We start from the raw sequence: 57,671 nt of genomic DNA on the forward strand, positions 1-57,671 counted from the left end.
TTTCCCCCCTCTAGCAGACTTCATAAACGGGGTTGATTTTAAGTCAACTCCTTTTTGAAGTAAATATTCATAAGGACTGATAAAACCAATACCTCCATGAATTCTTTCAAAGTTATAGAATTCTCTGAATTCGTCTATTGTTCTTTTTGCTATTTTTATATTTTCAAACTCAAACCTCTGACAGACAGTTCTTTCCATAATTGAATGATAAGATTCAATATGAGCATTTTGTTGCGGTGTACCTGGTTTTGTAAATTCCTGTGTAATGCCATTGTTTTTTAGAAAATCTTGCACCACACTTGCTATAAATTGACTACCGTTATCGTTTCTTACTATAAAATTTTTAGGCAATCCAAACTCAGCAATGACCTTTTCAAATAGCTTTATTACATCTTCTTTTTTTATATTGTAAGCCATGTAATGGCCAATATTAAATCTACTGAATATATCTAAGATCGTTAATACTTGCATACTTTTACGTTGGCCACTTACCCAGACATATTTAATGTCAAATTCAAAAAAACTAAACTCTGTCTCCACTTTGGGAATCAAATCTTTTACTCGGTTTCGATTTGATTTTTTACTCGAAATCGGATTGCTTCCTCTAAGTAAATTGTTGATTTTCATTAATTTATAAACATAGTGTTTGCTTATTCTATATTTTTCTTTGTCCACTAAATGACGAAACGTTTTATAAGCTCCATAGTCAACAAAAGGCTTGGCGAACAATAACTTAATACGTCCAACAATTGCTGATTCTGTCACTTCTCTACCTTTAGAATCATATATAGTCGCATAAGGTTTTCTTCCAGCTTTGCCATCTGAGGGTTTATAATAAAATGAACTCTTCGATAATCCACAATGGCTCAAGACGTTTCTAATTGGAAATCCCTGGCTAATAAATTCAATAGCGACTTCCATTTTTAACTCTTTTTCAATTGACTTTTTTTTAAAAGCTCATCTTTTATTCTCAGCTCCAAAGCATTGTCGGCAACTATATTGCGAAGCTCTCGAATCTCACGCTCTAATCGCTTGATTGCTAAATCCTTGTCTGACTTCTTAATTGATTCTAAACCTGACTCTCCTGTCTGATCTAAAATCTTTTCCCAGTTGTAAATAGTTGTAGAGGATACTCCAAATTCAGCAGACGCTGCTCCAATACCTTTTTCTTTGTAAAAGGAAATTATCTGTAATTTCTGTTGCTGACTCCAGCTTTGACGATGCTTACTCATAATGACACAAAATTAAAAGTTAAAACTCTATTTTTGTGTCCTAATATTTATCGGGATGAAATCATTACTCAAAGTCACTTCAAATTCTCCATTTTGCATAACTAAACCCAATCAGTTGTAATTTCATGACGCTAAAATTTTGAATTAAAATCCATTTCCTCTGAATAAATTGTAAGTAGCTAATCAATTTTGAAACCGATTTTGTGAATGATTTTTCTGTTAATTTTTAGTCGTTTAAATCCGAATTAAACCGTTTATATAAATTAGCTCAATATGGAAATTTAGCCTTGAAATATTAGTTTATTTTGGAATAAATATCCTATTAAATTATGAAAAAGAATGAATTTATAAAGACACAAATCCTATTGACGAGTGTTGTTTCTGTTGCCATTTGGAGCCTTTTGGCATGGTATTATTTTAACGGCGGCGTGCCTAGTCACCATATATTGGCTAGAGAAGACCTTCCCGAAATATCCAATTGGTGGGGCGGAATATTACTACCTATTTTGACCTGGTTTGTACTTTTAAGAATTCAAAAAAGAGATAAATTACCGAAGGTAAACTCAACCACTTTTCTTCAAATCCCGCAGAAAGTTTGGATAAGTTTTATGGGAGCCTTATTGCTTGGAATAGCACTATCCGTATTTTTTACTCTTGGAAACGAAGGCATGTCAGGCTACATGATATTGTCTGTATTTGTGATTTCCTTATTTTTCCCGGTTTATCGGGCGGAGTGCCTACTTGGTTTTGTATTGGGTATGACTTTCACGTTTGGGGCCGTTTTACCAACTGGCATAGGAAGCATATTGGCCACAATAGGGTTTATGATTTTTAATCTCGTAAGACCCTTTTTAGTTTTTATATTTAAGTACATAAAAAAGTAAATTTCATATCTCGTATGCTCTATCACAGAAATGTCTCATGAATTCAAACGAATTCTGTAAAGATTTTGAACCTACAGCCATTTTTTTGAATTAATAAAATAGACCACTCTCTAATTCAATGCTCTTCAAAAACGCATACAGCGGAATTTCTCCCAAAATCTGGCTATTGGCTCTGGTGATGTTTATCAACAGGGCAGGCACCATGGTGGTGGCATTTATGACCGTGTATACCACTCAAAAACTCCACTTTTCTATCGAAAACGCGGGTTTCGTGATGATGACTTTTGGTTTTGGGGCGATTTTGGGATCTTATTTGGGAGGAAAACTAACTGATATTTTTGGGTATTTTTTTGTACAATTTGGTAGCTTGTTTATCGGAGGATTACTATTTTTTGTGGTAGCCGAAATCCAATCTTTCGAACTGCTTTGTATTTCTGTATTCATTCTATCTGCATTTGGCGAAGCCTACAGGCCAGCCAACTCGGTGAGTATTGCTCATTTGAGCACACCAGAATCTTTCACCAGGTCTATCTCATTGGTTAGGTTAGCTATTAATTTGGGTTGGGCTATGGGCCCAGTATTGGGAGGCTTTTTTGCAACCAGAAACTATAAATATCTCTTTTGGGCAGATGGTGTCACCAATATTCTAGCAGCATTTATTGTACTCATTTTTTTACGCTCAAAATATATCAAAAAAGCGAAAATATCCAAAGCTGAGGCAAAGTCAAATCGAGCTGAATCACCTTGGAGAGATGGCTTTTTTATGGTTTTCATGTTGTTTACTACCATTTATGTGATGTCTTTTTCGCCCTTATTCGTGATTTTGCCAGTGTACTACAAAGAAATTTGTGCCATGTCAGAATTTCAAATTGGCGTGTTAATGGGTATCAATGGACTTTTGGTGGCATTGGTAGAAATGTTAATTATCTATAAAGTAGAGGGAAAATATGGCAAACTGCAGCTGATAGGTTTTGGCTGTTTCTTGTTGGTTGTTAACTATATCATTTACATGAACTTTACGGCATATGCATGGATGTTGGTAGGAATTACATTTGCTACCTTCTCTGAAATTTTTGCAATGCCTTTCATGAATTCATTCAGTATCGAAAGAGCAAAATCGCACAATCAAGGGCAATATTCTGCAGTATATGCTATGACCTGGCCAGTGGCACAAATTAGCTCATCATTGCTAGGTACGCAAGTAATCGCACGGCTTGGGTATGACGCTCTTTTGCTCGTTTTGGGATGTTTGGCGGTGTTGGCTACTATGGGGTTCTTGGTTTTAGCAAAGCGGGGTGGAATTATGCAGGCTAAAATTTAACAAACCTATTGCATTAAACCGAATAACCATATCGGGATACTATTCGCAAAACCGATTTCGATATTATCTTTCACCAAATAGGAATCCGGAATTCCAAGTATTTGTTTTTGCTTTTTACTTTTCCCTCCCACTTCAAAAGTATACTTATCCTCCACAAAAAAGTCTCCTTGAGCCGCCAATTCTATTTTCAGATTTTTGTTTTTAATTTGATTTAAAAAAAACGTTTCTCTAATCGTACCTTCTGCAGGATTCTGAGTCAGTGCGAAACTAAAATTGCTATTTTCAAGCAAAATCTTATCGGGTTTTTGAAGCACAGAAGTGCCTTTGCCAGTTTTATTTACCTTGTTAATTAAAGCTGCTTTTTCCAAATGTTCAAAAAACAATAAAAGTGTATTTCGGCTTAACTCAAGATGTGCAGCAAGTTCGGAAGTATTCGGTACGAAAGGAACCGAGTCGGCCAATATGGCTAAGAGCTTTTTGATTTTTGTTTGGTGAACAGATGAGTATTCATTGATGAAAGCCATATCATAGGCAAGCGTAGCGTCAATAATTTGAAATACTTTAATTAAATATTCCTCCTCAAGTTGTTGATTTGTTAATCTGTTTCCAAATGGCAAATATCCGTATTTTAAATAATTCTTAAAATGTACTAATGGAATTGGCAGCTTTGCTATTGCTATTCTAGCAACGTTCATGTGATTTTTTAAAATTTCATCTAATTCTAAAACTGGCAATTGGGCAATTTCGTTGAATTCCAAGTATTCCCGAAATGACATTCCGTGGAGCGTGTAAGTAAACACTCTTCTACTCAAATCTGCTTCTCCTCTGTAAATATCCAATGCCGATGATGCAGAAAAAATGATTTTCATGTTGGGCAAACCATCGTAAATATTTTTCAACTCCTGTGACCAATTTGAATATTTATGTACTTCGTCGATAATGAGTAAATTACCACCCAACCTACTCCATTCCTCTGCTGTAGATAACAAATCGTGCTGATAAAAATAGGGATGATCTAAAGTAACATAAAGGGATTTATCCAGATTTTGAGTTTTCAAATATTGAAGCATCAATGTGGTTTTACCCACCCCTCGAATACCCTTAATACCAATCATTCTGTTTTCAAAATTGATATCTTTATAAAGATACCTTTTGAACTTTGAATCAACATTTTTAAGAAGATTGTTTTGAAACAAAAACAATTTTTCCATATTTTGTTCTTAATTAAAAACAAATATTGACAATTTCGTTCTCATTTAAAAACATTTTGGATATTTTTTCCTCAAAAATGAACTTAATTCATTCATATAATCAGAAAATCGAGAAATCAAGGAGTGCTCAACAGAAAACCTGTTGTGAAATGTTTTCGGTAAAGAAATGTTGAATTAAAGAAGAATTAGAAAAAATTATCTACAAAAGTTCGGCAATAACCGTCTCACCGCCAACCGGTTTATCTTCAAGATTCACCAAAATTTTGGTGCCTAATGGAAGATAAATGTCAATTCTAGAACCAAATTTGATAAAACCAAATTCTTCACCTTGCGTAACGGCTTGTCCTTCTTTTACATACCAACAGATTCTACGGGCCAAGGCTCCAGCTATCTGACGAAAAAGAATCTCAGTGCCATTCTGGTGTTTGGTTACAACAGTCGTGCGTTCGTTTTCAGTACTGCTTTTTGGATGCCAAGCCACCAAATATTTTCCTGGGTGATATTTGAAGTATGAAATTATTCCAGAAAGCGGATTAAAGTTGATGTGTACGTTCAAAGGAGACATAAATATCGAAATCTGAATTCTCTTATCTTTGAAATATTCGGTTTCGACAACTTCCTCTATCACCACTACCCTACCGTCTGCCGGTGCGATGATATGCTTTGGGTTTATTGGTGTTTTTCTTGTAGGTTTGCGAAAAAATTGCAATACAATAAAGAACAAAACTAGGCAAACCGCAAATACGAAATAGTGCAACCATGCCATGTCTGGTGTCAAATACTTAACCAAACTATAGATTATTGCAAGCGTAATTGTAGAAACGATTAACGAGCCCGTGCCTTCTTTATGTATTGTCATTTCAGGGTCAGTGATTTTGAGAAAAATTTGGCAAATATACGATTTTAGCGTTTTTATATTGGTGTTTTTTTCCTAATTAATTGTTACTGTATTAAAATATTAAAATTATTAATGAGTTTAAGGTATCTATGAACGAGAATATTAATTTTTGGAGAATATGGTCACGCAACGATAAAGGACCCTTGTTTTTTGGCTTCTGTTTATTATTTTTTCTGGTCCTAAGTGGTTTGTTCTTCTACTTCAAAGGCATCGAAAATATTCTCCACTGGGACGTGTTGAGCGAACTTCATGAAAAAATAATAGCCACCAATTCGTTTTTCTACGACGAATTCAAGTTTTCGGCATCCTCGCCGGTATGGTATATCAAGGAGCGATATATGCCCTCTTTGGTTTCGATAAATCACCTCGCATTTTACATTTTATTAGTAAGCGGTTTTGTAGGACTTTCATTTCTACTAACGGGTTTGGCAAGACTCAAAGGCATTTGGTTTTTAATAGGAGCCTTGGTTATGGGCGGGGTAATTATTAGCTCAAGAATTGAAAGTGTTTTCTTGAGTAATTCCAACTGGCCTTTTTTAGCAGTTTTCGTGATAATTGGTGGTTTTTACTATTATACTAACAATTTTGGGCAGCGTCTCAGCACTTTGGCTACCTTGTTATTATGGACTCTTATTTGGTCGATATTGATTTTACTAGCTAACAAATACACCGCTATTAATCAGCCAAATATATCATTAGTTGCATACGGACTGGCTAGCTTTTTGGTTATTCTGGGTATATTCATATTTCTGATTTCACATGAAATCATCGCCGGTCTGGTGTGGTTAGTTTCTAAAAATTCACAAAAAGGGAAAAATTCATTACCCCAATTTTTGATTATCTCCTTGATATTTTTAGCCAATGTTCTTTTGGTATATCTTGAAAATACCAATAGGATAGAGAAAAGCTCTTATGTGATTTCACCTTTTATTCTATTTATTATCAGTAGCTTACTTGGTGTTTGGGGCTTTCGTCAGTTTTTAAACCAAAAGGCTTGGTTTAGTTTTCAACAATCTGGGGTTTGGATATACTTAGGTATGGCCACTATTTCTATCGCCACGGTTGGTTTTATTTTTGGAACAAATAATGACCCTCTGATTGATCTTTTTGAAGACTTTGTGGGCATTTCACTTTTGGCAGTCGGCCTTAGTTTTATTGTCTATGTTTTGATTAACTACCTACAGATTTTCAAACAAGGACTCGAGGTGCACAAAGTATTGTACAAAGCACCATTTAATAAGCTCATTTATGCCCGAACCATCTCGGTTTTTTTGATTCTGTTTTTGTTTTCTTTGAGCAATTTTTATGGTTTTTACAAGGCAAAAGCAGGTTTGAGCAACGCCATTGGCGATTTTTATTTGGCCGAAGGCGACCTAAAAGCTGCCGAAACTTTTTACAAAGAATCAACTCACAACGACCTCTACAACCACAAGGCAAACGTTTCTTTGGCGTCTTTGGCACTTAGTCAAGGTGATAAAATAAATGCTGCATTTTTTTTCAATCAAACCCTTGAGCAAAAACCCAGTCCTTATGTTTTTGCCGGCCTTAGTGCAAGTTTAGAAAACGAAAACCTCTATTTCGATGCTCTTTTTGCACTTCAAAAAGGCCTAAAAAAATATCCAAACAACAGCCAATTGCTTATTAACCTGGCTCATTTACAAGAAAAATCAAAACTCACCGACAGTGTACTCATAAACCTTGACTTGGCACTGAAGAACTGTAGCAAATGCGAGGTAGAAAACACTAATTTTTTGGCTTTTTGGATAGAAAATGCCAAGCCAGAAAAATTAGAAGAAATGTCGAATTTAGCGAAGGACATAGACTACAACGGCCTAAAAGCCAATAAGTTTGCTGTGAATAGAATGTTGGAAAAAGAATCGGAATTTACCTCATTTGAGCTAAGCAAAGATTCTGCTTTAGACATGAGTCGGGCGGCTTTATTGTTCAATGCCGTGAGCAACCCAAAAATGATAAATACTACAAAGGTGAATGCCGAAACCATTAAAAAGCTCCAAAACAATGCTTACAATGAACCCGTGTTTGAGTCGTTGAGCTGGAGCTATGCACAACAAAACTACATCAGAGAATCTAAAGCCATTGGAGTCAAACAACTCTATTTACTGGCTAATTCTAATACGAAATACAAAAAAATATATAACCAAAACCTTGGTCTCTGGCTCATGAAAGAAGGCGTGTTAGATCAAGCACTTCTAAGACTTAAAGCGGCTGGTGATAGTTCCTCAGCAGCCTTACTAGCCAATGCCAATCTCAAGCAAAAAGTAGAAAAAGACCTGCAAGCTCAATCTGATAAATTTGGCTCCGAAATTACAGTAGAAAATTATCAAGAAGTGATCAAAAAAGCACCATTCAATCCGTACCTTGTAGAGAAAATCGCCAACTTCTTGACCTCCAAAAATAAGAAATTGGAAGCCTACAATGTTGCGTTCTATGCTGCTGAAGTCAATACCGAATCGTCCTTAATATGGAAAACCTTGGTTAAGAAAGCCTTGGATATTTCGGAGTATGAATATGCCATGGACGGCATCAAAAAATTAGAAACGCTTCTTCCTGCCAATGAGTTGTTGGCAATAAAAAAACTATACCAAGACCAAAAGCAAAAAGTTCAATCAGCCGGATTTTAAATTGGGTTTTTGCTTAATTTAATCAGATTTTTAGGTATTTTTGCATAAAATTTATCAAAAAAGACGCCTTTTGTGGAGAAAAATTAAAATTCAATATTTTATAATTTCGTTTCAGAAATATTGGGTGTTTTCTTAAATTTGCCATGAATTGAGTTTAAACCATATCATTTTACAAAACAAAACAACATGAAGTTTGTCGTTTCGTCCTCAGAATTAGTAAAAAACCTTTCAAATATAAGCGGTGTTATAGCTCCAAATCCTTTAGTTCCGATTCTGGAAAACTTCCTTTTCGAACTCGACAAAACTTCACTGACAGTTACTGCCTCCGATATGCAAACTGTAATGGTGGCAGATTTAATGGTGGACTCCAGCGACTCAGTTTCGGTAGCTATACCAGGCAAACTTTTGATGGATACGCTTAAAAGTTTACCAGAGCAACCGATTACGGTAAGCATCAGCAGTGAGACTTTTGGTGTGGAAATAACTACCTCCAATGGACGCTTTAAAATAGCCGGCGAAAATCCAATGGATTTTCCGAGAGCTCCGCAGGTAAACAGAAACTTCAATATTGAACTTGACTCTCAAGTATTGGCTTCTGCGATAAATAACACATTGTTTGCTACAAGTACTGACGACCTCCGCCCAGCCATGACGGGTGTGTACATAGACATTCAGGAAGAAAGTACAACTTTCGTAGCAACTGATGGTCACAGACTTATCAGATACCGTAGAGAAGACATAAAATCTACGACACCTACAACGATGATTTTGCCTAGAAAAGCCTTGAACCTGATCAAGATTTCTTTGCCGTCGGGTTCTGTGCCGGTTGTCACCGAATTTAGCAACTCTAATGCTTTCTTTAGTTTTGGCAACATAAAATTGATCTGTAGACTAATAGACGAGCGTTATCCAGACTATGAAAATGTGATTCCAAAAGCTAACCCACACCGCATGACGGTAGAAAGGTCTAAGTTCTTGAATTCATTGAAAAGGATTGCCATTTTCTCTAACAAAACCACTCACCAAATCAGACTCAAAATAACCGCTGATGAATTAACTATTTCTGCTGAAGATTTAGACTATTCTAACGAGGCTGTTGAGAAAATCTCGTGCGAATACGTAGGAGACGACATGGAGATAGGTTTTAACGCTAAGTTTTTGGCTGAAATGTTGAGCAACATCAGTTCATCTACCATCACTATGGAGTTGTCTCTACCTAACAGAGCTGGCTTGATTATACCTTCTGACAAAATAGAAAACGAAGACATCTTGATGCTCGTAATGCCAGTTATGTTGAACTCGTATTCTTAAAGATAACAATAAACCTTTTCTTTATAAACTTAAGCCCCGGATTTCTGGGGCTTTTTTTGTGAGCGTTAAGACTGAAACTTTTCAGGACACAATTTCTTCAATATAGCACTAAGCTCCTCTGACTTTTGAGTTCCAATCATTAGTTTTGAAGTGTCCTTAAATTGTAATTGCAAACCAGTATTTCCTTTAATGTTGTATGCTTTACCACTGAAACCGTATCTCAATCCCCACCCTCCGTATTCCAAAAGTGGCTTATACTTGCGGATTTTTGCTGTTGAAATAGATTCCCATTTGAGAAATTTATATTGAATATGAAAAGGAAATAACCTAACAGCTATTCCCTCTTCACCAATAGAGGTTTCTAACCGGATATTCCAAAACAATAATAATATTAAAAACAAGAATACACTTGGAATAAATAAGCTCATTTCAATCATCCGATTATCCCCTTCCGCTAGCTTCTGTATAAATTGGCTCGATGCTAAATATATAAAATATATTAACAAAGCTACCAACGGAATCCACAGCCACCAATGGTTGAATCTTTGTGTTTCTTTGAAAAGAGGTTGAGTACTCATCAACTACCATGTTTAAGTATTTGAAAATGACATTCTGATTTAAAACAAAAAAACCATGAAACTAAGTGCCTCATGGTTTTAGTTTGTGATAAAATATCTCAAAGTTCTTTAATCCTGATTTTTCTAAACGAAACCATATCGCCGTGGTCTTGGAGTGATATTTTTCCTTTAGCATGAGCCTTTGCATAAGGCCATTTTGCGAATTTACTTCCTGCCACATCATCGGCCCATTTTACGCTGCCGTATTCGTAAGACGCTGTTTTTATTCCATTTACAAAATGCTCAATCACATTGTTTTTAATCACCAACTTCCCTTTGTTCCACTCTCCTGCCGGTTTTACGGCTTTCAGGTCTAATGGAGCTTGAATATCGTAGTTGGCACCAGTTTTTTGAACGTCCTTTATTTTGTCAGGATAATTTACGTCGTCAATAATCTGAAATTCTGGACCTGAGGCATAAGGAGCAAAAAGCTCTTTGATATTTACATCTTCTATGACCTTATATATAACGCCGCTGTTACCTTTTGGAGCACATTTAAACTCAAACTCCAAGATATAGTCGCCATATTCTTTGTCGCTTACCAAGTCGCCATTACCACCATGTGTCATCAATACGCCATCCATAACATGCCACCCTTTCACACCTGTTTCTTTCCAAGTGTGCCAACCATTGGTGGTTTTTCCGTCGAAAAGGTTCACCCATTTTTTCTTTTGGGCTGTAACCGATAGGGTTAACAAAATCAATGCTACTGCAAATATTTTTTTCATCTTTAAGGTTTGTTTTTTTTATAAATATAAGTGTTTTTTTAAATACTCAACAGAAAATTAGACCAACGATTTGTTTCAGAATTCATATTTGAAAGCCAAAGCAGGTTCGTTCTTATATTTTTCAAGCAATTTCTTCGAAATCCAAACGGTGGTTTTATCTCCTTTGGTTTCCCATTTCAAAGTTTCCGATTCCCCAACTATGTTTACTTTAGAGCCTTTCTTCGGCGAGTTTCCTTGCCAAGTAATAGTTTCCTTTAAGAGTTTATCTAATGAGATTTTTTGAATAGCAAAGGCATACTTGTCTTTACTTTTTGTAAAATAAACGTCTCCAGATTGAAAATTCTCGAGGCTTCTTGTATTGTAAATGGCCTCTCCAAACTTGTTCAACCAAACACCTATTTCGTTCAATCTACTTATTTGTTCGGGCAAAAATTCTCCCTCAGCTGTAGGTCCAACTCCAAGTAGCAAATTCCCACCTTTGGCCACAATCTCAATCAAGGTATGAATTACTGTGGCTGATGGTTTAAAGTTATCATTAGGAACAAAACCCCAAGCTCCTCCCAAAGTAATACAGCTTTCCCATGGGTTATCAGACCTGTCTTTAGGAATAGCTTGCTCAGGTGTGCGGTAATTTTCGAATTCACCGTGAACGGTTCTGTCAACTATCAATATACCCTCTTGGTTTTTCCTGACCATTTTTGCCACCTTAGGCATATTTATCTCTTGGTCAAAGTCTGGAATTGGAGCACCCCAAGCACGCACCTCGTCAGTCACGGTATTTCTTGGTCGCACCCAGCCACCATCAAGCCAAAGGATATCTATTTTACCATAATCAGTAGTTAACTCATTGAGTTGGTTATGGGTATATTCTACGAATTTATTCCAACGCCAAGGATTTTTCCTAATGTCATAGTTCACATTTCTGTTTGGCGTCGAATGTCTATCCCACCAAAAATACTGCGAGTGCCAGTCTGGTTTTGAATAATAGGCTCCTATCAAGAAATTCTGTTTTCTAAATGCGTCGAAAACATACTTTGCCACGTCGGCTTTTGGGTTTCCTTTAAAAGGCCCATTGGAAATTTTAAAATCCGAAAACTTGGTATCGAACATATTAAAACCATCGTGGTGCTTGGTCGTAAATACCAAATACTTCATACCTGCAGATTTAGCGGCCGTGGCCCAAGCCTCAGGGTTAAATTTTACCGGATTAAATGATTTATCCAAACCCCAGTACCATTTCTTATAGTCCGCATAGTTACTCGTGGAGTCACGAGTAATCCAGTCCTCGTCGCACAAGCTCCAAGACTCTATGATGCCCGGAACCGCATAAAGTCCCCAGTGAATTATAATTCCGAACTTCTGATCACGCCAGTTTTCTAGATTCTGTGCAACTTCTTTTTCTTTGGGATATTGATATTCTGTAGAAATGGGATGGACAGAACTTTGGCCGAAAGCAGAATTAAAAATGGAGAAGAAAAGTAGAAAAATCGAAAATTGTTTTCTGCAAAAAACAGTCATTTGCATTATAATGTGTTTATTTTGATATTAAAAAATTTTAATAAAATTATTCGTTTCTATAAATAAAAAGTTAATTATTACTTAATGAAATAATAAAATGGTTAACTTTTGACGAAATTTGGGATACAGTTCTAAAATATGCTTCAAAAAACGTTCTTATTGTTTCTTCTATTTTTCAGCTCAAAACTTTGTGCCCAAGACTACGGATTGGAGTTTATGGGCCACGAGGTGAATCCCGACCAAAGAACCTCGCTTTCTCTCGGTGAAAATAAAGAATTGTGTTTTGATGACAACTTTGAACTGAATTTCGAGTTGAAGTTTAAAAAAAATGTTGTTTCATACTTCGGCTACATATTCAGAATCGTAAACACTGAAGACCAACATATTGATCTATTATACAATTCAAGAAAAACCGAGAAGTTCAGAATTGTTAACAAAGACCTTAGCATAAGCACCAATTTCGGTCTTGACTCCGCAAAACTATATAGCAGTTGGTCTAAACTAAGATTTTTGTTTGATTATAAAACCAAAGAACTTAGTCTTTATGAAGGCAATAACCTTTTAGAAAGAAAAGCCGTAGTATTTAATAAAAAGAGCTGCCTGAAGATTTACTTTGGCGGAAATCAAAACACCAAATTTGCCACGAAAGATGTGTTACCAACATATATCCGAAACATTACGCTTCTAAAAGGCAACAAAGTAACTAATGTCTGGAAACTCAATGATGTTTATGGAAATGTGGCCAAAGAAACTCAAAAGGCAAACCATGGAACAGTAACTAATGGCTCATGGATGCTCGTTAAGCACTACGAATGGCTTAAACGGATAGACACAACTTTCAAAGGACAAACAACTTTTTATTTTGACAGAAATATTAATCATTTTTTGATACATGCCGACGAAGGGAGTTTTTATTTTGATGAAAAAAAATCTGCAACCCTTGCCAGGCCTTTTGACAAAAAGTATATCAAGTTTACATTTGGAGACCAAGGCTATTTTCTGAAAGAATCCAAAACTGCAGTAAATGTTCGCCTAAATCAAAAAGAGATTTTTGCGTATGATTCAAAAGGTAACTCCTGGAATATACCGCCAAACTTAAAGCCCGAACTAACCGAATATTGGCACCACAACCAGTATGTATTTCCCAAAGACACTGCCATGGTTTTTATTGGCGGTTATGGACAGTTTACTTACAAAAATAGTTTTCAGAAATATTCTTTCCTGAACAAAAGGTGGTCAGAACTCAACATGAAGGGTTATCGACTAGAGCCTAGATATATGTTTGGTATTGGCCACACCAAAGATCTTAACAAATCTTATATTTTTGGCGGCTACGGCTCCAAAACGGGTGAGCAAGAGATAAATCCACAGAATTACTATGACCTTCTAGAAGTAAATTGGCAGAACCTTTCAATAAGAAAAGTTTATACATTAGAAACCCCCGAAAACCCTTTCGTGGTCGTAAAATCGATGGTGGTGGACGAGAAAAAACAAGTTTTTTATGCCTTAATATATAATCAGCTGAACTTTAAAAGCTCGTTACAACTAATACGTGGATCACTTAGAAAACCCGAATACGAGATTATAGGAAAACCAATTCCGTATGATTTTCAGGATGTAGCAAGTTCCGCAGACTTGGCTTTTGACGAAAAAAACCAAAAGTTGGTTTGTATAACCTATCACTATGACAGAATAAAAAATCTATCTTTTCACAAGGTTTACACGCTCGATTTTCCACCTGCAAACATAGAGGCTACCATTGCACAAAAAGAAAGTGGTTTTGTAAAGTGGCTAACTATTTTGGCTATTGTTTTACTTATTTTAGTTCCTTTAGTCTTAATGATATTTTACTATAGGCAGCACAGAAACAAAAAGCCACCCATTGAATTAGCACCAGAAAATACCTCAAAAACTGAGGAATCAAGAGTCGAATTGACCACAGAAAGGCCAATTATGGAGGAAAACAAAAGGAGCAGGCTTATTTTATTTGGGGGCTTTCAATTTTTAACCTCCAAAGGCGAAGACCTCAGTGTGCATTTTACTCCGCTATTAAAAGAGTTGTTCTTGTATCTTATGTTGAACTCGATCAAATGGAACAAAAGCGTTAATTCTCAACAGCTCAATGACTTGTTTTGGTATGATAAAACGGCAACAAGTGCCCGAAACAACCGTTCGGTAAATCTTACAAAGCTCAAGGTGATTTTTGAGCAAGTCGGACATATACAAATTTCAAAAGAGTCGGGCGACTGGCAGATAATATTTGATCCAAGCCATGTTTTTGTAGACTACTACGACTTTTTGAAATTGACTGACGAAAAGAAAAACCTCAACAAGGAAGAAATAAACCTCCTCACAAAAATTGTTTCAAGAGGCAACTTCCTTTTCAATCTCGAATATGAATGGCTCGAACCTTTCAAATCAGAGATATCAAACCGGGTTATTGATGCCTATACTTCGTATTCAAAAGGCCTAAGCTTTGAAACCGATGCACAAGAAATCATCGAAATAGCTGATAAGATTTTTGTGTTTGACAAAGTAGACGAAACGGCCATGGAAATGAAATGTAAGGCGTTGGTAGTTCTTGGCAAACATTCTTTAGCCCTAAAATGCTACGAACATTTTGAAAAAGAATACCATCTTTTGTATGCTGAAAATTTCAGCAAATCGTTCAAACAAATCATAAATAGTATTTAAACTGCCTTTAAAGCCCATTTTTCTGCATATTAATGGGTAAATCTGCCCATAATTCTTTTATTATTTAATTTAATAAGGCTTGGCTTTTTATTAAAAAAATTCAAAAATTAACTCAATCTTATTCTCACATTAAGTATTTATTAATTTTAAATTAAAGGTCAAGATTAATTTGCAGAAAGTTTTTTAAACCTTGAAAATCAAATTTTACTCATTTATGAAAAAAAATCTATTCAAAGTAATGATGTCGTTATTCATTACCATGATGGCCATGCAGTCGTATGCACAAGATGTAGCCATTAAAGGTAAAGTAACTGACGACTCTGGAAGCCCGATCTACGGAGTAAACGTTGCCGTAAAAGGCACAACTAAAGGAACAATTACAGATAGTAATGGAGATTACAGTATTTCTGCTGCCAAAGGAAGCACTGTTACTTTTAGTTACATCGGTTTTGCTGCCACAAACGTGGTTATCGGAAATGTATCAACAGTAAACGTAAGTCTGAAACCAGATGCAAGTATTTTAAACGAGGTGGTAGTTACTGCCCTTGGTATTTCTAAAGAAGCCAGAAAAGTAGGTTATGCGGTAACCACAGTAAGTGGCGACCAAATGATTAAAGCTAGAGAAACTAACGTAGCCTATTCAATGGCCGGAAGAGTAGCCGGTTTGAACATTTCTGGTACAAACGGAGGTTCAGGCTCATCAGCAAGAATATTACTTAGAGGTATGGCCAGCTTCGGTGCTAGCTCGCCTTTGATTGTTCTTAACGGTGTGCCTATCGACAACACTCAAAGAGGTAGCTCTGGTGAGTGGGGTGGATCAGACAACGGTGATGGTATCTCAAACCTTAACCCTGACGACATCGAAAACATGTCGGTTTTGAAAGGAGCATCAGCTTCGGCACTTTATGGTGCTCGTGCCGCCAACGGTGTGATTTTGATTACTACCAAGTCAGGTAAAAAAGGCAAAATGGCCATTGACTATAATCTAAACACTGTAGCTGAGCAGGCTATCAACTTTACAGATTATCAGTATGAATACGGTCAAGGACTTAACGGAAAAAGACCTGACAACGTTACCAGTGCTCTTAACAGCGGTATGTTGAGCTGGGGTGAGAAATTGGACGGAAAATCTACTATTCAGTTTGATGGAAAAAGCTACCCTTACTCGGCTGTAAAAGACAATATGAAAAACTTCTACCGCACAGGAAGCTCTATTACCAACTCCATTTCGCTATCTAGCGGAACAGAAACTGGTAGCTTCAGACTATCATTGGCAAACTTAGACAACAACTCTATCCTAAGAAATAGCGGTTTGACAAGAAGAACAGCCAACTTCACAGGGAATCAGAAATTCGGTAAAAAACTGACCATTGATTTGATGGCCAATTTTGTTGATGACTTCAACAACAACAAGCCACAGTTGAGCGATGGCCCTATGAATGCCAACAATATAAACTTTTTGGCTACAAACGTAAGTGAGATGGCTTTACAGCCTGGTTACAATGCGGCAATTCCTACTGGAAACGAAATTCAATATAACGACGATATCTACGTAACCAACCCATGGTTTGTTGTAAATCGTTATGAAAACGACGTGAAAAGAAAAAGAATGATTTCAGCCATCCAAGGCAAGTATGATATTACAAAAAATATCTACGGTTTGGTAAGATTTGGTTATGACTACATCAATGACGGATTGTTCAAAATCACGCCAACTGGAACGGCCTACTCAGGTGGAAATGCCGGTGGATTAGACGATTTGGCAAAATCAACGACGATTGAGATGAACGCCGATGCGATTTTGGGCGGAACATTCAAAATCACGGATGATTTCGGAATTGATGCACTAGCCGGAGGAACTATCCGTAAAAACGAATACGACAGAGTAAAAATAGGCGGAGGTCCATTTGTGATTCCATTCTTCTATAGCCCTTTCAACGTTTTGAACTTCAACAGAGACTATTCGTACTCTAAGAAACAAGCCAACTCGGGCTATTACTCGTTGGACTTCAACTACAAAAATATGTTGATTCTCTCGACTACAGGTCGTTATGATGCCTTCTCTACATTGCCTACAAACAACCAAGGTATCTTTACTCCATCTTTCTCATTGAGCTATGACTTCACAGAGGCTTTGAAAATGGACAAATTGACTTATGGAAAACTAAGAGCATCCTATGCAGTAGTAAGTGGTGAGCCATTGAGTCCTTATTCTACTTCGCAGTACTACAGTGTTGGATCGGCTATTCAAGGAATCACTACTGGTTCATTTGGTGGAAGCCTTCCAAACTTATTCTTGAAGCCATTTACGCTTACAGAATTTGAAGTTGGTACAGAGCTTAAGTTTTACAAAAACAGACTGGGTATTGACTTGGCATATTTCAATAGAAAAACCAACAATGAAATCATAAACGGTTCATTGTCTGAAGCCACAGGTTATTCTTCACAATTGATTGGTACTGGATCAACTCAAAACTCTGGTCTTGAAATGTTGCTAACAGGCGTATTAATTGAAAATAAAGACTTGAAATGGACCAGTTCATTGAACTTTACCAACATCAAAAACAAGATTATTGAAATCAACGGTTCTGGTTCAGAAAATCAACAATTGGGAATGGGTACTTATCGTCCTCTAAACGCCAACATAGCGATTATCAAAGGAATGCCTGGCCCACAAGTAATGGCTAACGACTACACTTACCTAAACGGTAAAATCGTAGTAGATGCAACTGGAATACCGGTTCAAAACGGAACAAGAACACCAATGGGTTCTGTATTGCCTAAAGTTTATGGTGGTCTTAACAACGAAGTAAGCTACAAAAACTTTAATTTGTCGTTCTTGATTGACTACAGATTTGGAAACAAAATCTTGTCTGCAACCAACTACTACACTACCTTCAGAGGTCTGAACAAAATCACCTTGGAAGGGCGTGAAACCGGCGTAACAGTAGACGGTGTAACTGCTGATGGTCAAGCCAATACCAAGAGCGTGCCAGCTCAAACTTACTACCAAAGCCTGGCAAGAAGAGTTTCTGCTCTGAATGTTTTAGATGGAGACTTTATCAAATTAAGACAAGTAACATTAGGATATTCTATCAAACCTAGCGTATTCGGTCGTCTTCCTATCAAATCAGCTGAAATATCAATTGTTGGTCGTAACCTATTGACTTTGTTCAAGAAGTCAGACAACATAGATCCTGAAGCTGGATTCTCGTCTCTAATAAACTATGCTGGTATAGAAGGTAACAGTTTGCCATCTACTAGAACTTATGGTTTAAACCTAAATGTTAAATTCTAAATCGTAAAAGAAAGATGAAAAAATTCAAATATATATTCTTATTGATTTCTGTTTTTACACTTTCGTGTACAGAAAATTTTGAAGAAATCAACACTGACCCGAACAACACAAGTGCGGCAGTTTTTAACCCAAATTATCTTTTGGCACAGTCGCAGTATGACTATAGCAATACGGGTTATTCACAGCTACTTTTCCAAAGTATGTGGTCACAAGTATTGGCTTCTACGTTTTCATACTACGGCAACGGTGATAAATATGTGGCTTCTGGAAGTTTTGATGCGTACAAAGGCCGTGTTTTTGAAGAAACCTACCGTGCGGCTACTAAGGTTTATGAAATGCAAAATCTTACTAAAGACAAGCCTGAACTTTCTAACCTTTACAATGTAGGTACCATCATGAAAGTGTTGTGTATCGCAAGAATCACAGATACTTACGGTGATGTACCTTACACTGAAGCTCTTAAAGCTAAAGAAGGAATAACCCTTCCAAAGTATGACGATCAGTCAACTATTTACCCAGGCTTGTTATCTGAACTAGAAAAAGCCATAGCTGCATTGAGTACCTCAAAAGCTGGTCCTACCAACGACCTTATGTTTAAGGGAGATGTAAATAAGTGGAAAAAATTTGGTAACTCACTTATGCTTAGACTTGCCATGAGATTGGTAAAAGTTGATGCTGCAGCAGCCAAAACTTGGGCTGAAAAAGCTTTCGCTGGTGGTGTATTCACAAGTGTTGACGATAATGCAAAAGTTCTTACAGATGCTAGCTCACAAAGCAACAATACTACAGGTGCATTGCGTGTAGGTGATGATTACAGAGAGGTAAGATGGAGCAAAACTTTCATGGATTACTTAAAAAACACAAAAGACCCAAGAATCAGTGCAATTGCTGAAGTTTCACAACCAGGTCTTGCCAATAACTCAAACCAAGACTTGGCTGGTGACAACGCAGAGGCCATTCAAATTGGCCTTCCAAACGGTTATGATTTAAATGGTGGTGCTACTGACATTTCGAAGCATCCTCAATATCCTGGAGCTTCTGGTACTGGTACTGATGTAGCAAAAGTAGGTAAATATTCAAGACCAAGAACATCCGTTTTCTTGAACAGAAGTGGTGTAAACTTTGTTTTGACTTATGCTGAAACTGAACTTTTACTAGCTGAAGCAAAAGTAAGAGGTTTTTCAGTGGGAGCACCGACAGCGGCTGACCGCTATAAAAACGGCGTGAAGGCTGCTATAGCTTCTTTGGCTCAGTTTAATTCAGCTGCTGGCTCTGATGCTGCCATAGCCGATGCTTTGAGCAAATCTGATGCATTCTTGGCTGCCAATCCACTTTCTACAGCATCCGTAGAGGCTTCATTGAAGCAAATCAACGAGCAAATATGGGTTGCAACTGGTACTACTTTCAATTTCATTGAAAACTGGAACAACTGGAGAAGATCTGGTTATCCAACTTTGACACCTGTAGTTTATCCAAATGGATTCTCAAATGGTCAGATTCCAAGAAGAGTACCGTACATTTTAAACGAAGCTTCTTACAATGAGGCAAACTACCGTGCAGCTGTTGCGAAACTTACCGGTGGCGATACCTTCACGGCAAGAGTTTGGTGGGATAAATAATCTTCATAGAATATACTTTTTAGAGACGGGGCTATTTTAGCCCCGTTTCTTTTTTTTAGAGCATACCTTAGTTTTATGTCTTTCTCATCAAGAAAAAAATGTATATTTATTTTTAAATATGAAAATCAAACCACAACCTAACAACTTGAAAAACTATCAAAAAAAAGAATTCAACCCATTAAATAAGACAATAAATGAAAACGGTTTCAACATTTGTTTTTACAATTATTTTACTTTTCTGCTGCAAATTTGCCTTTTCACAAGATTGGCTAATAAAACCTATCAAGCAAAAAGCCCAAGTAAAAATTGAAGGAAATACCATTGAGCTCAACAATGGTTTGGTCATAAGACGATTTATTATAGGCCAAAATTTGGCTTGTTTTGATTATGTCAATTTAACAAATAACCAACAGCTCATTAGAGCCATAAAACCCGAAGCAAGACTTAAAATAGACGGAAAAGAATACAATATTGGAGGCCTAAATGGCCAATCAGAGCAGGCATATTTACAAACGAATTGGCTACATAAACTCGAAAAAGGCAAAGCTGATTTTGTCTATAAAAACTTTGAAATCAGCGAAATTAAACCTCGAATAAATTGGAAATCTAAGTCATGGCCCAATAATACACAGAATCCAAGTGGCCAAACATTGGTCTTAAATTTTCTTCCACAAGATGCTCTTTTAAATGGTCTTGTGGTCGCTATACAATATGAAATTTATGATGGTATTCCATTGTTAGTAAAATCTTTACAAATCAAAAATACGGGTACCAAAACATTTAGAATTGATAGGGTTGTAAATGAAATTTTGGGTTTGGTAGAGGAAGAAAGTGCTGTGGTAGGCAAACCCGAAGAAATGAAAAAACAACATGGCATTTATATCGAAACCAATTATGCATTCAACAATGCTATGCGATATGACATCAGCGACCAAACTACCCACTGGAAAGTCGACTCCACATACACCTCGCAAGTCAATTACAATTACCAAACACCTTGTCTGTTAGAAATTTACCCCGAAAAAGCCCCTGGCATAGATTTAAAACCCACCGAAACCTTCAATTCTGTAAGAACACACGAACTATTGATGGACAGCTATGACCGTCAAAGACGTGGCCTAATGATAAAGAAAATGTATAAAACTGTAGCACCCTGGACACTACAGAATCCTATATTTATGCATTTGGTTAGCAAAAACGATGATGAGGTAAAGACAGCCATAGACCAGTGCCAAGCAACAGGATATGAGGCAGTGATACTCAGCTTTGGTAGCCATCTCGAAATGGAAAATAATTCTGCTGAAAATATAACACGCTGGAAAAAATTAGCAGATTACGCACACTCCAAAGGTATTTTATTAGGTGGTTATTCTCTATTTAGTTCTAGAAGAATCTCAGATGAGTACGATGTCATATCACCCATAACAGGCAAGCCAGGAGGTGCATTTTTTGGAAATGCTCCTTGTTTTGGTAGTCAATGGGGACTGGATTACAGTCAAAAAATTAAGAATTTCTTTGAAAAAACAGGCTTCGATATTTGGGAAAACGATGGCCCCTACCCTGGTGATGTTTGTGCCTCAAAAGTACATCCTGGTCACCGAGATTTGGACGACAGCCAATGGAAACAAATGGCGATTCAGAAAGATTTATATCGCTGGCTCAATGAACATGGAGTTTATATCAACGCTCCTGACTGGTATTTTTTGGATGGCACACACAAAATAGCCTTAGGATACAGAGAAGTGAATTTTTCACTAAGCAGAGAACAGCAACGCATCTTGAACCGCCAAAACATTCATGACGGAACCATAGAAAAAACCGCAGCCATGAGTTGGGGATTTGTACCACTTACTCGTTATCAAGGTGGTGGTCCCGAGGCGGTATTGGAGCCTTTGGAGGAGCATCTTGAAGACTATAAGCAACTTATGATGCAGTATTATGGTGCGGGAGTACAGGCTTGTTACAGAGGCCCAAGACTTTACGATACCGAGAAAACAAAAAATACCGTAGCCGAAACCATCAATTGGTATAAAAAATATAGAGAAATCCTTAACTCAGACATCATACACCTCCGCCGAGCCGATGGAAGAGATTGGGACGGTTTTATACACGTAAATCCTAACCTAAAACAAAAAGGATTTTTGATGCTATTCAATCCTACTACTGAACCCATTACCAGAAAAATAAAAATTCCCTTGTATTATACCGGACTTGAATCTAAAGCGATTGTGAAAGAAAAAGATGGGGTTTCCAAGGTTTTAACTTTAAATAGAAATTATGAAGTTGAATTGACGGTTACGATTCCTGCAAATGGTAACATTTGGTATGTTATTGAATAGGTGGAACAAAAAGTAAAACAATTTTCCTAAATTGTTTTAAAAAATCGAAAAAACATATACGTATCTAATTCCTCAGTACATTTTAATTTAGGATAACTGATGAACTCACACGAATTCAAAAAAGTCTTTCACAGAGGCAATTTACCTCATTTACAACCACTTGGGGGAACTTTCTTCGTAACCTATAACCTCGCAAATGCGATTCCTAAAAGAATTCTTGATAAATGGAAACTCGAATTTGAGTTGCAAAAAAAGGCCATTTTAGATAACTCCGAAAATATCAAAGAAGACCTCGATAAATTGCACAAACGTAATTTTTTAGAAAGAGATAAATATCTTGATGCCTGTAGAAATGACACCCTTTGTGAAATAAATGGCGAATTAGCTCAAATCCTTGTTGATTCTATAAATTTTTGGGATGGTAATAGAATAGATCTAATCTGCTACTGCATAATGTCCAATCACGTGCATTTGGTTTTTAGATTACTCGATAAAACTGAAACAGATACGCCAAAATATTTGGAAGACATAATGCATTCGATAAAACAATTCTCAGCAAAAAAATGCAATGCTATTTTAAACCGAAAAGGAGATTTTTGGCAACATGAAAGTTATGATAGACTTATACGAAATGATGAAGAGCTATTCAGAATTGTACTTTACGTCCTAAATAATCCCGTGAAAGCAGGCTTGTGCAAAAACCCATTTGACTGGAAATGGACTTACTTGCAAGAAAAATTTAAGAAAATTATGCTGTAAAACGATTTTCCTAAATTGTTAAGAAGACAGTTTCATTATTGCCATGGCACTTAAAATCACATTTTAGTTCACCTAGTATGTATAAAAAATATGCTGTGTATTGATGCTTATTATCTGACTTATTCAATTTAGGAAAATTGTACTACATATTATTCTTAGCCTTTCCACACACAATTTAGGAAAATTGTGCTACACCTTAAAAACCAACTTCCTTCTATCCAAAAAATACAAAATCACACTCCAAAAAACCAAGTAACTAATAGCATAAGCCAAAGACGAGTTCATGGGATTGTTAAAAATGGAAACCAGTGCTTTTTCATAGAAGTATTCTAGCAAAGCCAAGCTTTCTTCTCCACTCGGGATTTTGATAGCATTCAATGCCCGAGGAATTATGCCCGAACCATAAAACACTATCATTGGGTTTACACCCCACATAATCAAAAACTTAACCAAACCTTTAGGTTTCCCACTTTTGAATATTACCTCCACGGCAGCCAATACAACCATGGCACATCCACCAGCAAACAATACGTAAGAGCTTGTCCATAAAGCTTTGTTTATTGGAAAAATAAAGCCCCAAACTTTACCAGCAACAATTAAAACAACTCCCAAACCAATCAACCATTTGAAAGACGTTGTGCCTTTGTTTTGAAGCAATTTACCCGTCCAAATACCCAAGAGAGCCGTTACAATGGCCGGAAAAGTACTAAGAATTCCTTCAGGGTCCCAGGTTTTAGAAGTAGCCCAAAGATGCCCAGGAAGTAAATAATTATCTAACCAAGCCGCCAAATTAGTTCCTATTTCATAATTTCCGGTTGTTTGGCCAGGAATCGGAATCAATGCCATAGCTGCCCAATAACCCAAAAGTAAAATGACACTAGCTAAAATTTGTTTGCGAAAATCGAGGCCAAGAAATATCAACGCCGCAAAGAAATACACGATTCCTATTCTCTGCAAAACTCCCGGTATTCTCACAGAAGCATAGGTTTCTATCCCACTAAAACACAAGCCAATCATCAATAAAAATAACCCGATGGCTGAATAAAGTTTCACTTTGGGTTTAAAATTACCCAAAAGAACATACGCCACTAAAATGCTTATTATTAACTTTATAAGAACTAATGGTGTCCCTTCCAAGTACCCAATTTTGATTTTTGAAAAGAAATTTAAGAATAAGCCCAGATTGAAAATCCTAAGCGAGCGAGTTAAAATCTTAAGAAAATTTGAACCATCTATCCCCGAATTTTCATTTGTAGAAAAAGGCATAGCGGTACCCATAATAAATACAAAAAACGGAAAAACCATGTCTGTTGGAGTAGCACCATGCCATTCGGCGTGTAACAGGGGAGCATACACATTTCCCCAATCACCTGGGTTGTTTACAATGGTCATGAGCATCATGGTGAGGCCTCTGAAAATATCAATCGATGTTACTCTTTGTTTTTCCAAAATTCTGTCGCTAAATTGTATCTAATAAACCAAAGTTAAATAAAATATTCGCTCATCCATGAAAAGTCTCTTCTGTTTAGTTTTATTGGCCTTCCTTGCTACTTCCTGTGTCACTCAGAAAGCCAAAATTTCGAAAATCGAGCATTGGATAGATTCTACTCAAATCGATGACCATAGTTTCGTTGGAATAAAAATATATGACCCAAAAACACAAGAGGTAATTTTCGCCAAAAACGAAAAACGATATTTTGTGCCTGCCTCGAATACCAAAATCCTTAGTCTTTATGCCTCCCTTAACAACCTTGGAGATAGCATTCCAGCACTAAAATATTTACTAAAGGGAGACAGTTTGTTCATTTCAGGAACCGCCGACCCAACTTTCCTACACCCTGATTTGCCCAAAAGTAAAGTTTACGATTTTTTGAAAAATACCTCTGCCAAAACTATCGTTTTCACCGATGTAAACTTTAAAAACGAAATCTACGGACCTGGATGGTCGTGGGACGACTACAACGATTATTATCAGGTAGAATTGAGCTCATTCCCCATTTATGGAAACATCGTAAGGTTTCAAAAAACCAAAAATCAACTACAAATTAATCCCCCACTTTTTCAGGATTCATTGTTCACTATCGGCACTTCATTTGCCGACATTAAAAGAGAAATTCTCAAAAATGCGTTCTTTAGCAGCAACAAAGTCAGCCAAAAAGCTGATTTTGAGCAAGACATACCGTTCAAAACCTCTACTAATCTTTTGTTAAAGCTACTGTCTGATACCCTCAAAAAAAATGTAAGTCTGAAACCATTTATGCCAACCAAAGACTTCAGACTGTTGTATTCCCTACCTGTTGATACGGTTTTAAGAAGGATGATGCAAGTGTCGGACAATATGCTAGCCGAGCAACTTTTGCTTCTGTCTGGTGGCAAGTATTCCGATACAATTTCGACTCAGTTGGCTATCAAGAACCTCCAAAAAGATTTACTCCCCGACATTCCACAAAAATTCAATTGGGTGGATGGCTCCGGCTTGTCGAGGTACAATTTACTAACACCCGAAGGCTTAGTCTTTTTGTTGGACCGAATGCTGAAAGAATTTCCAAAAGAACGAATTTTCTCTATGATGTCTGTAGGTGGGCAAGCTGGCACACTCAAAAATGCATATAAACCGGGTGTGCCATTTGTTTATGCAAAAACCGGAACTTTGAGTGGAGTTTACAACCAAAGTGGATACCTCCTGACACGTTCTGGCCGTCTATTAATTTTTAGTTTTATGAACAACAATTTTACTGGATCTACCACCAAAATTCGTATAAAAACTTCAGAAATCATTACGCTTTTACATCAAAACTACTGAGGCCAAAAAGAGATTTTTTTCATTCAATATATTGTTTTCTAATTAATTAATAGGATTTTACACTTCTGATAATTACTCCAAAAAATTAAAAATATTGAAAAACACTTAAACGGCAACTTCTAAAAACTATCATTTTTCTAACCGTTGTTAGTTTTGATTCAACAAAAAATTAACAAGGTTTGGTTTTATTGAAAAACGTACTAACATTTGCAATCGATTGTAGCCAAATTTTAAAAATTTCAGAAGTTTTATTCAACCTTGAGTATTGAATATGGCTGGAAAAAAGCTACAATTATATAAGCCAAAAATCCAGACAAAACAGGACTCGGGAAAATATTTCTCGGGTCTTTTTTTTTAGAATAATTCCAATGATTTCCATATAAAGTAAGCGTATGACATTTTCCCAAAATTTACTAAAAGACTTAATTAATAGCATAACTCCAATATCAAACAAAGATTTTAAACAACTGATATCGATTTTTGGAGAGAAATCTCTCAAAAAAGGATCAAAACCGATAACATTTGGCGAAACTTCCAACTTGGTTCTTTTCGTCACTAAAGGTTTACTTAGAGAATATACCGTCAACAACAACGAAGAACATACCCTCTGGATAACAGGAGTTGGAGAGGCTATTTTAGACCCCGGAAGTTTTATGGTTGGAGAACCTTCCAAAATAGAGGTGGAAGCTCTGGTGAACTCTCACATAATGTACACTACTCGCCAACAATTTGAGAGCGTATTGTTTGAAATTCCGGCCATAAACTCTGTAGCACACGTTTTGTATCAAAAAAACCTGCAGGACTTTAGAGAACACATGCTCTTGCTGAAAATTTGGCCTACACAAAAAAGACAAGAGATTCTTTTTGAAAAAAAGCCACATTTGCTCAGAAAAGAAGTCAAACTCAAACACATCGCATCATTGCTGAATGTGCACCCCAACTCGCTCAGCCGTATCCGTAACCAACGAATCGAGTAACCTTCATAGTGAACCGTTTGGGTGAAATTTAGGTTAATTTATAGCAGAAAAACCTATTTCAAATATATAGATAGGTATCTGCCGTTGACTAAAAATCGGGTAAAATTCGACAATTTTGCCTATTTTTGTAGCGATTTATAAAAATCTTAGAGCATGTTAATCGAACAGTTAGAGTCTATAAAGGAGCGTTTTGAAGAAGTTTCGCAGCAGATAACCATGCCAGAGGTGGTGTCTAACATGGACAAATTCAAAAAAATAAGCAAAGAATATCGCGACTTAGAAAAAGTAGTAGAAGAATATAAAAACTACAAACTAATATTGGCCAATATCACCGAAGCCCGTCAGATTCTGAACACTGAAAAAGACGAGGAAATGCGTGAAATGGCCAAAATGGAGTTAGACGAACTTCAACCAAAAAAAGATGCGATTGAAGATTCGTTAAAAGAAATGCTGATTCCGAAAGACCCCATGGACAGCAAAGATTGTTTCCTCGAAATCAGGGGTGGTACAGGAGGTGACGAAGCGGCGATTTTTGCCGGTGACCTCTTCAGAATGTACCAAAGATATGCTGCCACCCAAGGATGGCAGTTTCAGGTTATGGACTATACCGAGGCATCATCTGGAGGATACAAAGAGATCGTGGTAAGTGTAAAAGGAGAGGATGTTTATGGAAAACTAAAATTCGAATCGGGCGTTCACCGTGTTCAGCGTGTGCCCGCCACAGAGTCGCAAGGCCGTATCCACACATCAGCAGCCACTGTTGCCGTTCTTCCTGAAGCTGACGAAGTGGACGTGCAAATAAACATGTCAGATATCAGAAAAGACACCTATTGTTCTTCAGGAGCAGGTGGTCAGTCTGTTAACACTACTTACTCAGCAGTGCGAGTTACACACATTCCTACTGGCGTGGTGGTGCAGTGCCAAGACGAGCGTTCGCAAATCAAAAACTTTGATAAAGCCATGACGGTACTGCGGTCAAGAATATATGAAATGGAACTCGCCAAACACAACGAAGCCATCGCTGGTGACAGAAAAACTATGGTGGGCTCTGGTGATAGATCTGATAAAATCAGGACTTACAATTATCCGCAAGGCCGAGTTACCGACCACCGCATTGGTTTTACAGTTTATAATCTCCCCACTGTTATGGAAGGCCAAGTAGGTGAATTCATAGAAAAACTTAGAATAGCAGAAAACGCCGAAAAGATGAAAGAAGGTGTGGCTTAATTTGTAGTTTACGGCCAAGGCACTAATTCCCAAACAGTTAATAGTCCCTGCGTTGGCGTTAATTTATTTTCAATTTCATTCATGGAAAAAATAGAAATCTGTTTGGCATCAAACAATGCCCACAAAATAATAGAACTTCAGCAAATGCTGGGTGACACGTTTTTGATAAAAACCATGAAAGACATTGGTTGTGAGGATGAAATAGAAGAGTATGGAACTACTTTCGAACAAAATTCAAGAATAAAAGCAGATTATATCCACGACAGATATGGTGTAAATGTCGTAGCTGACGACTCAGGCCTGGAAGTCGAAGCACTAGACAACAGACCCGGGGTTTACTCTGCACGCTATGCGGGCGAACCTACCAATCACCAGGCCAATATTGAAAAACTACTATTAGAACTCGAAGGAGTAGAAAACCGAAAGGCCAAATTCAGGGCGGTAATTACGCTGATATTAAATGGAGAGCATCGCTTATTTGAAGGAGAGGTGTCAGGTAAAATTACAACAGAGAAAAGGGGCAATGACGGCTTTGGGTATGATCCAGTTTTTGTGCCTGATGGATATGAAACTACTTTTGCACAAATGCCAGCCGAAATAAAGAACCAAATAAGTCATAGAGCAAATGCCGTCAACCAAATGTTGTCCTTTCTAAAAAGAAAAAAGTAACGAAATCTACTTCCGTTACTTCAATACATTCTAGGTCTTTCAAGTAATATCGTCTTAGAAAGTTTCAGCTTTCTACAATTGCATTGCAAAATTGCACCGAAATAAATCATAAAACTATTATTAGATTTTCCAATACTTGTGCTATATTAACATCATATTTAGTTTCTGTTGAATATAGATGTTAATCAAGCATGAAAGTTGAATTTGAAATCATAGCCCCTGACCAAGGAAGTTCGTTCAAACTCATTAACTGGCGTTCAGAAAATGACAGATTTTTTTGGCATCAACACCCCGAGTATGAAATCATTTATGTAAAAAAAGGCTCTGGAAAACTCCATATAGGCAATCACCTCGGGGAATATCAAGAGGGAGAAGTAATGTTTTTGGGGCCAAATCTGCCCCATACCGGCTTGGGTTATGGGGTTATTGGTGAACACGAAGAGATCATTGTGCAGCTCAAGGATATTTTTTTAGGAAACGACTTCATGTCTATTCCTGAAATGGAAGGCATCAGGAAGCTATTTGAACGAGCTATCTTTGGTATTTCTTTTAGTGGAGATACCCGCTCTAAAGTTGCTCAAAAAATGGAGGTATTGTCACAACTTACTGGCTTGGACAGACTTATTTCGCTTCTCGAAATCCTTAAAATACTCTCACAATCTGCTGAATTTAAAATACTTAACAGTAGAGACTCCCGATATGATTTTCGACATCAAGACGAAGAACGTATAAACCGAATTTACAATTATGTAGAAGAAAACTACACCAGAGAAATCAAGATAGAGGATATTGCAGAGATAGCCAACCTTACCGTGCCCTCTTTTTGCAGATATTTCAAAAAAATGACGCACATGACCTTTACCGACTTCCTGAACGAATTCAGGATAAATAATGCCTGTAAATTGCTACATACCAACATGGGTATTTCAGATATTTGCTTTGAAAGTGGCTTCAACAATATTTCGCATTTCAACAAAACTTTTAAGCACTTCAAAAGCAAAAGTCCGCGTGACTACCGAAAAGAAGTTTTATTTGTGGGTTCATTAAATTAGATTTGTAACATAAACAGAATACCGAAAATGTCGACAATAAACTGGGTAACCGTAAAAGAATACGAAGATATCACCTACAAAAAATGCAATGGCGTTGCCCGAATAGCATTTAACCGACCAGATATTAGAAATGCTTTTAGGCCAAAAACTACTTTCGAACTTTACGACGCCTTTGAAGACGCCACCCACGACCCCAAAGTGGGCGTAGTTTTACTTTCTGGTGAAGGGCCCTCTTCAAAAGACGGCGGTTGGGCATTTTGCTCAGGTGGAGACCAAAACGCTCGCCAAAAAGGTGGATACCGTGCAGAAGATGGCCGCGACAGACTCAATATTTTGGAAGTGCAACGCCAAATAAGATTCATGACCAAGCCCGTGATAGCCGTGGTTACTGGCTGGGCAGTTGGTGGTGGACATAGCTTGCATGTAGTTTGTGATTTATCTTTGGCCAGTAAAGAACATGCCATATTCAAACAAACCGATGCCAACGTGGCCAGCTATGATGCAGGTTACGGTTCGGCCTATTTGGCTCGACAAGTTGGACAGAAACGTGCCCGAGAAATATTCTTTCTAGGCAGAAACTACTCAGCACAAGAAGCCTTTGAAATGGGCATGGTAAATGCCGTAGTCCCTCATGCCGAGCTAGAAGACACTGCTTACCAATGGGCTCAGGAAATTTTACAAAAAAGCCCGATGGCCATCAGAATGCTTAAATTTGCCTTTAATCTTATAGACGACGGCCTCGTGGGTCAGCAAATATTTGCTGGTGAGGCCACCAGATTAGGTTACATGACTGAAGAAGCACAAGAAGGCAGAAACGCATTTCTAGAAAAACGCCCACCAAATTGGGATAAATTTGAAAGGTATTCGTAATAGCCAATGTCTGTGTCCTTACAGATATCCGAAGGCAATGCAAATTAATAAAAGATAAACCTATGTTTCTGGGGACACAAACATCGGCGAGCAAGTTGGTTGAGACACAAACATGGGCGAGTTGAATTAATGAAGAACCAAATACCCAGTTTTTTCAATAAATTTGCATCGAAATCGTTCATTATTTTTTAGAAAACCTCATTCAATGAAAAAGCTTATAATTACTTTAGCAACTAGCCTTGCCTTGCTTTCTTGTGGCTCAACCGAAACTGAAAAAGACACCAAAGCCATTACCACCGAATCCCTAAAAAGAAACAATCACACCATTGTTTTTTTTGATAAAACTCAAAGTGTAAATGTAGACGATGCCTTCGTGAGAAATAAGTACCAAGCTGCCCTTAAGTCGCTTATTGACGAAAACATTCAGTCTGAAGGAGATGTTTTTGAGATTTATTACATTCACGAAAACACCGCCAAAGCTAAAGTATTGTCTTTGTCATCTCGTACGGTTAAGGAAAATACGGAAGGCCTGAATTCGACAGATTTGGAAGCTGCCCAAACCAATTACGACATGAGCATCGGCAAAGAACGTCGTATGATTCTTGACCTGGCCGTGCAAAAAATGCTCGAAAAAAACAGTGGGGCTTCTAATGCAGAAACCAACATTTCCGCCTCAGTTCCTCTACTTTCAGAAGCATTAAATGGCAAAAAAGACGTAAAAGCGTTTTATTTCTCTGACATGGTAGAAAGCCTTAAAAACGGCAGGGATTTTCATAAAGTAGCACCCATCAGCCATGACCAAGCCGAAGAATGGGCCAAAGCCGATGCCGAAAACTACAAATTGTATAACCTCACCAACGCCCAGATTTCTATCATTTTGCCATTTTCGCCCAACAGCTCTTCAAAAGAAAACAACCCCAACGTAAGCGACTATTGGAAAGTGTATTTCGAGGCCTTGGGTGTTAGTGATGTGAAAGAGATTTGAGATAGGCGAAGAATTCCTAAATTCTCCAAAAAATATTCTTGCAGACTTGCTTTAGACTTTTGCCAAAAAATTCATTTATCTTTGCTTCGCAAGACTATTATACCCCTAAAACAATGCTTTACTACCTTTTTAGCTACCTCGACCAAATGTTCGATTTCCCGGGTGCGGGTGTGTTTCGTTACATTTCGTTCCGTGCTTCGGCAGCCACCATTTTGTCGCTTTTAATTGCCGCAGTATATGGCAAGCCAATCATTCGTAAGCTACAAATGCTTCAAGTAGGTGAGAGCATCAGAGACTTGGGACTTACTGGTCAGTTAGAGAAAAAAGGTACACCCACCATGGGTGGTTTTATCATATTGGCATCTTTGATGATTCCGGTTTTGTTATTTGCCAAGCTTGACAATGTATATATCATTCTCCTCATAGTGGCCACTCTATGGACTACCATGATTGGTTTTGCCGACGATTATATCAAAGTATTCAAAAAAGATAAAGAAGGCCTCAAAGGCACTTTCAAAATCATTGGTCAAGTGGGTTTGGGACTAATAGTTGGTCTTACGCTTTATTTCAACAATAACGTAAAAATCAGGGAGTTTGGAAGTAATGGGTTCATTGACAAACATTCATTGACTACTACGGTGCCGTTTCTAAAAAACAATCTTTTAGATTATGACATTCTTTCCAGTTATCTACCGGCCAGCTTAGCTTGGCTTCCATACGTATTTATTTGTGTTTTTATAATAACCGCGGTATCCAATGCCGCCAACATCACCGATGGAATCGACGGATTGGCTGCTGGTACTTCGGCAATTATTGGCCTTACGCTAGCCGTATTTGCCTATCTTTCTGGTAACAAAATATTTGCGGAGTACCTTAATATCATGCTTATACCTAACTCTGGTGAGGTGGTGATATTCTGTGCGGCCTTTCTGGGTGCCTGTATAGGTTTTCTATGGTACAACTCCTACCCTGCCTCGGTTTTTATGGGCGACACTGGAAGTTTAATGCTTGGAAGTGTAATAGCTACCTTGGCATTGATACTTAGAAAAGAGCTCATGATTCCGTTGATGTGCGGCATTTTCTTGGCCGAAAACATCTCTGTAATACTTCAGGTCAGTTATTTTAAATATCAAAAACGTCGAAGGGGTTTGGAGTACGCCAAACAAAATCGACTGTTGTTAATGTCTCCTTTGCATCATCATTTCCAGAAAAAAGGCTACCATGAGGCCAAAATAGTAACTAGATTTTGGATTGTGGCTATCGTTTTGGCAGTAATCAGTATCGTTACGCTGAAGTTACAATAAAAAGACAATGTCTGAGGTTTAGCCCAAAGCATTTTTTTGCTATATTTGAAGAGTCCTTCAATTGGCCTGACCCTATATTCCTAAATGAAAAAACAGACATTAATCTTCCTTTTGCTGCTTTCTACGGCTATTTTTGCCCAAAAACGACCTTTAAAGCATACCGACTACGACGATTGGAAGGCCATTTCAGAAACGAAAATCACCCCAAATGGGCATTGGGTAGCCTATATTCTGAGCCCACAGGATGGCGACAATAAACTAGTTCTTTATCCATTACTGGGCAATGCCATAGATACGGTAGAGCGGGCGTCAGACCTATGGCTGAGCCAAGACTCGCAGTGGGCGGCCTACAAAATCTCACCTTCAAAAAATGCCGTTAAAACAGCTAAATTGGCCAAAAAGAAGAAAGACGAAATGCCGAAGGATAGCATTGGTATCCATAGCTTTTCTACCTTCGAAACCATCAAATTTGCCAATGTTAAGAGTTTTATTTTTCCCGAAAAATCCAATGACTGGATGGCTTTTTTGGGATATCCCGAAACAAAAAAGGATACTTCTTCCAAAGCTAAAAAAGTAAAAAAAGAAAGTGATGAGAATGGAAGCACCTTACATGTATACAGCCTAAAAACCAATACTTTAATTAAGTTTCCTTTTGTTTATAAGTACCAGTTTGACCCTTCTGGCCAAAACTTGACTTTTGCAACCACCGGTAAAGACAGTACCTTGAAACCCGGCTTGTACGCTTTTTCAACCACCGACCAAAAAACCAAGCTTTTAACAGAAACAAAGGGGCTCTATAAACAAATAAGCAGTTCTGAGGATGGGCAAAATTGGGCGGCAATCCTTGACCCAGATACCACCAAAAAAGCCCTAAGCAAAAACCATCAGCTGTGGTACTGGAAAACTTCAGAGGAACCAAAACTTATAGCCGATTCGCTAACAAACGGCGATAAACAACTTCCACAGGTAAGTGCAGAGTTTGAGCCAAAATTCTCTAAAGACGGTAGCCGCTTATTTTTTGGAAAAACACCTCGAAACTTACTGAAAGACACAACCCAACTGGAGGAGGATATTGTGAGCCTTGATGTTTGGAACTGGAAAGACAAGCATCTGATGCCGCAGCACTTGGCCAATCTCAAAAATGATCTAAAAAAAAGTTATCTGACACTTTTTGATGTAAAAAACCAGAAAATCGTTGCGTTGACAAGCCCTGATTTTCCTGAAATAAAGCTTACCAAAACTTCGAATGAGGAAGAAATGCTGCTTTTGGCCTCCGACAAATATGCCAACCAACATTGGCTTTTTAATCCGCCAATAGACGCCTACACGGTTTCAGGCAAAAATGGAAACCGAGAAAAGGTATTTGAAAACGAAAGAGTAAGCGACCTCACAATGTCTCCAGATGGAAAGTTTGTGGTTTGGTATGCTTTGGAAGACACCGCTTGGTATGCATATCAGGTTAGAAATCAAAAGACCTACAAACTTACTGACGAAGTGAGTTTCTCTGACAAAGCCGATGACGACCACCCCGATGAGCCCAATAGCTACGGTTTGGAGGGTTTTACGAAAAATGATGAACTGGTCTGGATCTATGATAAGTACGATATTTGGGCCATTAACCCTTCAAAACCATCGGAGAAAAAAAGACTTACAAATGGCCGAGAGAACAATCTGACTTATCGCTACATTTCACTAGATGAAAAAGAGACGCAGATTGACGACAAAAAAATGGTGATGCTTCACGTTTTCAATCAAAAAACAATGGAGTCAGGCTTTGCAACACTGTCTTCCACCGAAAACGCCACTCCTAAGCTGGTGATGTTTGATAAATTTTATTTTTCGCCGAAAGTCATAAAAGCAAAAGAAAGTACCGATTTGGTTTTTACCCAAGAAAACTATGAGGTTTTTCCAGATTTGCAGCATACCAAAAACTTTGATTTTAAGGAGGTTAAAAAAGTAAGTACGGCCAATCCACAACAAGAGAATATTAGCTGGGGCACAGCCGAGATGATAAAATACAATTCGTTGGACAACAAGGACTTGGAAGGAATTCTCTACAAACCGGCCAATTTTGACCCCACCAAAAAATACCCCATGATTACGTATTTTTATGAAAAAATGTCAGATCAAATATACCGATATAATGTTCCGTTACCTGCCAGATCGAGTATAAATTTCTCATACTATCCAAGCAACGGCTACTGTGTATTTGTACCAGACATTGTTTACAAAACAGGTCAACCAGGTCAAAGTGCTTACGACTGTATTTTGCCAGGAATAAGAAAAGTGTTAGAAATGGGCTTTGTGGACAGCACCCGTTTGGGCGTGCAAGGACATAGCTGGGGAGGTTATCAAATAGCATGGTTGGTAACCAAAACCAATATTTTCAGGGCAGCAGAGGCCGGTGCACCCGTGGCCAACATGACGAGTGCCTACGGTGGTATCAGGTGGGAAACAGGGAATTCCCGCCAGGCTCAATATGAGCGAACCCAGTCAAGAATTGGTGCAACATTGTGGGAAAGTCCCCAGAAATATCTAGAAAATTCGCCCTTGTTTTATCTACCCAACGTAAAAACACCTGTACTGATGATGCACAACGACGATGATGGTGCTGTGCCGTGGTATCAGGGCATTGAGATGTTTATGGGGCTTAAAAGATTGGATAAGCCTGTATGGATGCTCAATTATAATGGGGAAAAACATGGCCTCACGCAACGCAAAAACCGTAAGGATTGGTCACTCAGGATGTCACAGTATTTTGATTATTACCTAAAAGATGCTCCTATGCCCGAGTGGATGAGTAAAGGCATACCCGCGACTGAAAAAACACTTAACTATGGATTCAAAACCAACTAGAACATCGGAACTCGGCAACAAACGTAGCTTTCGAAAGAAAGTTTGGAGTACCCTTGACGTTAGATACTCAGAACGGAAGGGTATAAGTTTTGTGTTCAATATATCGCTTTCGATACTGATTTTTCTGAATACCATTGCTATCATACTTAACACCATACCCGATTTAAGTCAAAATTATCATACGCTTTTTAGGGATTTTGAGTATTTCTCTGTTGCTGTTTTCTTGATTGAATATTTGCTCCGCCTTTGGTCCTGTGTTGAAAGCCGTGGAAATAGCCACCCTTTCTATGGTCGGTTGGCTTTTATGTTTTCTTTTTGGGGATTAGTGGATTTGTTGGCCATTGCACCTTTTTTCCTTTCCGCTTTTGCTACAGACTTTGCATTTATTCGTATGCTTCGTTTGCTTCGTATTTTACGTCTCTTCCGAATGAGCCGATATTTTCATGCATTCAGAATCATCAAAAATGTTTTATTCAGTAAAAGAGAAGAACTCATATTGGCTTTTTCGTTTATCTTTTTTTTGATTATTTTCTCTAGTTCGTTAATGTATTATATTGAACATCCTGTTCAGCCCAAGAATTTTTCCAGTATTCCGGCAGCTCTTTGGTGGGGTGTAAATACCATGACCACTGTAGGTTATGGCGATATTTATCCAATTACTCTAGCTGGCAAAATTTTGGGAGCCTTTGTGGCCATATCGGGTATTTCGTTATTTGCCCTACCGGCTGGTATCATAGCTTCTGGTTTCAACGAGCACATCAGAGGTTACAAAAGCGAACAAGGAAAAGTAAAATGTCCTTACTGCCAAGCAGAATATTATTTAGCCGAGAAGGGTAAGCATGTGCATTAAGTTGCATATTCTTTAGAATTAACTTTCGGCTTTGCAACAATCCATTTTCATACCTGCTCTACACTCTAAACATATTGGCTGCTGTCAAATTCTCTCTATGATTTAAAGCATCCCTTCTGAAACTTTAAATAAACTTTTGAGTTTCATAATCAAAGAATTCCTGAGTAAATTAATAAAGCATAAGAATACCAATTTTTGACTAAAATTGCCGATTTAATGGTTCAGTTTGTCGAATATGGCGGTAATGTGCCAGTGGAGAATTATATTCTTTGAATACTTTGAAGTACCTTTAACAAAACTTTTACCTATGATTAAAAAACAAGCAATCCAGTATTGGCTTACACTAATAATTGGGCTATTCACAACAGTGTCTTGTATAGACCCTTACAAGGTAACTGTGCAAGCCACGCAATCATACCTTATTGTAGAGGGCACTATCACAGACTTGGATGAACCACAGACTATTTCTATTTTTGAAACCAGCGAAACAGCTAATTTTAAAAGTTCGCAATTTACCTCTACTATTTCTCCAAAATCAAGCGATATAATTCCTGTTTCAAAGGCCAAGGTTTTGGTAATTGAAAACGGTCAAAAAACCTACGAACTCTTTGAAAGCCAAGCAGGATACTATTCCACACCACTAAATTTTGTAGGAACTATTGGTTCTTCATATAAGCTAATTATAGAAAAGAGCACTGGCGAAAGATATGAGTCAACTGAAGAAAAAATGTTTTCGGTACCTGAAATCGGCACACTTTACGATAAGTTTAATCAAAAAGGCATAAAAGACAACAACTCAAGTACGGGAAACATCGCCACCAACGATATTTACATAGATTATATCGATCCTGCTACGGAAAGAAATTTTTACCGATGGAAATGGACCTCATATGAGCTTCAAAATATATGTGCTTCGTGCAAACAGGGGTATTATGAAAGAACAGGCAACACCGCCACCTCCGATGGAAAATGTATACAAGACATCAGACTTCCCGGATTTAATTATTACGATTATTTCTGCGAGGCATTATGTTGGGACATTTTTCAAGGAAAGGAGATAGACATATTTTCGGATGTTTACACAGATGGACAAACCCAATATGATAAAGTAGTGGCACAAATACCTGTTTATCAGTCAAATCCCTGCTTGGTTGTGGTACAACAAATGTCTTTGAGTGCAAATGCTTTCAGGTATCTGAAACTCATAGAAGACCAGTCAGAAAATACTGGAACATTGGCTGATACACCACCTGCACCTATAAAAGGCAACGTAACAAATACCAAAAATAACAATGAGATAGTGTTGGGATACTTTTCTGCCTCTGCCGTGAGTGAGGTCAGGTACATGATGAACCGCCAGAACACTGTTGGAGCAGTGAAAGATGGCTTATTTAAATACCAAACTCGGAGAGACCCCACTCCCGAGTCGGAGTCAGACGAAAGACCGAATATTCCTTTCGCAGTATGCAAACCAAGTGTTAGTCGGACTGCAATAGCACCCAAAAACTGGCAGTTTGGAAGATAACAATTTTAGAAAATGAGAATGAAACATATATACTTTATAAGCTTTCTATTAATCTCTGTTCAGCTTTTTGGACAGTCCTTGACCTTAAAGGTAACCGTACTTGACTCACTGACCAATGAGCCTTTGAAGGGAGCGTCAGTAGTGGTAGATTTAAGGAAAAACCAATGGCAAACTAAAACCGATGAGAAGGGAAAATTTAGCCTAAATATGACCAAAGGCGAACACGCCATTTCAATAAAATATGTAGGTTATGTACCTCACTGGATATTCACCAATGCACAAACAGAAAACAAAGACTACATAATAAAAATGCGTTTGGTAGAGAATGAACTGGAGCAAGTGGTTATTTCAACGGCCAAATCAGACCAAAACGTAAAGAAAACGCTACTGGGGGTTAACCAAATTAATATCAAGACCTTACAGAAAATACCAGCCGCTTTTGGAGAAGTTGACTTTTTGAGAGGTCTTCAAATGCTACCAGGTGTTTCAAGTGTAGGTGAAGCTTCAAACGGGGTGAACATCAGAGGTGGAACGACGGATCAAAACCTAATTTTGGTTGATGATACCCCTATATTTAATCCAACCCACATGTTTGGGCTTTTTTCAGTTATTCCACCCGATGCTCTGAGCAACTTAGATTTGTACAAAGGCAATGTACCCGCAAGATACGGCGGAAGAGCTGCGTCGGTGCTAGATTTAACCCTGAAAAACCCCAATCTATCCAAACTCAAAATCAACGGTGGACTGAGCCTTATTTCATCCAAACTTATGGTAGAAGTGCCTATTATTCCTGACAAGCTGGGCATCTATTTTTCGGGAAGAGGAGCGTTTACTGATTTTCTATTGCCAAAAATAAGCCAAGAATTGGAAGAGGTGAAATCTAAATTCTATGAAGGCGTAGTGAAGGCCTTTTGGAGAATAAATTCTAAAAATACTTTTACCGCCATGACGTATGGCAGTAACGACTTCTTTCAAACAAACTTGCTTTCGAGCTTACCAAATGTGGTCGGGAATACGACGTTTTTCGAACACAAAACACTGAATGGTAACGCAAAATGGGTGTATTTGATCAACTCCAAACTTGACTTAACAACGAGTTATACACGAGCAAATTATGACCCCACCATTGGTACTATAGAAACTGTTACGGGTTACAAAATAAGATTAAACTCTGGTATCTCTCAAAACATTTACAAGTCTAGTCTCAACTTCCAAAATGGAAACAATAAAATGGAAATGGGGTTAAATTTCACTCAAAACGAAATAAGACCAGGAAGTTTAGAGCCAGGGAAGGCATTTAGTGTTAACAGGATAGTAACCCCTACAGAGTATTCCAATGAATACGGTATTTTTATGGATGATGAGTATGAATTCTCGAAAAAACTGGCAGGTACTTTCGGTCTTCGCTATTCTTTCTTTACAGCACTCGGAGCCGCTGTGGTTAGATCTTACGATGCTTTGCAGCCGAGAGATGAATTCTCCGTGATTTCGTCAAAAACATACGAAAAAGGAGACATAACCAAAACTTATGGTGGACTAGAGCCTCGCGTGGGTTTAAGGTATTTGTTAAGTGATGATATATCGTTGAAATTAGGCTATAACTTGATGAGGCAATACCTTCAAATAGTCTCCAATACCACCACGCCCATACCCACCTCAAGATGGAAAACCTCAGACCAAAACGTAGCTCCGCAAGTCAGTCACCTACTCACTTTAGGGCTTTACAGGTCCATTGATAAAAACATTTATGATTTTAGCGTAGAGGGCTATTATAGAGCCTCCAAAAACATCATAGATTACAAACCAGGAGCAGACTTCCTCTTGCAACAATTTCCAGAAACGCAATTGGTACAGGGTACTAGCAATTCTTACGGTTTGGAGTTTATGTTTTCAAAGAAAAAAGGAAACCTGACCGGCTGGACGAACTACACCTATGCACGAACTTTCAACCAAGTTTATGCTTCAACAAATGTGTTGGAATTGGTAAACAATGGTAATCCTTACAGAGCCAATTATGATCGCCCACATAGCTTCAACACCTCTATTGACATTGCGGTAGACAAGCATAACTCCTTCTCTTTCAACTTTGTACTGAGTTCAGGAAGACCCTATTCTAAGCCAGTGGGTTTTGTGAGTTTCCAGAACAGCTACTATCCATTTTATGATGAGCGAAACAATGAGCGTATTCCTACTTACCACCGTTTAGATTTATCGTGGAACATTTCAAATCCAACCATGAAAGATAGACGCTATGTAGGCAACTGGGCGTTTTCGGTATACAATCTTTACGGCCATCGCAATGCTTATTCTGTGTTCTTTAAATCCGAAAATAACAGTATTAAAGGCTACACTTTACAAATATTTGGAGCACCGATTGTTTCTTTGGCTTACAATTTCAAGTTTGAATAATGATTTAGAACCATCATTTTGTCATTGTTTTTAATGACCAAATAATGCGTTTTACCACCAATATTTATAGTTCTAATCCTTCTAACTTGCCCTTTTATGGGTAAATTACTGATAGGGGTTTTAATTGTTTGTTCTTTTTTCAGTGAAAAAATATTGCCCTGGTCAGCATCGTAAAGTCCCATTTGGATATTGCATTCGTAAAAATTTCCCATCATCAAAAACTGCCCTTTTTTGAACTCTGAAATGTTCTGGGCAGCAAAATAAGGTGTAAACTGAGCATTTCCGCCCAATGGCTTTAGGTCAAAAGTGCCGTCACCTTTGTTTATAAGAACGGAATTTTCGAAATAATTGGCCTCAAATATCTCAGCATCTCCTATTTTAGCTTTTCCGAACACATCTTCTAAACTCGCTTTTGCAAAATCTCTAGAATATATAAATTGCTTTTTAACATAAGGCATCTGTTTCTCAATCTCTCTCTTATCAGCAAAAATGGTCTCCTTTCCCATCATATAAATGGTGATAATTTGATCCAACCTACCGTTGTCATCGATGTCTTTTACATACATTCTGACAGGCTCTTTTTCGGTGGCATGCAGTCGACTATTTTTTCCAAGATTTCCACAAATAAAATCCATTTTCCCATCTTGATTTACATCCATGGGATACACAAAATTCCACCATCCTTTCTTGTCCGTCAAGTCTTTAGCCTCATACTTTTTACCGGATTTTTTAAAAGACTTTATACCGCCCCAATCATAAGCCACCACCAACTCATCTACCTTATCCTTGTCATAATCAACCCAAACGGCATGCTTAACCATACCTGCCTTCTTCAACTCGGGAGCTATCTCGTCAGTTTTATCAGTGAATTTCCCAGAACCATCATTTATCAAAAAGTACGAACTCGGAATCTCGCCATAAGCCCAAGAAACGCCTCTCGCACCTAAAAACAAATCTGGCTTTTTGTCGCCGTTTATATCTTTTACCAACACAACCGAAGCCGTCATTAATATGCCCGAAAATGCATTCATTTTCTTTGTAAAAACGCCTTTCCCATCATTTAAATACACTCTTGGGGCCAAATACTCCGACTTACCGTAATATTCGTTCCCTCCAGAGGCTACCACCAAATCCATTTTCCCATCCGCATTGAAATCTGCAAACTGTGCATCTACATCTTCGAAAACACTGTCTGCTTCAATACTTTTTTGAGGGGTTTTTACAAATTTTCCGTTCGAATTCTGAACATATACCTGAGACTTCATTCTTTTCGAACTTCCCAAAAACAAATCATCCAAGCCATCACCGTTTACATCACCCACCGCTATCGCTGGCCCTTCTGTAGACATCATATTGGGAATCAGTGCCTCCCTGTCAAACTCATTGTACTGATTTTCTTCGTGTATGATATCCAAACCAACGCTGGCTGCGATATCCACAAATTCAGGTTTTAATTGGTGAAAAACTGAGTAGTCAAACTTAGGTAATCCAGCTTTATAATTTGCTGAAAATGTAGTATAGGTATTAATGTTTCGGTGCTTTTCAAAAGTATTATCAGGCCAAATAATGAGCAAAGAATCGATTTTATCAACTTTTCCTAAACCAAAATTCAAGGGGATTTCCATGGAAGACTGAAAACCACGAACTGGTATTTTTTCTTGATAATATTCGTTTGCTCCGGCGTATAAAATGCACTTCGTTCCAACGGCATTTTTATTTTTTTCGCTTCCTGTGAGCCTTACATTCAGATATTTGTTCTCTGGTTTAAGCGTATTACTCTGATTTTCATATAAAAAAGCAGGCTGATTGATATTGTTGGTTATCAAATCTAGATCGCCATCGCCATCCAAATCTGCATAAACACATCCATTCGAAAAAGAGCCCTCATTCCCATTGACATTTTCGGCTATATCATTGAAAGATAAGTCTGTTCCGTTAGAATAAAACTTGTTTGGAATCTTGATTTCAGGCAAAAGATCAACCAAAGATTCGTCTGATTCATCAAAACGCTTCTCTGATATCTTCTGTTGGATTTCATCACTCGATACAAAATTGATGTAGTCCAAATCATTCATCCGTTTGTTTATACCATTCGAAATGAAAATGTCTTTTTTACCGTCGTTTTCAAAATCAAAAAGTAGCGTTGACCAAGACCAGTCAGTGGCATGAACGCCCGAATACATCCCTATTTCAGAAAAATAACCATTTCGGTTGTTGAGCTGGAGATTGTTTCTCGCAAATTGTATATTGTATCCTTGAGAAAGTTTGAATTTAAAGTTATAAAAAGCGTCCTCACCTTCTGATCTCTTCAAAATTTCAGGGTCATAAGGAAGCATGTCTAAAGTGAAGATTTCAGGAAAAATATCATTGTTCAAGTCTGCCATATCCACGCCCATCGAGAATCTACTGGTATGGTCAATTTTGTCCAACATTTCATCTACATACTTCCCATTTTTTTGGTTGATATACAAATAATCGTTTTCATGAAAGTCATTAGCCACATACAAATCAGGAAAGCCATCGAGATTTACGTCTGATACTCCAAGACCTAATCCATAGCCGATAGCAGACGAATGGATACCCACTTCTTTGGTTTTTTCTGTATATTTTCCATCTATATTTTCAAAAAATCTGTCTCCTGCCAAGGGGTGGAAGGTATTCAAAAAGACTTGTCTTTGGCCATAGGTACCATTCTGATGTACCGAATGATTGAGTTGAAACATGTCCAAATCACCGTCGGTGTCGTAATCAAAAAAGGCTGCTTGTGTTCCAAATCCCACTAAGTCGAGGCCATATTCTTTAGATGACTCTTGGTATTTCGGCACACCATTTTTATCAATGTTTTGACAAACAAAAAGTAAATTGTGGCCTTTCAGCACTTCAAAATTGCCTACTCTGCTCACATAAATATCCAATAAGCCATCTTGATTAATATCGACAATCGAAACTCCAGTAGACCATCCTTTTTCGGCCTTGAAATTTGATTTCTCTGTGATATCCTCAAATTTTAAAGAGCCCTTATTTAAAAAAATCTTATTTTGATTCTGGTTAGAGGTAAAAACCAAGTCTGGCTTACCATCGTTGTTCAGATCACCAGCCCCAACTCCGCCACCATTATAAAAGTACATATAGTTAAATATGTTCAGGTCAGCCGTAGGTTTGAGATTATTGGAGAAATTAAGTCCCGATTCGTCTGCCGAAATAACTTTAAAAAGGGTTTCTTTTGGCTTGGAACAAGACATTGCAAAAACACCCAATAGTATAAAAGATATTATTCTCATTTTTTAGATTGGGTTATTTCAAAAAACTGTGGCTTCTTATTGTTTGCAAACGAAATTATGTATTGTTTTTTACCAAAATTCATAAATTTCATATCTCTTACTTCGCCCTCAGTTACAAAGCCCGTATCTTTATTTCTTTTACTAATGAATCCGCCCTTTTTGTCATTTAAAAGCACTACTCCTCGGCAAGCATCTAGTCGGGTGAACTGAGGAATAAATCCGATAAAATTTCCAGCCAAAACTATGTCTTTGAAGCCATCTTGATTAACATCTATCGTTTCTATGGCATTTATGCAGCTTATTTGAGCACTTGTTGGTAGTTCTTTTACAGTAAAATTTCCTTTGCCATCATTTATAGCATAAACCGACTTTAAGGTATTTACTTCGGTTTTTTGAGATTTATTCAGAAGTTTTTTGTCAAACAAATCTTCCACTGAGCGTTTTGCATATTCCTCATGTTTGAGATTTTGAGCTTTGAGTTTTGGAAACTGCTCCATCATTTCTCTTTTCAAAAAAACCGGAACATCTTTTCCTTCAAATGTTTTAGTGAAAATTTTATCCAGGAGCTGATTGTCATCAAAATCACCAACCCAAAGTTTTAATGGCTCTTTTTCGGATGTTTTCAAAGCAAAATTTTCACCAATATTTCCTAAAATAAGATCCTTATCTCCGTCATTATCAACATCTTCTGATTTCAATGATCCCCAAAAACCTTTGTAGTTTTCTAGTCCAGTTTTCATCTCTGCAAACGCCCCATTTTTGACTTTGTATATTTTCGGGTTCATCCAATCTCCAACCAAAATGAGTTCCTTTATCTTGTCTCCATCCACATCTTCCCAAATGGCCTCCCTCACCATCCCTGCATATTCAAGGTTTTTTGCAACTGTCTTTGTAACATTTTTGAAAATCCCTTTCCCATCATTCTGCAAAATCTGCTGTGGAGGAGTCAATCCATATTTTTTGGGTTGCGACCTATTCCCAACAAAAAGATCCAAATCGCCGTCATTGTCATAATCATGAGCCTCCACACATGAAGTATTCATTCCATTGAAAGGAATTGCTTTGTTGTTAAAAGTGAAGTTTCCCTTTCCATCGTTCAGATACAACCTGTTTATATACAATCTCTCCTCTGGGTTTGACTCATTACCACCAGTTCCTACAAACAAATCTTGATCACCATCTCCATCTGCATCAAAAAACTCAACTGCGGTATCTTCAAAAAATGCTGCATTATCAAATTCCTTATTTGGTTTCTGAGTCAATTTCCCATTCTGCTGGATATATAGTGATCCAGCTTGGTTTTTAGCTCCACCAACAAACAAATCTATAAATCCATCACCGTTTACATCTGCTGTGGCTGCATTTGGCCCTTCTTTCGAAAGCATCATCGGAATGTTTTTCTCTTCATAAAAGTCCTCATATTCGTTTTCAACATGAGGTCTGATAACCATGGAATTATCCAACAAAAATGAAGCTTGCACAGGATTTTCCCGTTCAATTTGTTCGTACCCTGTACCTTCCTTTATATTCCATTTTTGTAAAGTGTTGATTTTCGGACTCTTATACACCGAACGTGTTTTATTTGGCCAATAAATCATAACAGAATCTATGCTTTTAGCTTGCCCCAAACCTATGGTTTGTACATATTCAGTACTTGACTGAAAGCCTTTTGATGGATTTATTTGTTTTACTAAAATCTCATTGTTGGCGTAAACAAATATCTTAGCTCCAATAGCAAAAGTGTTCTTTTCCGAACCTTCCAGCTTGACCTTAATATAATTGTTTTTCGGCGTTTTCTTCTCTGAATTGTTTCTGTAAACAAAACACGGCTGATTCACGTTATTGACCAATAAATCCAAATCACCGTCGTTGTCTAAATCAGCGTATGCTGCTCCATTCGAGAAAGAAGGTTCTGTAAAACCAAAATCCTCTGCCCTTTCTGTAAACTTCAGGTTGCCATCATTATGAAAGAAATTGTTGACGATAGGCCTTGACGGCATGTGTTTAATGATGTTATCAAACTTCTCCTTTTCACCAGACAGCACCATCTTTTGGTTTACTTCATTGGCGAAAAAATCGATAAAATCCTGATCAATTACATCATGATATATACCATTACTTACATAAATATCAGTTTTTGAATCATTATCAGCATCAAACAGTAATGCTCCCCAGCTCCAATCACTGGCAGCAACGTTGCTGTAATTGGCTATTTCACTAAATGTACCGTCAGCATTGTTGAGCTGAAGACTATTTTGCATATATTGGTTATAAAAACCCTTGTCATGCTTGAGTTTGTACACATAGTTGTTGTCAAAAGAAGTTGTAGTTTTGAGTCTGACTTCGTCTCTTGGAAGCATATCTGTAACATAAATCTCCTGATTGCCGTCGTTGTTTATATCGCCCATATCGGCACCCATCGACGCCAAACTTGTGTGCCCAATTCGAGATTCTAACTCTTCAGTAAACTTTCCATTCTTCTGGTTGATATAGAGGTAGTCCTTTTCAAAGAAGTCATTCGAAATGTAGATGTCAGGATAGTTGTCATTGTTTACATCACCCACCGTTACACCTAGTCCAAAGCCAATCAAACTTCCATAAATTCCGGCTTCTTTGGAGACGTCCAAGAACTTCCCGTTCTCATTTTTCAAAAGTTTGTCACCACCGCCTTTTAAAAAGTCTTTAACTGGCCAATCCTCCGCTCTTAAATCTCTATTATTGTCGTAATTAAGCGTGTTTACCGGAATAAAACTGTTGTTAAGAATATAGCAATCCAAGTCCCCATCAAGGTCATAGTCCAAGAAAGCTGCGTGAGTAGTATAACCTTTGTCGTCAAGACCATATTCAGCAGCCTTTTCAGTAAAAGTCAGGTCATGGTTGTTGATAAAAAGGGCATTTCCATGTTTCTTTTTCCATTTATCTATACCAGCATTACAAATGTATATATCCAACCAACCGTCGTTATTGATATCAACCATTACCACGCCCGTATTCCATTTGTCAGTCTCAGCAATACCCGCCTTTTGTGTTATATCTTCAAACTTAAAAGACTCTCCCTGTATGTTGCCTTTGTTTAGGTAGAGTTTATTTGACCCCATATTAGCCGTAAAAAGGACATCTTGAAGACCGTCATTATTTATATCTCCAACAGCAACACCAGCTCCGTTATAAAAATTTCGATAATTAAAGATATTGAAATTCTCCGAGTTCTTTACGGTGTTAATAAAGTCAATACCCGTTTCAGAGGAGTCTAGAAGTTCAAAAATAGCATCGATAGATTTTCTCTTACAAGAAAACCCCAACAGGACAATCAAAACAAAAAGAATACTATTTTTCATCGTTGAACGGAATTGCGATTTCATTTATACTTTCGAAAGAGTACCCCGGTACTTTCCAGATTATATAACCTTCAATCGGTGAAAGTGTTGAATTGCCAAAAGGTTGTTTTAAAGAACCCCTCACATTTACAACCATAACCTCTTTAGAAAGATATTTTATCTCAAAAAAACCATCAGACAGTAAATATCCTTCACCTTTGTTTTCTTTTAGGCTAGTTATTTTACCAACCAAAAACGAACCCATATTTGAACCTGTTGGATAACCATTTTTAAACTCAACCATATAAGGTTTGGCTTTATACCAAGTGTCACCTTCAATGCTCACAATCACATTTCCAAAGTCTTTATCCATTAGACTAACCTTGATTCCCTTTTCATCAACCACACCATTCCCCACGAAAATCGTGGTATCTGCATAAAATTGTTTGTTATCAATGCTCAGGTTAATAATCGCTTGATTAGTTTTTAACTTATCTAAAATTCCCTGAATTTTTTGATTGTCCGATTCAGAGCCTTGTCCACAGGACAACAGCGTTGCTACACCAAATAGTGCAAGGAAGAATTTCATCATAGTTTCTTAAAGTATTATACAAAAATACTTCTTTATTGTAAACGAAAAAAGCCCATCCTTTCGGTTGGGCTTTTTTTCAAGAAATATTTAAATATTCTTAGTAACCTTTGTTCTGTTTTAGGTTCGGATTAGAAACCAATGCAGGAGAAGGAATTGGGAACAAAACAGTATAGGCATCTTTTATCAAAGTACCCGTACCTGTGGTGAATTTACCAAAACGAATCTCAACCGTTCTTTTTCCACCTTCCCAATACATCTCACGACCAATTTCTTCGAACATTGCATTATCGGTCAAAGAAGCCAATGCCTTAGCAGATCTCTTAGCTCTAAGGTTATTAACCATTGTCAATCCGTCGGCAGCCTTACCACTTCTCAACAAGGCCTCAGCTTTCATCAAATAAGCCTCAGAATATCTCATCAAGATATACTTTCCTGCAGTAGCTGGGTGATATTTGATTACACGAATACCCTTTTCTGTAGGTGTACCAGCCAAGTTTACGTCACGAGAGAAAACCAAAGGCTTCTTAGATCTAGAATCTGTTATTTTTTCTCCTTTGTCGTTAATTTGTTGACCAATTAAGAACCCGTTACCAATACCAGAGAAAGCCTTTCCATCACCCTTAGCAGGAATTCCTTTACGAACGTCACCGGTCTCAAAAGTATCATAAAAATCAGCCAATGTCGCAAATCCATTCCAGCCCGATGGGTTTTGGTCGTAGTGCAAGGTCATCATCCAACGGTTCTGCGGAGTACCTTCAGCAGAGTTCAAGATAGTTTCTGTAGCAGCGTCAGCTGTGAAGTTTTTGAAATAATCATCGCTAACCGAATATCCATCTGCAGTGATGGCGTCAACAGCGGCAATTACTTGAGCCATATCACCAGCAGCGTGAGTGTAAGGACCCTCAGGATTCGCCGATTTATAAACAGCCTTATTCAAATACATTTTGGCTATCAAGAAATTTGCAGCCGCTTTGGAAGCCTTACCGTTTAAAGCCGCAGGTCCTATTTTTGAAAGATTTGGAAGAGCTTCTGTAAGGTCTTTTAATATAAAATCAAAGGCCTCCGAACGAGTCAACACTTTAGGATTTACATCCACACCGTCAGTAACTTCTCTAAATGGTACTTGTCCGAAGAAGTCCATTACATGGAACATGTTGAAAGCTCTTAGGAATTGAGCCTCCGCCTTTTGAGCAGGACTTGGGTTCGAAGCAATAATTTCATTTGCTTTGAAAACTCTTTGATTCAACTGATTCCAAGCGTTGATTACGCCCGAGTGAGTTGCATCCCAAGTATGTTGATCTAATGTTCTCCAAACACCATTATCACCCCAGTCAACACCACGTGTTGGAGGAATCATCTCAGCCGAAGTATGCTGACCCAAAGCATAAATGTTAGCTTGGTCAGTATAGGTACCTAAATCTTTGTAAGCAGAAATCAACAATTCTGTTGGGTTACCTGCTGTAAAACCACCACCCTCAGATGCTCTTACGATTGAGTCAGTTTCTTCATTTACAAGATCAGTACAAGAAGTAGCGGCAAATAAGCCAATACCTGCAATTAAAAATCTTTTAAAATTATTATTTTTCATCTTTTATTATTTTGAATAATTACTGATTAAAACGATATGTTCGCTCCAATAGTCCAAGTTTTAGCTCTTGGATAAGCTGTATAATCAATACCAAACGATGGAATACCATTGATTGATTTGTTTGTACTAACCTCTGGATCTTGACCAGAATATTTAGTAAACGTCATCAAGTTTTGGCCAGTTACATATAATCTCAGACCTGTTACATTTTTAATTCCTTTAGTAGGAACTCTGTAACCTAGGTTAAGGTTTTGTAATCTTACAAAATCACCTTTCTCCAAAAATCTTGAAGAAACGTCAGGAGCATTGAAAGGACCTTCTTTAGTACTTACTACGTCAACAGTTACATTACGTCCGTTATTCAAAGCACCTTTAGTGAAGTAAGCATTTGCCGTATTGTTGTAAATGTAGTTACCAAATACACCATTAAAGAACAAACTAGCGTCAAAGTTTCCAAACTTAAAGTTGTTTGTCAAACCTGCAGTTACAGTAGGGTTTGGACTTGTACCGTTGAATGACTGGAAGTCACCGCTTGGGTAAATAGTGTTACCCTCTGCATCATAACCACCAAACTCTCTAGTAAAGAATGCAAACATCGGCTGACCAGCAGCTAAACGTTGAGCAAACGCACCTGTTAGTCCTTGTCCACTAATTTCACCTGTATCATATACACCCGCTAAGTTTTTAATCAAGTTTTTGTTAAATGCAGCGTTAGCTACTACTTCCCAAGTGAAAGCTTTGGTGTCAACAGCAACCACGTTCAATCCCAATTCAAGACCACGGTTCTGAATATCTGTATCTAGATTTTTCCAAACGAAAGGAGTTGGAGCTGGCTGAGCAGAAACTACTTGGAACAATAAATCCTTTGTATTTTTCTGATAGAATTCGATATTACCTGAAACTCTATTTCCAGCTATAGCATAATCAAGACCGACGTTCAATGTTGAAGTTGACTCCCATTTCAAGTTCGGGTTGTTAAATGCTACTGCATTCAAACCACCACCTGAGATATCTGTGGCACCTTGGTTAGCACCCCATCCGGCATATCTATCTCTTCTGTCATAAAGGTTGTGAGGTATATTTTGGTTACCCACTAAACCGTATCCAACTCTAAGAGCAAGGTCAGAGAATACATTTTTCGGAACGAAACTCTCTTCAATCAGTTTGTATTTCACAGCACCAGAAGGGAAATATCCGTATTTGTTGTTACCTCCAAATTTAGTTGATCCATCCACACGCAAAGTACCTGTTAACAATATTTTACCCATGTTCAAATTCACACGAGTAAAGTATGACTGTAATTCATCAAAATCTCTATTAGAGTTGTTCACAACGTTGTTAGGAGCTTTACTTGCATCAGCAGAAGCAAGGTTATTTGTCATCACATCCAAGTTGTTAGTTGCAAAATTCGCCATACTGGCTGATTTGCTGTAAACATCAAAACTTTGGTACGAATAACCCAACAAAGCATTCAAAGATGTTTTTCCGAATGTTTTATCATAAGTAAAGTAGTTCTCCCAAAGTCTGTTACTCATTTCGATGTCTCTGATGTATAGACGACCGATATTAAGTACACCATCCAAAGATAAATCTTTAGAATAAGCTGTTTTTCTAGAAGAAAGCGATTGATCAAAACCTACAACAGTTTTGAATTTCAAACCTTCGAAAAGATCTAATTCAGCCGAAATATTACCCAAAGCTCTCAAAGTATTTGTACGATCTTTGGTCATATTAACGATTGCCAATGGATTAGGCTCTGTGATACCTGGTTGCGTAAATACACCTGGAGATTTATAAATCGGCATAGTTGGGTTCGATTTGATAATCGCAGCCAAAAGATCACCAGTATATCCTGAGTTTTCAGAAATAGCAATACCGTTGTCTCTGTTGTTAGCCAAGTTTACATTTGAAGTGATATTCAATTTATTGTTGATAAATTTCTTTCCACCATTAAATCCAACTGAATATCTTTTGATACCAGATGTCAAAATGATACCTTGCTGATCTAAATAACCTACTGAGAATCTGTAGTTTCCTGTAGCATCACCACCACCGAATGAAAGGTTGTGCTGTTGCGTTGGAGCTGTTCTGAACAATTCATCTTGCCAGTCAGTGTTCCCTCCTTGGTTTTGTGTAGGGTTAGCTGCCGCAAAACCTTTAGCGTCTAATAGGTCATATTTCTTAGTAATAGAACTCAAACCTAAAGAGTATCCATAATCTAAAGTACCTTTTCCTTTACCTTTTTTGGTAGTAATCAAAACCACACCTTGTGCACCACGTGAACCGTAGATAGCAGTTGCAGAAGCATCTTTCAAGATGTCAATGCTTTCGATATCATCTGGATTCAAGAAGTTAAGAGGGTTTTTTGCAGGCTGACGACCAAGACCTTGAGAATCACCACCACTTGAAGTGTTGTCAGAACTCAAAGGCACACCGTCGATTACAAATAGAGGTTGGTTTCCACCGTAAACTGATGATGTTCCACGAATACGAACGTTAATACCACCACCTGGCTCACCTGAGTTTTGAGTGATTTGAACGCCCGCTACTCTACCTTGCATCAATTGCTCAGGAGAAGTAACAATACCTTTTTGGAAATCCTTGGTTCCAATGGCATTTACTGCTCCAGTTGCATCTTTTTTCTTCACAGTACCATAACCTACAACAACCACCTCTTCAAGAAGGGCAGCGTCATCAGCTAAAGTCACGTTGATAGTAGAACGACCACCGATTGCAACTTCCTGAGAAGTCATTCCAACGAATGTAAAAGACAAAGTTCCGTTGCTAGGAACGCCAGCGATTGAATAAGAACCATTCATATCAGTGGCAACTCCTTTTGATGAACCTTTCAATTGAACGGTTACACCAGGAAGACCATCACCTGATTTGTCTGATACCTTTCCGCTCACTGTAATGTCTTGAGCAAGAACTGAAAATGAGAAAAACATTGAGATTAAAACTACTAGAGAGCTTTTGCTCGAAAGTTGATTTACCCCAAAGTCGAAGACCATTCGACCGCATTGGTAGAATCTGTTCATCATAGGTTAATTGTTTAAAAATTAAAGTAAATTAGTTTTGCATCAACCAAAAAACATTTCAACATTTTGATTAAATGTTGCACGTTTTTAAGAATCAACCCACAAAACTACAAAAAGAAGTTTCTAAAGTCCAAAATTTTAAAAAAGAATTTTTTTTTCATCTAATCATATTATACTGGTTTTGTTGTTTGGTTTTTACGTCTATTTTCCTAAGAAGGTTGTATTTCTTCCCGAAATAAATTTTTAGCTACTATCTTTGATACAATTTTCTAAATATGATTTTTTGATGAAAAGTATAGACTTCGAAGACCTTAGAAGTAGTTTTAAAGGTGAAATTTTTGAAGATAAGGTTATGCGGACGCTTTATGCCACTGATGCCTCTGCTTACAGAGAGTTTCCGTTGGGTGTTGTTTTTCCTAATGACCGCCACGACATTGAACAACTCATTTCATTTGCCAATAAACACAAAACCACCCTAATTCCTCGCACAGCGGGAACCTCTTTGGCTGGACAAGTAGTAGGAAACGGTATAATTGTGGACGTTTCAAAGACTTTTACTCAAATTTTGGAAGTCAATGAGGAAGAATCTTGGGTAAGGTTACAGCCAGCAGTGGTGAGAGACGAACTCAATATGTTTCTAAAACCAAAGGGCTTGTTCTTTGGACCAGAAACCTCCACAGCCAACCGGGCCATGGTAGGTGGAATGGTAGGTAACAACTCATGTGGAAGTAACTCCGTGGTATACGGCAGTGCCAGAGACCACTTGATAGAAGTACAAGGATATTTGAGCGATGGCAGCTTTGTAACTTTTAAAGATATTTCCAAGGAAAATTTCACCAACAAAATTTCGGAAATAAAAAGTAAAAGTACGATTTCGCTCGAGGACAAAGTCTATCTAAACGCTTTTGAGACGCTTTCTTCGAAGGAAGTGCAGGATGAAATAAGAGATCAATTTCCGAAAAGAACAATTTCAAGACGTAACACAGGTTATGCCATAGACGAACTTTTGGAAACAGAGGTTTTCAATGAAAACTCAACCGAGAAATTCAATTTCTGCAAACTGATAGCTGGCTCGGAAGGTACATTGATGTTTATCACGGAAATGAAACTGCACCTTAATCCACTTCCGCCGAAATTCCAAGGTGTTGTAGCGGTGCATTGTGAAACCATAGACGATTCGTTAAAAGCTAACTTGATAGCTCTTAAATATAAACCAAGTGCGGTTGAATTGATGGATCACTACATTTTAGAATGTACAAAAGCGAATAAAGAACAAATGGCTAATCGGTTTTTTGTGGAAGGCGACCCTGGTGCATTACTTTGTGTGGAGATTTCACGAGATTCCATAGAAGAGGTGAATAAATTGGCAGCCGAAATGGAAGCTGAAATGCGAGCAGCCGGGTATGGTTATCATTTCCCCATACTTTTTGGTGATGATATCAAAAAATGTTGGACATTAAGAAAAGCAGGTTTAGGTCTACTTTCAAATTTGCCTGGTGACGAAAAAGCTGTGGCAGTGATTGAAGATACTGCTGTAGATGTCTACGACCTGCCGGAGTTCATTAGAGAATTCAATGAGATTCTGACCAAAAACAATATGTACAGCGTGCATTATGCACACGCCAGCACGGGTGAATTGCATTTACGACCAATAATCAACCTAAAAACACAAGAGGGAAAAGGTCAATTCAGATTAATAGCTGAGGAGATTTCTACATTGGTAAAAAAATACAAAGGCTCGCTTTCGGGAGAACATGGCGACGGAAGACTTCGTGGGGAGTTTATCAAACAACAGATAGGTGAGAAAAACTATGCTCTCATCAAGGATTTGAAGAAAACTTGGGATCCAAACAATGTTTTCAATGCCAACAAAATTGTGGACACACCTCCGATGGATGAATTCTTGAGGTATTCTGCCGGACAAGTAACACCCAACTTTGAGACCATGTTTAGGTTTAAAGACCAAGACATATTGCAACACGCCGAGCAATGCAATGGCTCGGGAGATTGTAGAAAATCACATTTGAGTGGCGGCACCATGTGTCCTTCTTATATGGCTACCAAAAGCGAAAAAGATACTACAAGAGCAAGGGCCAACATTCTTAGAGAAACACTGACACAATCCGATAAACTTAATAGATTTGATTCTAAGGAAATAAAGGAAGTATTAGACCTCTGTTTGGTTTGCAAAGCCTGTAAGTCTGAATGCCCCTCGAATGTAGATATGGCCAAACTCAAGATGGAGTTTATGTACCAATACCAAAAGGAAAATGGTGTGCCGTTACGCTCGAAAATGATTGGAAATTATCCAAAAATGTCGGCATTGGCATCATATATTCCTTGGGCATATAATTTTGTTTTCAAAAACGCACCATTAAGAAAGATAGCCAATACGGTTGTTGGTTTTCATCCTGACCGAACCATGCCTTTGCTATCCGACACCACCTTGAGAGCTTGGTTTAAGAAAAGCTACGGAACCAAAGCTGGAAATGGAAAGAGAAAGGTGTTTTTGTTCATAGATGAATTTACGAACTTCAACGATGTAGAAATAGGAAAAAAAGCGGTGGATTTGCTTTTGAAGTTAGGTTATTCTATCGAAGTTCCAAACCATGTAGACTCAGGTCGTTCTTATCTATCAAAAGGTATGTTAGACGAGGCCAAAGTGTTGGCTGATAAAAATGTAAGTCTACTATCTGGGCTAATTAATGAAAACACGCCTTTGCTGGGTGTAGAACCTAGTGCTATTTTGACCTTCAGAGACGAATATCCTGAGCTGGTTTCGGCAGAATTGGCAGACAAAGCCGTAGAATTGTCTAAAAACGTGTTGATGCTAGATGAGTTTTTGGCAAAAGAAATGGATGCAAAACGTATCGATAATTCCAAATTCAAAGCCGAAAAACGATTAATAAAACTCCATGGGCATTGTCAACAAAAGGCAGTAGCTTCTATGGTGCCAACCAAGAAAATGCTCAGTTTACCAAAGGGTTATGATGTGCAGCTAATTCCAAGTGGTTGCTGTGGCATGGCAGGTTCATTTGGCTATGAAAAAGAACATTATGACATTTCGATGAAAATTGGCGAGTTGGTTTTGTTTCCAACTGTTCGCCAACAACCCGAAGAAGTTATCATAGCCGCCCCTGGTACCAGCTGTCGCCACCAGATTCATGATGGCACGGGCAAACATGCCAAACACCCCATTGAGATTCTTTGGGAAGCTTTGGCGTAAAATATTGAACTGCACAGACAATTAGATTCCCGAAATATTGTCTGTGCAGATTTTATTAACACCTTTCTATAGTTCTGCTTCTTTTGATAATCATATCTAAACCAACGCCTATCAACAATAATGGCCAAAGTTCAAACACCGAATTGACAGAAAACTGACTCAAAAGAGCAGGATTGTAGAAAACTGTTGCTACGATTCCCCAAAAAATACTGCTAAAGACCTTACCCTTAACCAATTCACCAAAGGCGATAAAGACAAAAATTAGCTTCCAGCTGATAAGGTTTTTCGGTAATTCAAACCAAAGCATGTCGAAGTTTCTCATTAAGAAAAGGCTACCGATAACTATTATGGCTACTGCCCAAATAACTGATGATGTACTTTTTTGCGTTTTCATAATTGTAATTTGTTTGTTTTTTCTTCAAAATTATACTCAAAACCCTCTCAGCAATAGTGCTTTTCGTTGAATGATAAGCATTTAATCGTTGAATATTTGATTTTTACCGATGAATGGATACCAAGAGATTGAAAACATTTAAAGTTTTGGTAAGTTTACCCATCAGAACAAACTCATCAAGTTTGCATTTATCCAAGTTAAAAGTTCTGAATTATATAATATTTCTAATATAACGGGTCATTTTTGTGCCACAAACAATACAAATGTTTGTTGTAATCTTCAATACTATTAATTTTGCGACCCCGAAAATGTAAAAATTACCTTATGAAATTAGAAAGAGGCAGCATGTATGTAGAGGTAAATACTTTAGTAAACGATGATCGACCAGTTTTTTTGTCAGGAAATTTCTGCAATTGGAACCCTAGCGACACTGATTTTTTGATGAAAAAAGTTGGAGATGGCAAATATAGATTTGATTTCGAAAAAGACTTTACTTTAGATAATCCGTTAGAATATAAATACACTAAAGGTGGTTGGGAACATGTAGAACTGGATAGTTTTGGAAATACGAGTAAAAACCGAACACTTCTTCCAGAATTTCGTCCACACCTTGATTATGTTCCACTTTGGCGACAAAACGGCTTTACTCCTTATTATAATGAAACCATGCCTTTGGTAGAAACCATTGAAATGGAAATTCCGCAGTTGAAAAAAACGCGTAAAATTAGCGTCATCCTGCCGAGCGATTATGCCAAAAATACAGATAAAAAATACCCGGTAGTATATATGCACGATGCTCAGAATCTTTTTGGGGAAGGATCGGTTTATGGCAATTGGGAAATTGACAAGCGACTATCACTTCTTAAAAAACAAGGGAAATCTGACGTAATAATTGTGGCCATCAATCATGGTGAAGAAGATAGACAGGTAGAGTTTTCGCCTTATAAAAACCGAGTGAAAGGACAAGGAATGCGTTATGCTACATTTATTGTACGTACCCTTAAGCCTTTGATAGACAACACTTACAGAACCCTCCCTGAAAGGCAGTTCACCGGAATTGGAGGCAGTTCGATGGGTGGATTGATAAGTATTTATACAGGTATGATGTACCCCGAAGCTATTGGAAGACTGATGGTATTTTCTCCCTCACTCTGGACTTCTCCTAAAATTTACTTCGATGCTGTGGAGTTTTTTAATCCTATGGACACCAAAATTTATCTCTACGGAGGTGGTAAAGAAAGTGAAAGTATGTTGCCGAATATAGAAAAACTCAAAGAAACCATTGACAATCAAGGCTTTGACTCCGCCAAAATTCAGATCAAAGCTGAATTAGACCCCGAAGGCCAACACAACGAAAAACGTTGGGGACAGGAATTCCCAAAAGCCTTGGATTGGTTGTATAATTGATTTCTATTTTCTGCAAATCGTAAAGTAGAATTTATGCAAATCGTAAAGTATAGTTTATGTAAATCGTAAAGTAAAGTTTATGCAAATCATAAAGCAGAAATCCATATGTGCCTAATAATGAATACTTTATATTCAAATTGAAAAAGCCAAGTTTCTATGAATTCAAATCAATAAAAGAGAAAATTCTTTTCGAAAATTTTGAATCTACTTCACATGATACACATCTACCA

At 37.7% G+C, this 57,671-nt stretch carries 38 protein-coding genes (1 of these 38 running past the window's edge); 23 read left to right on the forward strand and 15 right to left on the reverse strand.

Translation table 11 applies throughout. The features are described 5' to 3' along the window. Together EGI31_RS09045 and EGI31_RS09050 are read right to left on the reverse strand one after the other, a co-directional pair. On the reverse strand, positions 1-921 hold a 921-nt coding region (locus tag EGI31_RS09045; protein WP_255036534.1), incomplete at its 3' end, for a DDE-type integrase/transposase/recombinase. 2 nt (positions 922-923) lie between these two features. After that, on the reverse strand, positions 924-1,232 hold the full coding sequence (locus EGI31_RS09050) for a helix-turn-helix domain-containing protein (RefSeq protein WP_255035463.1): 309 nt from the start codon (positions 1,230-1,232) through the stop codon (positions 924-926). 329 nt (positions 1,233-1,561) lie between these two features. Between EGI31_RS09050 and EGI31_RS09055 the strand changes: the two genes are divergently transcribed. Then, positions 1,562-2,116 carry a hypothetical protein gene (locus EGI31_RS09055; RefSeq protein WP_255036907.1) on the forward strand — a complete coding sequence of 185 codons (555 nt, stop codon included), beginning with the start codon at positions 1,562-1,564 and terminating at the stop codon, positions 2,114-2,116. A 118-nt stretch (positions 2,117-2,234) separates the two neighbouring features. Then, a complete protein-coding gene (locus EGI31_RS09060; RefSeq protein WP_255036909.1) occupies positions 2,235-3,437 on the forward strand; it encodes an MFS transporter in 1,203 nt (400 codons plus the stop codon). A gap of 5 nt (positions 3,438-3,442) precedes the next feature. On the opposite strand, the gene EGI31_RS09065 is transcribed toward EGI31_RS09060, so the two are convergent. Both EGI31_RS09065 and EGI31_RS09070 read right to left on the reverse strand, forming a co-directional pair. Continuing rightward, positions 3,443-4,648, reverse strand: coding sequence for an ATP-binding protein (locus EGI31_RS09065; protein WP_255036910.1), 1,206 nt, complete (start codon positions 4,646-4,648; stop codon positions 3,443-3,445). Positions 4,649-4,847: 199 nt separating this feature from the next. Continuing rightward, positions 4,848-5,507, reverse strand: a complete 660-nt coding sequence (locus tag EGI31_RS09070; protein WP_255036911.1) for a phosphatidylserine decarboxylase family protein — start codon at positions 5,505-5,507, stop codon at positions 4,848-4,850. A 128-nt stretch (positions 5,508-5,635) separates the two neighbouring features. On the opposite strand from EGI31_RS09070, the gene EGI31_RS09075 reads away from it, so the two are divergent. Both EGI31_RS09075 and dnaN read left to right on the forward strand, forming a co-directional pair. Then, entirely contained in the window at positions 5,636-8,188 is a 2,553-nt protein-coding gene (locus EGI31_RS09075) for a tetratricopeptide repeat protein (protein ID WP_255036912.1), read from the forward strand. A gap of 186 nt (positions 8,189-8,374) precedes the next feature. Further along, positions 8,375-9,499, forward strand: coding sequence for a DNA polymerase III subunit beta (dnaN, locus tag EGI31_RS09080; protein ID WP_255036913.1), 1,125 nt, complete (start codon positions 8,375-8,377; stop codon positions 9,497-9,499). Between the two features lie 65 nt (positions 9,500-9,564). Here the strand turns inward: dnaN and EGI31_RS09085 are convergent, their stop codons facing one another. From EGI31_RS09085 to EGI31_RS09095, 3 genes are all read right to left on the reverse strand, one after another. Continuing rightward, on the reverse strand, positions 9,565-10,077 hold the full coding sequence (locus EGI31_RS09085) for a hypothetical protein (RefSeq protein ID WP_255036914.1): 513 nt from the start codon (positions 10,075-10,077) through the stop codon (positions 9,565-9,567). Positions 10,078-10,175: 98 nt separating this feature from the next. Then, positions 10,176-10,844 carry a 3-keto-disaccharide hydrolase gene (locus tag EGI31_RS09090; protein WP_255036915.1) on the reverse strand — a complete coding sequence of 223 codons (669 nt, stop codon included), beginning with the start codon at positions 10,842-10,844 and terminating at the stop codon, positions 10,176-10,178. 75 nt (positions 10,845-10,919) lie between these two features. After that, complete coding sequence (locus tag EGI31_RS09095; protein ID WP_255036916.1) at positions 10,920-12,368, reverse strand: alpha-L-fucosidase; 1,449 nt, start codon at positions 12,366-12,368, stop codon at positions 10,920-10,922. Positions 12,369-12,500: 132 nt separating this feature from the next. Between EGI31_RS09095 and EGI31_RS09100 the strand changes: the two genes are divergently transcribed. The 5 genes from EGI31_RS09100 to EGI31_RS09120 all read left to right on the forward strand — a co-directional run bounded on the left by EGI31_RS09100 (position 12,501) and on the right by EGI31_RS09120 (position 23,071). Beyond that, positions 12,501-15,056: an AfsR/SARP family transcriptional regulator gene (locus EGI31_RS09100; RefSeq protein ID WP_255036917.1), complete on the forward strand. Its 2,556-nt coding sequence runs from the start codon at positions 12,501-12,503 to the stop codon at positions 15,054-15,056. A 214-nt stretch (positions 15,057-15,270) separates the two neighbouring features. After that, complete coding sequence (locus EGI31_RS09105; protein WP_255036918.1) at positions 15,271-18,354, forward strand: SusC/RagA family TonB-linked outer membrane protein; 3,084 nt, start codon at positions 15,271-15,273, stop codon at positions 18,352-18,354. A 14-nt stretch (positions 18,355-18,368) separates the two neighbouring features. Next, entirely contained in the window at positions 18,369-19,973 is a 1,605-nt protein-coding gene (locus EGI31_RS09110; RefSeq protein ID WP_255036919.1) for a SusD/RagB family nutrient-binding outer membrane lipoprotein, read from the forward strand. A 194-nt stretch (positions 19,974-20,167) separates the two neighbouring features. Then, a complete protein-coding gene (locus tag EGI31_RS09115; RefSeq protein ID WP_255036920.1) occupies positions 20,168-22,312 on the forward strand; it encodes an alpha-galactosidase in 2,145 nt (714 codons plus the stop codon). A gap of 99 nt (positions 22,313-22,411) precedes the next feature. Beyond that, on the forward strand, positions 22,412-23,071 hold the full coding sequence (locus EGI31_RS09120; RefSeq protein WP_255036921.1) for a transposase: 660 nt from the start codon (positions 22,412-22,414) through the stop codon (positions 23,069-23,071). A 189-nt stretch (positions 23,072-23,260) separates the two neighbouring features. On the opposite strand, the gene EGI31_RS09125 is transcribed toward EGI31_RS09120, so the two are convergent. Next, the gene (locus EGI31_RS09125; protein ID WP_255036922.1) at positions 23,261-24,520 is read right to left on the reverse strand and encodes an acyltransferase family protein; all 1,260 of its coding nucleotides are present in this window, start codon (positions 24,518-24,520) and stop codon (positions 23,261-23,263) included. A gap of 58 nt (positions 24,521-24,578) precedes the next feature. Between EGI31_RS09125 and EGI31_RS09130 the strand changes: the two genes are divergently transcribed. From EGI31_RS09130 to EGI31_RS09185, 12 genes are all read left to right on the forward strand, one after another. Continuing rightward, positions 24,579-25,874 (forward strand): D-alanyl-D-alanine carboxypeptidase/D-alanyl-D-alanine-endopeptidase, encoded by a 1,296-nt coding sequence (locus tag EGI31_RS09130; protein WP_255036923.1) that lies wholly within the window; start codon positions 24,579-24,581, stop codon positions 25,872-25,874. Positions 25,875-26,266: 392 nt separating this feature from the next. Next, complete coding sequence (locus EGI31_RS09135; protein ID WP_255036924.1) at positions 26,267-26,851, forward strand: Crp/Fnr family transcriptional regulator; 585 nt, start codon at positions 26,267-26,269, stop codon at positions 26,849-26,851. Positions 26,852-27,004: 153 nt separating this feature from the next. Beyond that, positions 27,005-28,078, forward strand: a complete 1,074-nt coding sequence (gene prfA / locus EGI31_RS09140) for a peptide chain release factor 1 (protein WP_255036925.1) — start codon at positions 27,005-27,007, stop codon at positions 28,076-28,078. Positions 28,079-28,159: 81 nt separating this feature from the next. After that, positions 28,160-28,747 carry an RdgB/HAM1 family non-canonical purine NTP pyrophosphatase gene (gene rdgB / locus EGI31_RS09145; protein WP_255036926.1) on the forward strand — a complete coding sequence of 196 codons (588 nt, stop codon included), beginning with the start codon at positions 28,160-28,162 and terminating at the stop codon, positions 28,745-28,747. A 191-nt stretch (positions 28,748-28,938) separates the two neighbouring features. After that, positions 28,939-29,799, forward strand: coding sequence for a helix-turn-helix domain-containing protein (locus EGI31_RS09150; protein ID WP_255036927.1), 861 nt, complete (start codon positions 28,939-28,941; stop codon positions 29,797-29,799). 27 nt (positions 29,800-29,826) lie between these two features. Further along, positions 29,827-30,669, forward strand: coding sequence for a 1,4-dihydroxy-2-naphthoyl-CoA synthase (locus EGI31_RS09155; protein ID WP_255036928.1), 843 nt, complete (start codon positions 29,827-29,829; stop codon positions 30,667-30,669). A gap of 205 nt (positions 30,670-30,874) precedes the next feature. Continuing rightward, a complete protein-coding gene (locus tag EGI31_RS09160; RefSeq protein ID WP_255036929.1) occupies positions 30,875-31,654 on the forward strand; it encodes a hypothetical protein in 780 nt (259 codons plus the stop codon). Positions 31,655-31,767: 113 nt separating this feature from the next. Continuing rightward, on the forward strand, positions 31,768-32,958 hold the full coding sequence (mraY, locus tag EGI31_RS09165; RefSeq protein WP_255036930.1) for a phospho-N-acetylmuramoyl-pentapeptide-transferase: 1,191 nt from the start codon (positions 31,768-31,770) through the stop codon (positions 32,956-32,958). An 84-nt stretch (positions 32,959-33,042) separates the two neighbouring features. Then, complete coding sequence (locus EGI31_RS09170; RefSeq protein WP_255036931.1) at positions 33,043-35,814, forward strand: alpha/beta hydrolase family protein; 2,772 nt, start codon at positions 33,043-33,045, stop codon at positions 35,812-35,814. Continuing rightward, the gene (locus EGI31_RS09175; RefSeq protein WP_255036932.1) at positions 35,795-36,664 is read left to right on the forward strand and encodes an ion transporter; all 870 of its coding nucleotides are present in this window, start codon (positions 35,795-35,797) and stop codon (positions 36,662-36,664) included. Before EGI31_RS09170 ends, EGI31_RS09175 begins: the two co-directional genes overlap by 20 nt. A 307-nt stretch (positions 36,665-36,971) precedes the next feature. Continuing rightward, entirely contained in the window at positions 36,972-38,189 is a 1,218-nt protein-coding gene (locus EGI31_RS09180) for a DUF4249 domain-containing protein (RefSeq protein ID WP_255036933.1), read from the forward strand. A gap of 12 nt (positions 38,190-38,201) precedes the next feature. Beyond that, a complete protein-coding gene (locus tag EGI31_RS09185; protein ID WP_255036934.1) occupies positions 38,202-40,598 on the forward strand; it encodes a TonB-dependent receptor in 2,397 nt (798 codons plus the stop codon). Here the strand turns inward: EGI31_RS09185 and EGI31_RS09190 are convergent. The 5 genes from EGI31_RS09190 to EGI31_RS09210 form a co-directional block, all read right to left on the reverse strand. Next, positions 40,577-43,879, reverse strand: coding sequence for a VCBS repeat-containing protein (locus EGI31_RS09190; RefSeq protein WP_255036935.1), 3,303 nt, complete (start codon positions 43,877-43,879; stop codon positions 40,577-40,579). The two genes, EGI31_RS09185 and EGI31_RS09190, sit on opposite strands and share 22 nt — an antisense overlap. After that, entirely contained in the window at positions 43,876-47,217 is a 3,342-nt protein-coding gene (locus EGI31_RS09195) for a VCBS repeat-containing protein (RefSeq protein ID WP_255036936.1), read from the reverse strand. Before EGI31_RS09195 ends, EGI31_RS09190 begins: the two co-directional genes overlap by 4 nt. Then, the gene (locus tag EGI31_RS09200) at positions 47,207-47,788 is read right to left on the reverse strand and encodes a hypothetical protein (RefSeq protein ID WP_255036937.1); all 582 of its coding nucleotides are present in this window, start codon (positions 47,786-47,788) and stop codon (positions 47,207-47,209) included. Before EGI31_RS09200 ends, EGI31_RS09195 begins: the two co-directional genes overlap by 11 nt. Positions 47,789-47,885: 97 nt before the next feature. After that, complete coding sequence (locus tag EGI31_RS09205; RefSeq protein ID WP_255036938.1) at positions 47,886-49,376, reverse strand: RagB/SusD family nutrient uptake outer membrane protein; 1,491 nt, start codon at positions 49,374-49,376, stop codon at positions 47,886-47,888. A gap of 26 nt (positions 49,377-49,402) precedes the next feature. Then, positions 49,403-52,417, reverse strand: a complete 3,015-nt coding sequence (locus EGI31_RS09210) for a SusC/RagA family TonB-linked outer membrane protein (protein WP_255036939.1) — start codon at positions 52,415-52,417, stop codon at positions 49,403-49,405. Positions 52,418-52,700: 283 nt separating this feature from the next. Here EGI31_RS09210 and EGI31_RS09215 point away from each other — a divergent pair, with 283 nt between their 5' ends. Beyond that, positions 52,701-55,640 carry an FAD-binding and (Fe-S)-binding domain-containing protein gene (locus EGI31_RS09215; RefSeq protein WP_255036940.1) on the forward strand — a complete coding sequence of 980 codons (2,940 nt, stop codon included), beginning with the start codon at positions 52,701-52,703 and terminating at the stop codon, positions 55,638-55,640. A 55-nt stretch (positions 55,641-55,695) separates the two neighbouring features. Here the strand turns inward: EGI31_RS09215 and EGI31_RS09220 are convergent, their stop codons facing one another. Beyond that, a complete protein-coding gene (locus EGI31_RS09220; RefSeq protein ID WP_255036941.1) occupies positions 55,696-56,034 on the reverse strand; it encodes a LiaI-LiaF-like domain-containing protein in 339 nt (112 codons plus the stop codon). A 324-nt stretch (positions 56,035-56,358) separates the two neighbouring features. On the opposite strand from EGI31_RS09220, the gene EGI31_RS09225 reads away from it, so the two are divergent. Next, positions 56,359-57,441 carry an alpha/beta hydrolase gene (locus EGI31_RS09225; RefSeq protein ID WP_255036942.1) on the forward strand — a complete coding sequence of 361 codons (1,083 nt, stop codon included), beginning with the start codon at positions 56,359-56,361 and terminating at the stop codon, positions 57,439-57,441. 204 nt (positions 57,442-57,645) lie between these two features. On the opposite strand, the gene EGI31_RS09230 is transcribed toward EGI31_RS09225, so the two are convergent. After that, on the reverse strand, positions 57,646-57,671 hold the 3' end of the coding sequence (locus EGI31_RS09230) for an alpha-glucuronidase family glycosyl hydrolase (RefSeq protein WP_255036943.1). The gene runs 2,059 nt beyond the window's last position; the window shows 26 of its 2,085 coding nt (coding positions 2,060-2,085); its start codon lies beyond the right edge, outside the window; its stop codon occupies positions 57,646-57,648.

Origin of the sequence: Lacihabitans soyangensis, from assembly GCF_024343775.1 — a bacterium.
Classification (GTDB): domain Bacteria; phylum Bacteroidota; class Bacteroidia; order Cytophagales; family Spirosomataceae; genus Leadbetterella; species Leadbetterella soyangensis.

Bases quoted from the DNA above. Each gene is read 5' to 3' on its own strand.
- EGI31_RS09095 (WP_255036916.1), bottom strand. From the start codon at position 12,368: ATGCAAATGACTGTTTTTTGCAGAAAACAATTTTCGATTTTTCTACTT.
- EGI31_RS09200 (WP_255036937.1), bottom strand. From the start codon at position 47,788: ATGATGAAATTCTTCCTTGCACTATTTGGTGTAGCAACGCTGTTGTCC.
- EGI31_RS09055 (WP_255036907.1), top strand. From the start codon at position 1,562: ATGAAAAAGAATGAATTTATAAAGACACAAATCCTATTGACGAGTGTT.
- rdgB (WP_255036926.1), top strand. From the start codon at position 28,160: ATGGAAAAAATAGAAATCTGTTTGGCATCAAACAATGCCCACAAAATA.
- EGI31_RS09105 (WP_255036918.1), top strand. From the start codon at position 15,271: ATGAAAAAAAATCTATTCAAAGTAATGATGTCGTTATTCATTACCATG.
- EGI31_RS09195 (WP_255036936.1), bottom strand. From the start codon at position 47,217: ATGAAAAATAGTATTCTTTTTGTTTTGATTGTCCTGTTGGGGTTTTCT.
- EGI31_RS09060 (WP_255036909.1), top strand. From the start codon at position 2,235: ATGCTCTTCAAAAACGCATACAGCGGAATTTCTCCCAAAATCTGGCTA.
- EGI31_RS09135 (WP_255036924.1), top strand. From the start codon at position 26,267: ATGACATTTTCCCAAAATTTACTAAAAGACTTAATTAATAGCATAACT.
- EGI31_RS09150 (WP_255036927.1), top strand. From the start codon at position 28,939: ATGAAAGTTGAATTTGAAATCATAGCCCCTGACCAAGGAAGTTCGTTC.
- EGI31_RS09225 (WP_255036942.1), top strand. From the start codon at position 56,359: ATGAAATTAGAAAGAGGCAGCATGTATGTAGAGGTAAATACTTTAGTA.
- EGI31_RS09075 (WP_255036912.1), top strand. From the start codon at position 5,636: ATGAACGAGAATATTAATTTTTGGAGAATATGGTCACGCAACGATAAA.
- EGI31_RS09155 (WP_255036928.1), top strand. From the start codon at position 29,827: ATGTCGACAATAAACTGGGTAACCGTAAAAGAATACGAAGATATCACC.
- EGI31_RS09185 (WP_255036934.1), top strand. From the start codon at position 38,202: ATGAGAATGAAACATATATACTTTATAAGCTTTCTATTAATCTCTGTT.
- EGI31_RS09100 (WP_255036917.1), top strand. From the start codon at position 12,501: ATGCTTCAAAAAACGTTCTTATTGTTTCTTCTATTTTTCAGCTCAAAA.
- prfA (WP_255036925.1), top strand. From the start codon at position 27,005: ATGTTAATCGAACAGTTAGAGTCTATAAAGGAGCGTTTTGAAGAAGTT.
- EGI31_RS09065 (WP_255036910.1), bottom strand. From the start codon at position 4,648: ATGGAAAAATTGTTTTTGTTTCAAAACAATCTTCTTAAAAATGTTGAT.
- EGI31_RS09175 (WP_255036932.1), top strand. From the start codon at position 35,795: ATGGATTCAAAACCAACTAGAACATCGGAACTCGGCAACAAACGTAGC.
- EGI31_RS09070 (WP_255036911.1), bottom strand. From the start codon at position 5,507: ATGACAATACATAAAGAAGGCACGGGCTCGTTAATCGTTTCTACAATT.
- EGI31_RS09115 (WP_255036920.1), top strand. From the start codon at position 20,168: ATGAAAACGGTTTCAACATTTGTTTTTACAATTATTTTACTTTTCTGC.
- dnaN (WP_255036913.1), top strand. From the start codon at position 8,375: ATGAAGTTTGTCGTTTCGTCCTCAGAATTAGTAAAAAACCTTTCAAAT.
- EGI31_RS09170 (WP_255036931.1), top strand. From the start codon at position 33,043: ATGAAAAAACAGACATTAATCTTCCTTTTGCTGCTTTCTACGGCTATT.
- EGI31_RS09180 (WP_255036933.1), top strand. From the start codon at position 36,972: ATGATTAAAAAACAAGCAATCCAGTATTGGCTTACACTAATAATTGGG.
- EGI31_RS09085 (WP_255036914.1), bottom strand. From the start codon at position 10,077: ATGAGTACTCAACCTCTTTTCAAAGAAACACAAAGATTCAACCATTGG.
- EGI31_RS09220 (WP_255036941.1), bottom strand. From the start codon at position 56,034: ATGAAAACGCAAAAAAGTACATCATCAGTTATTTGGGCAGTAGCCATA.
- EGI31_RS09120 (WP_255036921.1), top strand. From the start codon at position 22,412: ATGAACTCACACGAATTCAAAAAAGTCTTTCACAGAGGCAATTTACCT.
- mraY (WP_255036930.1), top strand. From the start codon at position 31,768: ATGCTTTACTACCTTTTTAGCTACCTCGACCAAATGTTCGATTTCCCG.
- EGI31_RS09090 (WP_255036915.1), bottom strand. From the start codon at position 10,844: ATGAAAAAAATATTTGCAGTAGCATTGATTTTGTTAACCCTATCGGTT.
- EGI31_RS09210 (WP_255036939.1), bottom strand. From the start codon at position 52,417: ATGATGAACAGATTCTACCAATGCGGTCGAATGGTCTTCGACTTTGGG.
- EGI31_RS09215 (WP_255036940.1), top strand. From the start codon at position 52,701: ATGAAAAGTATAGACTTCGAAGACCTTAGAAGTAGTTTTAAAGGTGAA.
- EGI31_RS09050 (WP_255035463.1), bottom strand. From the start codon at position 1,232: ATGAGTAAGCATCGTCAAAGCTGGAGTCAGCAACAGAAATTACAGATA.
- EGI31_RS09130 (WP_255036923.1), top strand. From the start codon at position 24,579: ATGAAAAGTCTCTTCTGTTTAGTTTTATTGGCCTTCCTTGCTACTTCC.
- EGI31_RS09110 (WP_255036919.1), top strand. From the start codon at position 18,369: ATGAAAAAATTCAAATATATATTCTTATTGATTTCTGTTTTTACACTT.
- EGI31_RS09205 (WP_255036938.1), bottom strand. From the start codon at position 49,376: ATGAAAAATAATAATTTTAAAAGATTTTTAATTGCAGGTATTGGCTTA.
- EGI31_RS09160 (WP_255036929.1), top strand. From the start codon at position 30,875: ATGAAAAAGCTTATAATTACTTTAGCAACTAGCCTTGCCTTGCTTTCT.
- EGI31_RS09190 (WP_255036935.1), bottom strand. From the start codon at position 43,879: ATGAGAATAATATCTTTTATACTATTGGGTGTTTTTGCAATGTCTTGT.